The sequence below is a fragment of the Streptosporangium sp. NPDC000396 genome, assembly GCF_042898655.1.
Classification (GTDB): Bacteria; Actinomycetota; Actinomycetes; order Streptosporangiales; family Streptosporangiaceae; genus Streptosporangium.
Genome location: NZ_JBIAZA010000010.1, coordinates 54,959 through 112,629, shown reverse-complemented (window position 1 = coordinate 112,629; position 57,671 = coordinate 54,959). Strand labels below are relative to the sequence as shown.

Genomic DNA, 57,671 nt, shown 5'->3' with positions numbered 1-57,671 from the left:
GTCGGTGACCAATTAACGGGGATCAGTACACTTGGTCAGTGACCAAAAAGCAAGCGGAGAAGTCCTCCCGGCCCCGGCTCGGCCCCGACGTCGTGGTGCGGGCCGCCATGGACCTCCTGGACGAGAAGGGCGCGGAGGCGGTGTCGATCCGCGCCATCGCGGATCGGCTCGACGTCCGGATGAACACCGTGCTCTGGCACGCCAAGACCAAGGCCCGGCTGCTCGAACTGATGGCGGACACGATCGTCGGGGAGATCTCAGTGGACGGGCTGCCCGACCCCTGGCAGGAGCGAATCCGCGAACTCTCCCACCGCTATCGCCGCGCCCTGCTCGCGCACCGCGACGGCGCCAAGATCGTGGCCGGCACCTACGCGGCCGAGCCCGCCACGCTCGGCTTCGCCGAGACGATGGTCGAGGCCCTGCTCGCCGGCGGGCTCGATGAGCGCGAGGCGGCCTGGGCGTTGTGGAGCATCGTCTACTTCACCCTGGGCCTCGCCCAGGAAGAACAGGCACTCCCGCAGGCGGACGGCCACGGCTTCTCCCGGGCGCTCTCCTCGGGGGACTATCCCTCGCTGAGCCGGGCCGCGGCGCATCTCGGGAGCGCTCACTTCGACGAGCGCTTCGACTACGGGCTCTCCCTCATCCTGCGATCGCTCGGCGACCAGGGGCGCCGAACCGACCATCCAGAGACGCCGATTTCTTGACAGCCTCCGAAAGAGAAACGGATTCTCGGAAGGCACGGCAGGACCCCTGTCGGCGGTCGTCAGGAAATCTGGTCGGCGGACATATCCATCTGGTTAGGTTGATATGGCGGTGGCCGCTTCGGCGGGAACACCCTGGCCCCCACTCGAACCATCACGCCGTTGGCCGCATCTATGTGACTGACGGACCTGACGGTGCGAAACGAGGCGTGTGATGGCGACACCGCTGCTCCCTGGCGATCCTCGGCAACTGGGCTCCTACTGGCTGGCGCGCCGGCTCGGCGCCGGTGGTCAGGGCGTGGTGTACGAGGCCTATGACAGCGCGGGCGGCCGGGTGGCGGTCAAGGCTCTGCGCGGCGATCTGGTCACCGGCGACCGTCAGGAGCAGTTGCTCCGGGAGGTGGCCGCGCTGGGCCGAGTGGCGCCGCACTGCACGGCCCGGATCATCGAGGTGAACAGCGACCACGCCCCGCCGTACCTGGTCAGCGAGTACGTGCCCGGCCCGGATCTGCACAGCCGGGTTCGGCAGGACGGCCCGTACGGCAGCGGCGAACTGTTACGTCTGGCGATCGGCATCGCCACCGCGCTGTGCTCCATCCACCAGGCCGGAGTGATCCACCGGGACCTGAAACCCGCCAACGTGCTGCTCGGCCCGGACGGCCCGCGGGTCATCGACTTCGGCATCGCTCGCACCGCGGAGATGTCCAGCAGCACGACCGGACTGCTCAAGGGCACCCTGCAGTGGATGGCACCGGAGCTGTTCGAAGGACAGCGTCCCACCCCGGCGGTGGATGTGTGGGCGTGGGGCACGATCGTGCTGTTCGCCGCCATCGGCACGCCGCCGTTCACCGGAGAGTGGCCACAGATCGCCCACCATGTCCTCAACCACCACCCCGACACCGGCATCCTGGATGAGCCGCTGCGCTCCCTGGTGGCGGCGGCGCTGTCCAAAGACCCCGGGCACCGGCCGAAAGCCGACGACCTGCTCCTGCGTCTCATCGGTGTCGCGGACCCGGCCGCGGGCGCGCAGCGGGCCGGTTTCGGGCAGAACCCCGTGACCCCGGCACCCTCCCGTGCTGAGGTGGCCGAAGCGGTGTTCACCCGGCTCGGCACCAGGGGGCAGGAAGCCGTCCCCCGGACCTTCCTGCGCCTGGTCGCCCCCGGCGAACGCGCCGAGGACGCCCTGCGCTCGGCCTGCCGGACCGACTTCGTCGACGGCCAGACCAGCCGGCAGGACATCGAGCAGGTCCTACGGGCCTTCACCGAGGCCGAACTGCTCACCTGGCAGGATGATCGAGTCGCCCTCTCCAGCGCCGCGCTGATCCGGGCCTGGCCGCGCCTGCACGCCTGGGTGGAGGCCGAACGTGACGGTTTGGTCATCCATCAGGACCTCGCCGACGCGGCCCGGCTCTGGGACGAGCACGGCCGCAAAAGCAGCGACCTGCTTCAAGGGACGACCCTGGCTCGCGCCCAGTCCTGGGCCGCCACGGCGCGCCGTCTCACCCTCAACCGCACCGAACAGACCTTTCTGACCGCATGCGCCGCATTGGCCCGCCGCCGAGGCCGCATTCGCGCCCTGCTCAGCGCGGCGCTGGCGATCCTGCTGATGCTGGCCACCACCGCGGCGGGCATCGCCGTCGCCCAAGGCCGGGATCTGGCGGACCGCAACCAGACCATCTCCCGCCAACTCGAGCACGCTGTCGGCATTCGGGTGGGCGGATTGGCCGCCGCCCTGCGCCGGACCGATCCCCTGACCGCCAAACAACTCGCCGTCGCCGCCGCGAGCCTGGCGCCGGACAGCTACGAGGCCCGCCACGCCCTGCTGACGCTCTACAGCCAGCCGGAGTCATATACCTATCGCCCCCCGAAGATCGACGGGACCTGGCGCTCCGCCAGCGATACCACCGGTCACCTACGGGTCTACGCCAAGGGCAACGAGGTCAAGGTCGTCGACGTCGACGCGCGCACGGTCATCCGCTCGTTCAGCTTCCCCGGCAAGCCGCTGGACACCCGGCTCTTCAGCGCCCCCTCCCTCAGCGGCGACGGCAAGGTCCTGGCACTGCTCCGGCAGGACCGCACCATTGCCTTGTTCGACACCGAGACCGGACAACCTCACCCGGTGACTTTCGACTCCCCCACCGTCTTCTTCGGCCTGAACACCACCGGCAACAGGCTGCTGCTTTCCGAGCCCGACGCCACCGGCCTGTGGGACACCGCCACCGGCAGACGCCTGGTAAGGATCCCTTACCTCCTGGGCTCCGTCGAGGAAACCCCCGACGGCAGATATCTGATCGCCCCCCACGAAACGTCGCTGGACTTATGGGACCTGCGCACCGGCCGCAAAGCCCGCACCCTGCGATCGGTCACCGGCACGGAACGCATCTCCGGGATCGCGCTCAGCCCCGACCGTAAACTGTTCGCCTTCACCCAGGGCGACCGGCTGGGACTCCTCCCCTTCGACCAGCTCACCACCGCCCAGGTGAAGTGGTGGACGGTCCCGAAAACCCCCGGCAACGGATCCATCGCCTTTAGCGCCAACAGCAAGTACGTCGCCGTCAACGGCACGGTCTGGGGCACCAAGGGCCTGTTCGTCCAAAGTCCCGACGGAGTCGTATGGGCACCCGGATCGGACGACCAGCCTATCTTCCGTTACACCAACAACTGCTTCCAGTTCCGGTTCGGACCGGGGGATCGCACCCTGCGATGCGGGGACGCCTCGGGCGTCACCACCGAGGTGTCCCTCGCCGTGATCCTCGACCCGGTCGAGTTTTCCGGAGACTGCTGCGATCCGGTGCTGAGCGCGGACGGATCCACCCTGGCCCTCCGCGCCCAGGGCAAAGTGGAGATCTGGGATCCCGTCGAAAAGGTACGGCGAGGCACCCTGCCGGCAGCGGATGTCCGCTGTCTTTCCAACGACGGCAAGCTGCTGGCATACGTACAAGACAACGGCGATATCGAGGTCTGGGACGTCGCCACCGCCACCAAGAAGACCACCCTGTCGACCCGACGCCAGCTGGATGACGATCCCCTCGCATTCTCACCGGACGGTCAGACCCTGGCGGTGCTCACCAGAGACAGCACCAAGAAGGCCTCCATCCTCGAACTGTGGGACATCGCATCGGGAACCCGGCGCGCCACGGTCACCGGGCAACCCTCCGCCGGACAGTATGAGCCCTTCGGCGTCGTGCCCTCCGCTTTTCAGATCCTGTTCAGCCCCGACGGCCGCACAGTGATCTCCGCCCCGGACCAAGGCGTCGTCGAAACCGCCACCGGCAAGCGGCTCGTCCCACCCACCACTGACGCCGGCTATCCCATGGCATGGAGTGCGAACGGCCTCCTCGCGGCGCACAATTACAGCCGCCCGCTCACCTTCTGGGACGGCACATCGCTCCAGCAGGTGGGCAAGGCCACCATCAGCGGTTCTCCTGGTGCTTTCTCCCCCGACGGACGCCTACTGGCCGCGGTAGACGCCACGGACCAGATCCGGCTGTGGGACGTCACCGCGAACCGGCCCCTCGGCATCCCGCTCACCGGTTTCTACGAGCCGAAACAATCCGCGTCCCTCGGGGTCAGCACGAACATCAAGTCCCTGGCCTTCACCGCGGACGGTTCGGCCATACTCGCCCTTCAAGGTCGTCGGCTGCGCACCCACCTTGTCAAAGCCGACAAGATCAAGACAGCGCTCTGCGCGGAAGCCGGCCCGCTGTCCCAAGCGGACTGGAAAACCCGCATCCCTGAAGTTCCCTACCGCAAGACATGCTGACAATACGCCACGGCTTCCCGCGACATGGCGCGTGTATCCGGCGGCCACCTGCCAGGATCCCGCCTGACCACGTGTCGGGCCCCTGCCTGACCACGTGCCAGGACCCTGCCTGACCACGTGCCAGGACCCCGCCTGACCACGTGCCGGGATTCCCGATGGCCATCAGGTCAGATCACCCTGACCGCCGGCCAGGAGATCGTCCTGTCAGCTCGCGCTCCCGGTGGGGCGTGACGGCGGCACCCCTCCAAGTTCACGCCGTCACGCCCGTCCACCGGGTTCATCCGGACAGCGGCGCAGTCCAGACCACCCGAGCCTCATCGACCGGCCCCGCCGGTTTCTGATACTTCGTAGCCGCCGCCGATCCGGATTGCCCGCCGTACGAAAACCTGCCCATGGTGACGAGTGTGAGCCCCACCGCCTGAAACGTCCGGTCCTTCTATAGGGGTGGACTTCTGGAGGGGCCTGTAACAATGCGACGTTCCGGACCACTTCCCGGTGTCAGAAGGACATGCCCGGGACGAAGGAGGTGGGGCGGTGACGGATGATTCGAGCCGATTCACCAGCATGTACGACGAATGCCGACAACGCGTGTGGGCCTACGTGGTCAGCCGCGCGGGGCGGCAGGTGGCGGACGAGGTGGTGAGCGAGACGTTCGCGATCGCCTGGCGGCGGCTCGACGATGTGCCGGAACCGGCTCTGCCGTGGCTCCTCGGGGTGGCCCGCAACGTGCTGCGCGACAACGTCCGGGCGGAGGTTCGCCGGGAGGCGCTCAACGCCGAACTGCAGACCTGGGCCGAGGGTGACGTCGCCGATCAGGTGGCGGAACGGCTCAGCGTGCTCAAGGCACTGGCCGAGCTGTCCGAGGACGACCGGGAGATCCTGATCCTGACCGCCTGGCAGGAACTCTCCCCACGCGCAGCGGCCCACGTCGTCGGCTGCTCCCCGGCCGCGTTCCGCGTACGGCTGCACCGTGCGCGCAAACGGCTCGAACAGGCGATGGAGACCGCCACGTACTCCCGGCCCCGGGTGAGGAATCTCAGTGAGGAGTGGTCATGAACCCCATCGATCAGTTGCGGGCCGCACGTCCCGCGCACCTGGGTGACACCCCGGTCGACGAGCGCACCAGGGCCGCCGAGCTCTCGTACGCCATGGCACAGACCCGGCCGCCGGTGCGGGCGAAGCGCAAGATCGCACGGCCGGTGTGGGGTCTGAGCCTCGCCGGGGCCGCCGCGGCCGTGACGGCGGTGGCCGTCGCGGTCTCCGGAGCCGGCGGCATGACTCCGCGTGCGCCGTCCAGCAGCCAGGCGGCGCCCAGTCGGACGGTACAGCCCAAGCAGGTCAAACTCTCCGCGCGAGCCGTCCTGCTGGCCGCCGCCCACCAGGCGGCCCGCCAGCCGGACACGACGGGCGCCTATTGGCACACGGTGTCCGTACGCCGGTCTCTGTGGAATGTCGAGGGCGCGGACTACACCGTCATGGATCGGCAGCGAACCGAGGGCTGGACCCCGGCCGCGACCGGCCGGGGTCAGGAGCAGTGGCGCCGGACGCAGTCACTCGGGGCGCAACCCGCGACTCCGGAGGACGAGGCGGCATGGAAGCAGGCCGGCTCCCCGACGGAGATCTCCGTCCTGACACACCGGAAGCCGGGAGACACACTGGCCCTGCCGACCACGCCGGGAAAGGCGAAGGTCAGCCATGACGCCCTGTTCGAGGGGGACAAGGTGTTCTGGCTGGGCCGAAACGTCACGATGAAGGATCTGCGCGGCCTGCCGTCAGAGCCGGGCAAGCTCAAGGCCTGGCTGCTGCGTTCGTACGAAGGGCACGGCACCGAGTCGTCGGGCAGCCCGATGTCGTCGGATGCCTGGCTGTTCGCCGTCACGACCGGTCTGATCATGGAGATGCCGGCCACCCCGCAGGTGCGCGGCGCGGCCTTCCGGATGCTCGCCGACCTCAAGTCCATCAAGGTCATCGACAACGTCACCGACGCGGAGGGCCGCACCGGCACCGCGGTCACGCTCGACGTGCGCTCCAAGATAAGGGTGACCGACAAAGGCGACAGCGGGATCCTGCAGTCACGCCTGATCTTCGACGAGGCGACCGGGCAGGCACTGGCCAGTGAGAGCGTCGTGGTGAAGCCGGGCGGTTACCAGGCCGACTTCGCGCCGGGCACCATGTGGGACTCCCAGGTCGTCCTTGAAGCGGGCTGGACCGACGACAAGCCCGCCTGACCCTCGCCCCTCCGTGCTGTCGCGATGCCCCGGGGGCGCGTCGCGACGGCACGGAGGGTGTCCGAGCTCGCGCGCCACAACACTAATCGAGAGCATTGGATAAAACAGAGAGCACTGCTCTTGTAGAAGGTGGGGCGAAGTGATTTACTCTCCTTAACAGAGAGCACTGATCTCGTTTTGGAGCGATGAGCTATGAGGATGATGGACTCGGCCGAGGGCCAGATCGCCTACCGGCTGGAGGGGCCTGCCGAGGGCCCGTTGCTTGTCCTGGTCCACGGGATGGGCGACACCGGCGCGACCTATCGGCTCCTCACCCCGCAACTGGCCGCCGCGGGATACCGGGTCGCCGTCATGGACGTGCGCGGCTATGGAGCCTCCACCACCGGCTGGGCCGACCATTCGGTGGCCTCCATCGGCGCCGACCTGCTGCGCCTCATCCGGCACCTGAACGGCGACGCCCCCGCCTCGGTCATCGCCCACTCCATCGGCTGCTCATCCGCCGTCTGGGCCGCGGCCGAGGCGCCCGAGATGATCACTAATCTGGTGCTGATCGGCACTTTCTCCGGTGACGCGCCGATCAAGCCTTGGATGAAGGCCGCCTCCAGGCTCGTCGGCCGCAGTGCCACCCTGTGGGGGCTGTTCCTGCGCTCCTCTTACCCGACCGCCAGGCCCGCCGACTTCGGCGACTACCTGGCCGCGCTCAAAGCCAACCTGCGCGAGCCCGGCCGTCTGGCCGCGCTCCGGGCCCAGATCGAGACCTCCCTGTCCGGGGTCGTCAACCGCTACGCCGAGGTCACTCAGCCGACCCTGATCGTCATGGGCACCAAGGACGGCGACTTCTCCGACCCCGCGGCCGACGCCTCGCTGAGCGCCGCGAAACTGAGCGGTCCCGCCCGGATCCATCTGGTCGAGGGCGCCGGCCACTACCCGCACGCCGAAATGCCTGCCGCGACCGCCGAAGGGCTGCTCACCTTCCTGGCCGAGGCCCGGCCCCCGGTCAAGATCGCCTCCTGATCCCGAAGCCGGGGCCGACCGGCCCGATGCCGTGCCGAGACACAGGCAAGATCAAGAGGCGTGTCCGGCCATCGACCGGGATTCCCGATGCCCACCGGCCCGGAAGATCATGTCCGGCCTCGTCGCATATGGTGCCCGGTAAGTGTATGTCGCTGCGAACTCATGATCGGTGCTGCGCATCCAACCCCGAAAGGAGGCACGATGGATGCGTTGCTCGAGGGGGACCCTGACCGGATCGGCCGCTACTGGCTGGCACGCCGGCTCGGCGCGGGCGGTCAGGGAGTCGTCTACGAGGCCTACGACGCCGACGGCACCCGGTTCGCCCTCAAGGTCCTGCACGCCGACGGCGACGCCGAACTGCGCGACAGGTTCCACAAGGAGGTCACCGCGGCCCGGAGGGTCGCCTCGTTCTGCACCGCCAAGGTGATCGACGCCGACCTTGCGGCGGCTCCGCCGTACATCGTCAGCGAATACGTCGAGGGAGTCGATCTGCGCCGCGCCGGGCGGCGTTTCGCCGGGGACGACCTGCACCGGCTGGCGACCGCCGTCGCGACCGCGCTGACCGCCATCCACGATGCCGGGGTCATCCATCGCGATCTCAAGCCGGACAACATCCTGCTCGGCCCCGACGGGCCCCGGGTGATCGACTTCGGAATCGCCCGCACCGCGGAGATGTCGCTGACCGCCAGCGGTCTCATCACCGGCACTCCGACCTATATGGCTCCCGAGATTTTCACCGGGCAGCGCGCGGGATCGGCGGCCGATGTGTTCGCCTGGGGCGGCATCATGGTGTTCGCCGCCACCGGACAGGACCCGTTCAAGGCCGACGCGCTCGGCGCGGTGATGCACCGGGTGCTGTCCCACGACCCCGATCTGAGCGCACTGCCGCCCAGCGTGCGCCCGCTGGTGGCCGCCGCGCTGAACAAGGACCCCGCGCTCCGGCCGACCGCGCGGGAACTCCTGCTCGCCCTGGTCGGCGACTCCGGGGAGGCCGACCTGCTCGGTGCGGGCAGCAGCCGCGCCGGTGCCCTGCACGCGGGCGACGTGACCGATCCGGGTCTCGGGGCCCTGGCCGAGGACGCCTACACCATGCTTGAGGCCGATGAGCGCGAGCTCGTGCCCGAGCTGTTGCTGCGGCTGGTCGCGATCGACGCCGACGGCCTGGAGACCGTACGGCGGGCGCCCGCAGCCGATCTGCTGCCTGAGCGGTCCGAGGCGCGTCGCCGCATCCTGGACGTCTTCGCCTACCTGCTCGCCGAACGCGACGAAGAGGTCACCATCTCCCGCCCGGCTGTGCTGCGCGCCTGGCCGCGGCTGCGCGCGTGGGTGGAGGCTGATCGAGACGGCCTGCCCGTCCTCACCGAGATCACCCAAGCCGCCCGCACCTGGGACACGCACGGGCGCCGGGACGGCGACCTGCTCCAGGGCAGCCGGCTGCAGGCGGCACTCGGCTGGGCCGCCACCGGACGACGGCATGTGACGCTCACCCCGCTGGAACGCGACTTCATCGCCGCCGCGGGCGGCCTCACCCGGCGCCGTGCCCGCCGTCGCCGGCTGCTCACCATGGCATTGGCCGCGCTGCTGGTCCTGTCCCTGGCCGGTGGCGCCGCCTCGCTCTACCAGGGCGTCCAGGTCGCCGAGCAGCGCGACCGGGTGGCCGCCGAACGCGACCAGGCCCGTGGTCGCGAACTCGCCCACGTCGCCGACGGCTTGCGCACAGTCGACCCGGTCAAGGCCATGCTGCTCAGCGTCGCCGCCTGGCGGCTCGCTCCGGGGGTGGAGAGCCGTTCCAGCCTGACCTCCTCCCTGTACCGGCGAGAAAGCGCCGCGTTCCGGCCCCCACCGGCGCCGGGGGCGGGAATCCAGGCGGTGAGCGGTGACGGGCTCACGCTGGCCATCGTCAGCGAGCGCGGTGCGCGCGTGTACGAGGTGGCGACCGGCAGGCAGGTCGCGGCGTGGACCGCGCCCCAGCTGACCACGGGAATAGGGCAATACGCCGGGCTGAGCCGCGACGGCCGCCTGCTGGCGGTCGCGATCTCCCAGAGCGTCGTCGTATGGGAGACCCGCACCGGCCGGCTCGTCGGGGTCAAGCAGATGCCGGGGGAGAACCCCGGGGTGATCAAACCGGACTTCGGCGATCACGACTCGCTCCTGGCGCTCGACGCCAACAACTACGTGGCGGAGATCTGGGATGTGAACCGCGACCGGGTCATGCGAACGGGATGGGATTCGGGCCTCAGACGGTTCGCCGTCGCGCCCTCCGGAAAGATCGCCGCGACTGTGGACGACGTCGGCAGACTACGCGTGTGGAGGTTGCCCGGTTTCGTGCAGGACCACGGCTTCCCGACCGGCTGCGGCGGCACCTTCAACGTGCTCGGCTTCAGCGTGGACAGTCGGTTCCTGATCTGCGGCGGTGAGCGCATCGAGCTGTGGGACACCGCGACGGGCAAGCGGGCCAAGCAGGCCGCCGAGGTGAGCGAGGAGCGGTACGGCTGGCTCTGGGCAGGATCGGGATCGCCGGCGAAGCTGGGAGGTGACGCCGTCTCAGGAGTGCGGCTGAGCGCCGACACCCGGCTGGCGGCCGGTTTCAGCGGGTCGACCATCCGTGTGTGGAACGTCCAGGCTCACCAGGAGATCCTGAGCTACCAGGCCCCCGGCAGCGTCTCCGACCTCTGGTTCGACCCGGACGGCCGGACCCTGCGCTACCGTCTCGACGACGGTGTAGTCGGTCTCGACCTGCGATCCGAGATCTCGGAACACAAGGTTCCCGGCGATCTGTCGGTCAGCGCGATCAGCCCCGACGCCCGATGGCTCGCGGTCAAGCCCAATGGTGCCTCCCAGATCCGACTGTGGGACATTCCCGAACGCCGTTTCATCGGGGCGTTGCCGGTGGAGAAGCAGGGATTCTTGGACGTGGTGTTCGATCCCGAGGGGAAAACCACGGCCGTCGTCACGGACTCCACCCGCGTGGACGTGCGCGACGTCGCCACGCAGCGTAGCTTGTGGACCTACAAGCCCGCCGGTGACCTGATCATGACCGGTCATGCGTTCACCCATGACGGGACGACCTTCGCCGCGGTGTATTCCCAGAACTCCCAGGAGCAGACCGACTTCTGGCTACACGAGTGGGAGGCACGCAGCGGGCGCGAGATCAGAACCGTCAGACTGGACGCCACGGTCCATGCCATCGCCTACATGCTCGACGGGCACACCCTGGCCTCGGCTCCCGGCCGCTTCATCGACACCACGACAGGAAAGCCCGTCGGTGTGGGATACGCCGACGCCGCCAACGGACTACCCCTGGTCGCTGTGGACCCGACCGGGACGCGGCTGGCGGTCAGCGGTGGGGACGAGCGGGTAACGCTGTGGGACGCCCGCACTTACACACCTTTGGCGCCGGACCTGCGCATCGCCGACAAGAAGGTCACCACCATGATGTTCTCTCCCCGCGGGGACGTGCTCGCCACGATCGACGACAGCGAAGCCCTGCAGCTGTGGGATGTCGCTACCCGGCAGCGGATCGGAGAGGAGATCAGGGTCTATGACGGCGACAGAGTCGCCGAGCTCGATGCGGCCTTCACCTCCGACGGCACCTGGCTGCGCCTCGCCAACGACAGCGGCTCCGTCTACGAGCTGCCCGTCGCGCCCGCTCAGATGGCCGCCGCGGTCTGCGCGCGGGCCGGCCGTACGCTCACCCCGCGAGAATGGCGCGAGCACCTCGGCGCCACTCCTTATCGCGACGTCTGCGCCGCCGCGTGATCCTCGCTGAGGTCGCGGTAGCGCGACGGATCCCTGACACCGGCCGACTACACCGTCTTGGAGAGCCTGAAATGTCGGTGGGCAGCTCTAATCTGTGTGGGCTGGATGACGCGGGAGACAGGCATCATGACCCCACAGGAGAAGATCATGAATGGCGAGCGCGCGGATCTGCTGCAGACGCTGACGAAGCACCGAGGTTTCCTACGTCAAACAGTTCAGGGCCTGACCGATGAGCAGGCGGCGCAGCGCACCACTGCAAGCGAGTTGTGCCTGGGCGGTCTGATCAAGCATGTGGCCCTCACCGAGGAGAGGTGGATGCGATTCGCGGTCGGCGGTGCCGCGGCGATGGAGAGCGAATCCCTCGACTGGGTAGGCCAGTTCCGCATGACCGAGGGCGAGACGTTGGCCGGCTTGCTGACCATCTATGAGCAGGTGGCCGGCAAGACCGATGAGCTGGTGTCGACGCTGCCCGACCTGGACGAGTCCCACCCGCTCCCGGAGGCGCCGTGGTTCGAGCAGGGTGCGCGCTGGTCGGTGCGCCGGGTTCTGCTTCACATCATTGCCGAGACCGCTCAGCATGCCGGCCACGCCGACATCATCCGCGAATCCCTGGACGGTTCGAAGACCATGGGCTAGCGACTCACTGTCCGAGAAGCACTACCTGTGGACCCGCGAGATCTACCGCTTCACGTACGTCGCCGGGCCCTACGGCAACCATCTGGAGCACATCACCGGCATCGCCTGCGGCTTCAAAGTGACGACCTCGGCTTCTGCGACACCTGGAAGACATACTCCGCGCGCGTTGCCCAGTCGTCTGACCGCGTGGCGGCGCTGCCCTCCATACTCGCGCCGCCACGCCGGTTTAGCAGGCTCGTCGGGGGAACCTCCCAGTGTCTGGTCTTTCGGCGGGGGAGCTGAGTTCGAACCAGATCACGGTTCCGATGGAGTCGCGGTGGAATCCCCACCGGGTGGCGAGGTTGTTGACGAGGGCGAGTCCACGACCACCTGTGGCGTCCGGTCCTGAGTTCCTTGGGCAGGGGATCTGCGAGGAGCCGGGGTCCTGAACGGTGATCAGCACGCCGTCGACGACGAAGGTCACCGTGACGAGGAATTCCTGTGGTCTGCCGAACGGTCCGGAGGGGTGTTCGACGGCGTTGGTGGCGAGCTCGCTGGTGAGGAGTACGGCGTCATCGCGAAAGGGGTGGCTGTCCCCGAGCAGCTCGGCGACGAAGTTCCGCGCGGGCTTGACCTGGTCGGGCGTGGCCGTGAAACGCCGGGAGATCGCGAGGGAGTTCGTAGGTGCCTGGCCCAGGGGCGGCCACATCGTGTCGGGGTGAGCTGGACCTGTGCCGTCGTTGGTCATCGTCTGGAACCGATCAGTGAACGCGTCGGCGAGTTGGGGGAGAGTGCCCGCCAGCGTTCGGTTGCGGTGCCGTACCAGAGGCACCAGCCGGGGGACCGGAGTGCCAGCGCGCGTGCCGCTTCCTGCGGTACGGCTTCCTGGGGTACGGTGTCTGCCTCCTTGATGGGAGATCCTTGCTGACGTCGAGCCGGGGTGATGCCGAGCCGATCCACGACGGCTTCGAGGAGAGACAGGATCATATCGCCGTCCCCTTTCGGTACGGTTCGCGCCTGCCGAACGAAGGGCGCACGCCCGGTGGCGATTCGCGCCGGTACGGCACAGCGGCCGTCACGGTCGGTCGAGAGTGGCGCCCCCGGCTTCCGGGAGGAACCGCAAGGGAGTGAAGCCTCAGCGGGTGTGCCGTCACTGTGCCCGGCATGATCGGGAGCGGTCGGCCACACAGGCCGAGACGCCGCCGCGCTGCCATGCGGGTGCGGACCTGAGCGGGGGTGGGCTGGTCCCACAGATGGTCAGGGCGGTGCGGCAGGCTGGCCGCGTCGTGGGCGTAGGGCGGATGCCCGCACCACCGGCACCCGAGGGGTGACGGGGGTTGTTCGGTATGCCAACGGATCCGAATGATCCGGATGGCTCTACTAGGGTTGGACACGGGTCGCACCTCCAGTGTGCGATCAAGGCTCTGTCAGGCGACGCAACTCGCCTGACAGAGCCGTCTTTTACAGCATCCCTGGGTGGGGAAGTGCCGGATGAACTGAGCCCGGCACCAGCTCTGTGGGACAACTCGCTGAGAGTTCAGAAGGTGCTTACATGTGAGTCACACCTAAATCACTGTCAGTGGCGGATACTTTTCACATGCTGGCCGTCCGCCGCAGAATTTTCAAGGCCAAAATAATATCGCGGCACTTGTCTGATTTTGATGGCTCGGCGTAGTTATTCGTCCATTTGATGTGTGAAGCGAGGCTCGATGACCGGTAGTCCCACTGTCAAGCGGCGGCGTCTCAGCGCTGAGCTCATCCGGCTACGCGAGCAAGCTGGTCTCACGCATGATGAGGTCGCGAAACGCTTGGAATGGTCGCGCGGTCGCCTTACTCATATGGAACAAAACAAGTGGATCCTGCCTGATATCGGTAACATTCGCCTCCTGCTGGATGTCTACGATGTCACCGATATCGCAGTACGTGAGGCGATACTTGATCTCGCTAGGCAGTCTCGCGAAAAGGGATGGTGGGCGAAGTACAAGGACGTATTCGGCGGAAGCCTTCCCGGGTTCGAGGCAGAGGCGACCCAGATCCGCACCGTCGAGCTCGTGACCATCCCCGGCCTGCTTCAAACAGCCGGTTACGCCACGGCAGTCTTCCAAGCGGGGCAGGTTCTCGACCAAACCGCCGTTCAACGACGCGTTGAGGCGCGTCTGACTCGTCAAGCGATCCTTGCCCGCGACGACCCTCCGCAGATCTGGGCAGTCATCGACGAGGCAGCGCTGAGGAAGATGGTCGGCGGCCCCAAAGTCATGGTCGAGCAGCTCAGCCACCTTGTCAGTATGGCGACGCGATCCAACATCGCTGTTCAAGTACTTCTTGACTCGACGGGCGCGCATGCAGCAATGGGGAGCGGGTTCGTCATCCTGGACTTTGCGGGAGACCTGGACCCATCGATCGTCTACCTGGAGACGCCAACAGACAACCTTTTTCTGGAGAGACCAGAGGAGGTTCAGGCGTATACGCTCACTTTTAACCGTGTAGTGGCGGCTGCCCTGACCGTCGAGGAGTCCGTGCGCTACGTGGCTTCCCTGGTTGACCAGCTACAGCATGAGTAGGGGCAAGAACCGTGGAGCAAATTCCCCCCGCGCTCGCTTGGCGTAAGAGCAGTCGCAGCGCTCAGCAGGACAACTGCGTAGAGGTAGCAGATCTTCCTGGTGGAGGCTGCGCCGTACGGGACAGTAAGGACTTGAACGGGCCGATACTGCACTTCTCCACGAGTGAATGGCAGATGTTTGTTGGCGGCATCAAAAGTGGCATATTCGACGATCTGGCTGCTGACTAGTAGCTAAATTGTCTGCAGGCAAGAGGTCAGTCAAGATCGCCTATTAGGTGCTGCTGGCCGATCATGTGATGTTTCCGATGGTATCTGATGTAGTCGAGGTCGACCTTATGTTTTAATGTGAGGTCTGTAATGATCTCCCCATCGGTCTGGTCTATCACTTTGAAGTCATCCTCAATGGTGATGGCGCCATATTTAAAGAGATCGCGATGGTTTGAGCAGAGACAGAGCATGTTCTCTTTGACGTCTGGTCCCCTGTGGGGCAGTTCGAGTCCTTGAATGTGTACAGTTGCAGCAAATTTTAAGCCACCCGGAACTTCAAGAACCACTCCGCAAATTTGGCAGGCATAGTCGTATAGCTGCTTTAGCTCGGTGGCGAGTGATCTATCTGCGTATGAGCCGGGTGCTACAAACTCCCAGCGACCGGGATGCAGTTTGTGACTCGAATCGTATGTTCCGGGGTGCACATCATGGTCAATGATCTTTTCTAGCCGGAACTGTAGGACAATTGGACCATCAATGCCAGGTTTTGTCCAGTATTCCGTCACGGCGAATAGGCCGTCATAGCTATATCCTGAAGCAGGTGAGAATTTCTTGTCTCCGCCAGATCCACGCACCACTCGCACTGGAAGCTTGGTTATGATGCTTTTGATAAGGGCGGCATTTCCTGGGTCTGTTGGGGACTGATCCTTAATTTGCTCGCCAGTGTTCTGATCGCGTCCGCCATGACCAGTATAGATAATAGTGTTGCCGTAGTCCTCATCGTCGCTATACCCGCCGGAGACTACGATAGACTCTGCGCCACCTCGCGCAGCAGTCCCACAGATCCCGGCCTGAAGTGGTCGGTGTATTTTTGCATTGTGAAGCGCATGGCGATTAGGGAAAAGCGTGCCTGGCTTCACTCCAGGAATCGGACCATAGCGCTCTTTGGTGATTCTTCCATGGGCGCGGTTTCGAAAAAGTATTAACTTCGAACTGAAGTCTTCTTCTCGCTTCTGCGGTATTGGTAAACCTTTGTCTTGAAGTGCTGCTCGCGCGTGCGTAAATAATGTGTCTACATCTAGTAGATCTGGTTGATCGGGAATTCCTTCTCGAATGAGGTTGATCAGCTCTCCGCTGAAAGCGGTATACTCTTCCCCTGCTTCGGCGGTTTTGTTCTCCCCGGCTGCGGCCATGAGATAAGTTCCCCGCAGTGCCGCGCCGTTCGCCACCCGTTCTGTCGGTTGATCGGCGCCACTCATCAGGCCAAATGCTCGCCCGCTGTAGCAGCAATCTAGAATTACTATTCTCCGACGCGCCCTGCTGGCCCGCAGCTCTTCTCTGATGTGATCGTAAGCCACTGATCGATACATGCGTTTATCGTCTGATCCGACTAGAGCCAGATAAAGATCACTTCCTGTTGAGTGAACCAGTCCATGACCGGCGAAATAAACGATGAGAGTGTCCCTTGCTTCCTCTGCGGCTTGCTGTAGAGGATCAAGCATGTCAATGGCAGTTTGTGGATTACTCACAACCGTGCAATTAGTGGCAGGCAATCCCCATAGATCCTCACTCTGCAGAAGCTTGCTTAGCTCTTTTAGATTTTTTTCGACCGCAGGAATTGATGGCATGTGTTCGTATTGACTTGTTCCAATCAATACGGCACGCGACTTCGATGGATCAGGAAGGCTCAATGGTGATCCTTCAAAGCGCCCAGGACCTGAATGATGAGGTCAGGGTCGGCTTCGGAGAGGGCAACGGTGGTGCCGCCGCGTTCGATGGTTACCTGCGGCCGGTGACGTCGGGTCTTACGCCAGCCTGCCAACGCAGTGGCCAGGCTCGGTAGCTGTAGCCCACTGGTTACTACCAGTGTGATCAGGTCCAGAGCGTCGCCCATCTTGCCGGGGGAGGGCTCCTTCGTAACGAGAAGTACGTCTGCATGGTCGAGAATGTCTGGCTCACGTAGCAGCCAGTCGTATAGCGACCGCAGCTCCTGCTCGGCGTGTTCTCCGCTGATGCGGATGTTGAAGGTCACTCCTACCCCCTGTCGCTTATGTCGTCTATCGATGCACATCTATCTGAATGACGGTATATATGTGATCTTTTGGCGAAGACAGATGATGGAGGCTAGCAAACTGATGCCTGTTGGTCTAGATCATTTGCTCTAGAGTCACCTGTAGCGTGGTCGGGTCTTAGCCTTTGGCGGGAAGATCGCAGCTCTGCCACCACAGGCTCGATGTATCTCCGGGCGAAGCGTGGCTTAGTACACGCAGGTGAAGGTGGCCCTCAGTCGAGGGTTAAACGTTTGATTTCCGACTTCATCGGATCGAGCATTGGAGCCGAGTCATTTAGAGTGCCGGGTTATGACTGACCTTGCGCCGGGCGTTTACGAACAGATCGTCACTCACTTCCTTGACCGACGCCTGCGCACGGTTTCAGGCGAGTTGGTGGAGGTCATCTCCGTTGACCAAGCGGCGGCGGAGGACTATCTCGTCCGACATATCGCCAGCCTGACCCGTCATGCCCTACGAGCGGCCAAGACCCCTGAGCAGCAGATCGACCGGGCGAACCATATCGCCGAAGCGATCATTAAGGAGTTCCTCGACAGCGAGGACGAAGGGGAACGGATCGCACAGCCCGGCCGATTGCTTACCGAGGTGCGGAAGCCATCAGATGTTCCTGGACGGCCAGAGCCACTGACAAGGCCGGAGATTCCGTTATCCGCTAGTGCTCTCCTCGTGAACGGGCGGGGTCAGCCGAGCATCGGCACCGAGGTCAAGCGCGAGTTCGCGACCGCCGACCGAGTGGATCTGATCTGCGCTTTCATCAAGTGGTACGGCCTGCGTCTCATCGAAGGGCCGATCAAGGAGTTCATTGCCAGAGGCGGTGAGCTGCGAGTGATCACTACGACATACATCGGGGCTACGGACAGAGCCGCGCTGGACCGCCTGGTTGCTCTTGGCGCCACGGTCAAGATCTCATACGAGACGCATAGCACCAGGCTTCACGCCAAGGCATGGATGTTCCACCGGCATACCGGCTTCTCGACCGCCTACGTAGGCTCATCCAACCTGTCTAAGGCCGCACAGTTAGATGGACTGGAGTGGAACGTGCGGCTCACCCAGGTCGAGCAAGCACATCTACTCTCGACGTTCACTGCCACCTTCGAGCAGTACTGGGCTGACCCAGCGTTCGAGGACTACGACCCGACCCGCGACGGATCTCGGCTGGCCGAGGCGCTCAAGCGCGAGGGCGGGGCGACTCCGGCTGATCTGCCCTTGGAGATTGCCGCACTAGATGTGCTCCCGCGTTGGTATCAAGCGGAGGCACTGGAAGAACTGGAAGCCGAGCGAGAGGTGCATCGCCGTACGCACAACCTGGTGGTCATGGCCACCGGCACTGGCAAGACGGTGGTCGCCGCGCTCGACTATCGACGACTGGCCGCCGCAGACAAGGCCGACACTGTGCTGTTCGTGGCCCACCGAGAGAAAATCCTGGACCAGAGCCTGGCCACCTTCCGGCAAACGCTCCGCGATGGAGAGTTCGGCGAGAAGCTCGTCGCCGGAAACCGGCCGAAGAAGTGGCGACATGTTTTCGCCTCAATTCAGTCACTGGCCAGCATCAACCTCGACGAACTCGATCCGTCCCGGTTTGACATGGTGATCGTGGACGAGTTTCACCATGCTCAGGCCCCCACCTACCGGCGACTGCTTGAGCACCTTCAGCCTCGCTACCTTCTCGGCCTGACTGCCACCCCTGAGCGCACCGACGGTATTGACATCCGAGGATTCTTTGGTGGGCGGATTGCTTACGAGTTGCGACTCTGGCAGGCACTTGAACAGCAGCTTCTTGCCCCATTCCACTATTTCGGCATCCACGATGAGGTCTCCCTAGCTGACGTGGCTTGGCGTCGTGGACGTTACGACGAGACGGCCCTCAACGAGCTTTACACCGGTAACCACGCCCGGGTCCGTCTCATCTTGCAGGCCGTACAAGACAAGATTGCTCACCCAGGGGAGATGCGTGCGCTCGGCTTCTGTGTGAGCATCCAACATGCCAGGTTCATGGCTGATCAGTTCACTAAGCACGGGATTCCTTCTCTGGCCGTGACCGGTGACACGCCACGCGATGAGCGCCGTCTTGCCGTACAACGACTGAAAAAGCGTGAAGTCAATGTGCTGTTCACCGTTGATCTGTTCAACGAGGGGGTGGACATCCCAGAGGTGGATACCGTCCTGTTCCTACGCCCTACGGAGAGCGCCACGGTTTTTCTGCAGCAGCTCGGTCGCGGGTTGCGTCGTGACCCGAACAAGACGTGTCTTACCGCGCTGGACTTCGTTGGCCACCAGCGCGCAGAGTTCCGCTTTGACTTGCGCTTGCGTGCTCTCACCGGACTGCCTCGGCGTAAGCTCCCCGAGGCGCTGCCGAACCCGATGCTCCCCGCCGGATGCCACCTCCAACTTGACAGCGTGGTGACCGAGATGGTCCTCGCCAATGTGCGCCGTGCCCTCCGTCTCCCGTGGAAGGACCTCGTCACCGAACTCCGCTCGATGCCTGAGATCTCCCTGGCGGGATTCTTGGAGGAGGTTGGTCTTGAGCTAGAGGACCTCTATCGGTCAGGTAAGGGAGGGTGGGCCGAGCTGCGTCGTCGCGCTGAGAATCGTTCAGTTGTGGAGAACGATGCCGACCGTAAGCTCAGTCGGGCAATCGGGCGACTACTTCACGTGGATGACCCAGTACGGCTGGCAATGTTCCGCAACGGCTCAACGGATGATCCACGTCTGCTGGCGATGTTGCATGTCGCATTGCTCGGCGGAGATGTGTCCTTTGACTCGGGCAAGAGCGTGCTGCGCTTGCTGGCAGCTCATCCTCAGCGGCGAGAAGAGCTTTGCGAGGTAGCATCCATTCTTGAGGAACGCATGCATCGGGTCACCTTGGAGATTGAGGGCCTTCCGCTGCGCGTTCACGCTCGATATGCCAAGAATGAGGCGTTGGCAGCTTTCGGTGTGGACCGTCCCGGGAACATTCGCGAAGGCGTCAAATGGGTGCCCGACGTGGGCGCTGACGTCTTCTTCGTTACCTTGCGGAAGTCGAAGGGATTCTCTCCCACGACCATGTACAACGATCGAGCGATCAGCCCGACACTCTTCCACTGGGAGTCGCAGAGCAGCACGCGAACGTCGTCACCGACCGGCCAGCGCTACATCAACGGGGGTTCGACCGTGCACCTCTTTCTTCGCGAAACCAAGGAGGAGGACGGGTCCCTCGGCGCCCCGCCGTTCTTCTACGCCGGACCGATGACTTACGTGTCATCCGAGGGCGATCGGCCGATGCAGATCCTCTGGCAACTGGTGCATCCCCTGCCCGCTGACATCTTTCATCAGGCCAGCCTTGCTGTGACTTGAAATGAGTATCCATACAAGGTCAGCAAGAGACATCCCGCGTCGAATCGAATCTCAGGTCGGTGATCGTGGTGAGGTCGATGCCGTATCGGGCGTAGACCTTTATGGTGTTCTCGCCGGTGAGCTGCGACTCGTCATAGCCAAGCCGTCGGGCGACTCCGATGACATGGTCACGGCTGCCGGCTTCGATCTCAAGATACGGCGGGATCCCCGGCCATTCGTCGATCTCCAGTTCGGCCCCGTCAAGCGTGAAGCTGGTGCGCCGGTTCTCCTGGTAGGACTTCGAGGTGAAGCCGAGCTTGCCGAGCAGCTCATTGGTCGTCTCAAAGTCCAAGACGGTGACCTCGGTCTCCCGGGTTCCGTCGATGCCGTCGTCGATGATCTCCTTGACGGTCAGCGTGATCTCGGCGCCGGTATCACGGAGCCTGATCCAACGGTTCATGTCGCCGGTGACAATGTCGTAGACGTAGCGGCGCATGAGCCTGGTGTCGGCCGTCGGTCGCCCGCCAAGGGAAGTGATCAAGTCGGCGGTCCGGCCTGGATCGACGTCGAGCACCTTGGCTTCGTATTCGGTGGGCACCTATGGTCTCCTCGTGTTGAGCGGTCCGGCCAGCGGATTAGATCACGACGATCCCTCGGTCGTCTCGGCGCCGTCGTCTGATTTTGTTCGCGAGAACGCCAGATGTCGCTGAGTTCGGACGCCAGCGAGATCTCGCCGCTCTCGATGTTCGTGAGTTTCGGCGCCACGCCGGTTGCGACGGCCGCGCCCGGCGTCGAACGGATCTCCGCTCACGCATAGTGACGAACCATGGGAGGCCGGCCGCGCGTTGTCTGCGCATGAGAGTGCGCCGCAGGCGAAACGCCGCTAAAGATTCCCGTCGCCCTCTCTTCAGCCCGGTAGCGGAAAGAAGTCACTGAGCGCGTCCCGAATGCTTTCCCCCAGATCTGTGTGAGCGTCGCCGCCTTCCGAAGATGCGACGATACGCTTTCTGATCAGCAGGGCGTCCGCGTCAGCCATCGCTCAGGGGCCGCTCTGACGGGTGAAACGCGGGTCGGAGGGATCGGCCGCGTCGCGGCGAGAGATTTCTCCGGGGCCGTGTCGATCCGCGGGCCGCTCGTTCGACGTGTGGGTGCGAGGGTCGAGAGGCGGCCCCGCCGGACGAGGAGAACGCGATGCCGAAGTACCTGCTGATCATGCGGGGCACCGACGAGTCGAACGCGGCGATGATGGCCAACATCGACGAGATGATGGCCACGACCCGCCAGTTCATCGAGGAGATGGTCAAGGCCGGCGTTCTCCTCGCGGCGGAAGGGCTGGACGATCCGGGCCAGGGCGTCGTGGTCGACTTCAGCGGCGAGGCTCCGGTGGTCACGGACGGGCCGTACGGCGAGACCAAGGAACTGTTCGGGGGCTTCTTCCTGCTCGACGTCGCCTCGAAACAGGAGGCGGTCGAGTGGGCCAAGCGGGTCCCGGCGGCCCCCGGGTCCAAGATCGAGGTCCGGCGAGTGCCCGGGAGTGACGAGGTTCCGCAGGTCGACGAGTGATCATCAAGGACTGGGCCGGGTGCGAGAGCAACGGCCAGATCTGATGGGTACGGCCGATGTCGAGGCCGTCTGGCGGATCGAGTCGGCGCGGATCGTCGCCGCGCTGACCCGGTTCACCGGCGATTTCGGGCTGGCCGAGGACGTGGCCCAGGAGGCGGTGGCCGAGGCGCTGGTGTCGTGGCTGCTTGCCTCTCCGGCGAATCCGGCCGGCTGGCTGATGGCCACGGCCCGGCGGCGGGCGATCGACGCGATCCGCCGCCGGACCGCCCTCCAGGACCGATACGCCCTGCTGGCGGCCGACTTGGCGGTCGACTCGGCGGTTGACGAAGAAATCGATCCCGACAAGATCGATGACGACGTGCTGGCGCTGATGTTCGTCAGCTGCCACCCGGTGCTCTCCCCCGAGGCCCGGGTGGCGCTGACCCTGCGCGTGGTCGGCGGCCTGTCCAGCGAGGAGATCGCCCGCGCGTTCCTCGTACCCGTGCCGACCGTGCAGGCCCGCATCACCCGGGGCAAGAAGACGATCGCGGCGGCCGGGGTGCCGTTCGAGCTGCCGCCGGCCGCCGAGCGCCGGGAACGGCTGGGCGGCGTGCTCAGCGTCGTCTACGTGATCTTCACCGAGGGGTCGACGGCCACGTCGGGCGACCGACTGCTGCGCCCCGACGTCGCGTACGAGGCGATCCGGCTGGCCCGCACGCTGGCCGCGCTGCAGCCGGACGAGCCGGAGGTGCACGGCCTGCTGGCGTTGTGCGAGCTGACGGCCGCGCGCTCCCCGGCCCGGACCGGCCCAGATGGTTCGCCGGTCCTGCTGGCGGACCAGGACCGGCGGCGGTGGGACTTCTCGGCGATCCGCCGTGGGCTGGCCGCGCTGGCCAAGGCATCGACTCGCGGCCTCGGCCCCTACGGCCTGCAGGCCGCGATCGCCGCCACCCACGCGTCGGCGCCCTCGGTCGAGGCGACCGACTGGGACCGGATCGTGGTGCTCTACGAGGCACTCGGCCGGGTCGCACCCTCGCCGGTGGTCGAGCTCAACCGGGCCGTCGCCGTTGCCATGGCCTCGGGCCCGGCGCAAGCCCTGGCCATCGTGGACGAGCTGATCGCCTCGGACCGGCTCCCCGGTTCGCATCTGATCCCGACCGTACGCGGTGAGCTGCTGGCCCGACTCGGACGACGACCGGAAGCGCGCGCCGAGCTGGAGCTGGCGGCCCGGCTGTGCGCCAACCAGCGCGAACGCTCAGTGCTGCTGCGCAAGGCGGCCACGCTGAGCTGACTTCTCCAGCTCGGCCAGCCGGGACTCAAGCGCGGCCCGGATGCCGTCGATCGCATCGGCCCCGACGGCCGAATCCCCGAATGCGGACGGCGGGAGCGCGGCGAACCCAGGGAGAAAATCGCCCACGGTCGGCCCGTAGACCTCGTCCGGGACCGACCGTGGCCCAGGTGCTTTGTCAGGCCAGGGTGGCAGCAACGGTTCGATCAGATCCCATAGGTCGTCGACGACCCACGCCTCACTCGTGCTCCACCGAGCGAGGCTGTTTTTCACATCGTGGCGCTGATCAACATCTATTCAGCAGATCGTGTTAGGGACTTTAAGCATTGCGAGGTAGTTAAGCGCCGTACACCCTCATCTTGGCAGAAGTGCGCATCGCATATCGTTCATCACGGCGGCCGAGTTCTACGGAGAGTCACCTGGCGACGTGTGCTTACCTCGTCAGGATCTCGGCCATAGTCAACAAGTGGCGCTCGTTCTCACGAACACTCGCACGCGGTAGGCCAGCGAAGTGGCGCCGAAAGTGACCAACATCTGGCTCCCGTTCTAGCGAACAAAACCAGTCGTCTTACATCTGGAGCGGGCCCATCGGTCAGGGCAAGCCGGTGGTTACGGCCCGTGGCCAATGAGGCGGACCAACTCCGGAAGGACGGTGCCCAGCGGGGCGTCGATGGTGAGGGTCGCGTAGGTGTCACCGCGGGTCGGGCCCTGGTTGACGATCGCCACGGGGATATCGAGTTTCGCGGCGCGCAGGACGAACCGGCGGCCCGACAACACCGTCAGCGACGACCCGAGAACCAGGAGCAGGCGTGCTCTTTCCACGAGGGCGAAGCACTCGCGCACGCGCTCCGCCGGGACGGTCTCCCCGAAGAAGACGACGTCGGGCTTCAGCACCCCTCCGTCGCAGGTCCGGCATCCGACGACCTGGAACGCGTCGACCTCCTCATCTCGCAGGTCGACGTCACCGTCCGGGTTGACCGCGGTGGCCTGGGCGCCGAACTGTGGGTTCACCTGTGTCAGGCGACGGTCCAGCTCTTCCCGTGAGCTCGAATCGCCGCAGTTCAGGCAGACCACGTGATGCAGGTTGCCGTGCAGTTCGACGACCGCTCGGGCGCCGCCCGCCTGGTGCAGGCCGTCGACGTTCTGCGTCACGATGCCGGTGACCAGGCCCCGCTGCTGGAGACGCGCGACCGCGTGGTGGCCGCTGTTCGGTGTCGCCCGGCTCATCGCCCGCCACCCGACATAGCTGCGAGCCCAGTAGCGCCGCCTGGCCGCCGGGTCGCCGATGAACGCCTGGTAGGTCATCGGACTGTGCCGGCGCGAGGCCCCGCTCGGCCCTCGGTAGTCGGGGATCCCGGACTCCGTCGATATCCCAGCCCCACTCAGCACCACGACATCGCCTGCGGTCAGCAGCTTCGCCAGCGTGCTCGTACCCTCGCTCACCCCTCCATGCTGCCCCACCACGCGTGCCAGGCAGCCTCGGACCGCCATCGAGCCGCCAGAGCCGTCCGAGCTGCCAGAGCCGTCCGAACCGCCCGAGCTGCCGAAGGCGTGGCCGTACAGCGTGAGGAGGTCTCGCCGCCGGACTCGGCGAGACCTTCACGTCATCCTCTGGTCCCCGCCACCTCCTCACCGGTCGTCTCGCCGTCGGCCGGTACGGCGGCGCCGGTGAACTGGGCGGAGTAGAGCCGGTGATAGGCGCCTTCAAGGGCCAGCAGTTCGTCGTGGGTGCCCTGTTCGACGATGCGCCCCGCCTCCATCACCAGGATGAGGTCCGCGTCGCGGATGGTGGACAGCCGGTGGGCGATGACGAAGCTGGTGCGGTCCGAGCGCAGCGCGGCCATCGCGTGTTGCACCAGGACCTCGGTCCGGGTGTCGACCGAGCTGGTGGCCTCGTCGAGAATGAGCAGGGACGGGTCGGCGAGGAAGGCGCGGGCGATGGTCAGGAGCTGCTTCTCCCCGGCGCTGACGTTGTTGCCCTCCTCGTCGATCACGGTGTCGTAGCCGTCGGGCAGGGTGCGCACGAACCGGTCGACGTATGTCGCCCGGGCGGCGGCCTGGATCTGCTCCTCGGTCGCCTGGGGGTTGCCGTAGGCGAGGTTCTCGCGGATGGTGCCGCCGAACAGCCAGGTGTCCTGGAGCACCATGCCGATGTGCGAGCGCAGGTCGTCGCGGCGCATCGCGGTGATGTCGACGCCGTCGAGGGTGATCCGGCCGGCGTCCAGCTCGTAGAAGCGCATGATCAGGTTGACGAGGGTGGTCTTCCCCGCGCCGGTCGGGCCGACGATCGCGACCGTGTGCCCGGGCTCGGCCACCAGGGACAGGTCCTCGATGAGAGGTTGCTCCGGCTTGTAGCGGAAGGACACGTGCTCGAACTCGACGCGGCCCCGCCGTACGGTCGGGGGCACCGGGTCGGCGGGGTCCGGTTCCTGCTCCTCGGCGTCCAGCAGTTCGAAGACCCGCTCGGCGGAGGCCACCCCGGACTGCAGCAGGTTGGCCATCGAGGCGACCTGGGTCAGGGGCTGGGTGAACTGCCGGGAGTACTGGATGAAGGCCTGGACGTCGCCAAGGCTCATCGCCCCGGTGGCGACCCGCACGCCCCCCACGACGGCGATGGCGATGTAGTTGAGGTTCCCGATGAACATCATCGTCGGCATGATGATCCCGGAGATGAACTGGGCGCCGAAGCTGGCCTTGAACAGCTCCTCGTTCCTGTCACGGAACGCCTGCTCGACCTCCGGTCGGCGTCCGAACACCTTCACCAGCTCATGGCCGGTGAACGCCTCCTCGATGTGGGCGTTGAGGGCGCCGGTGCCGGCCCACTGCGCGACGAACAGCTTCTGCGAGCGCTTCGCGATCAGGCCGGTGATGACCGTCGACACCGGGATGGTCACCAGCGCGATCAGCGCGAGCAGCGGCGAGATCACGAACATCATCACCAGCACGCCGATCACGGTCAGCAGCGAGTTCAGCAGCTGGCTCATCGTCTGCTGCAGGGTCTGGGACACGTTGTCGATGTCGTTGGTGACCCGGCTGAGCAGTTCGCCGCGCGGCTGGCCGTCGAAGAACCGCAGAGGAAGCCGGTTCAGCTTGTCCTCGACGTCCGCCCGCAGCCGGAACACGGTGCTCTGCACCACGTCGTTGAGCAGGTATCCCTGCAACCAGGCGAAGATCGACGCGGCGACGTAGAGCGCCAGGGCCCACGCCAGGACCGTCGCCAGCGCGGCGAAGTCGATCCCGTGACCGGGGACGACGTCCATCCCTGCGAGCAGGTCGGCGAAGTTGTCGTGGCCCGCCGCGCGGGCGCCCTGGATCGCCTGCTCCGTGGTGGTGCCGGGGGGAAGCTGCCTGCCGACCACCCCGCTGAAGATCAGGTCCGTCGCGCGACCGAGGATCTTCGGTCCCACCACGCCGAAGATCACGCTGGTCACGGCGAGGGCGATCGAGGCCAGGAGTTTCGGGCGCTCGGGGGTCAGGAGGCGGACCAACCGCCGCAGGGAGGGGCCGAAGTTCATCGACTTCTCCACGGGCATCCCGCCTCCCCCGAAGGGGCCCCGGCCGAAGGGCCCGCCTCCCATCGGGGGGCGCGGTCGCGTGGTCGTCGTGGGCTGCTCGCTCATGCTGCCCTCTCCGCGGTTCGTTGGGACTCGACGATCTCGATGTACGTCGGGCAGGAATCCAGCAGCTCGTCATGGGTTCCCTTGCCGACGATCACGCCGTCGTCGAGGACGATGATCTGGTCGGCGTCGGCGACGGTGGAGATCCGCTGGCCGACGATGATGACGGCGGACTCGGCGGTGTACGGGCGCAGGGCGGCGCGCAGCCGGGCGTCGGTAGCTAGGTCCAGAGCCGAGAACGAGTCGTCGAACAGGTAGATCTCGGGCTTGCTGACCAGCGCCCGGGCGATCGAGAGCCGCTGCCGCTGGCCGCCGGAGACGTTCGTGCCGCCCTGCGTGATGGGTGCTTCGAGACCCTCGGGCATCGCCTCGACGAAGTCACGGGCCTGGGCGACGTCCAGCGCCTCCCACAGCTCCTCGTCGGTGGCGTCCGGGTTGCCGTAGCGCAGGTTGCTCGCGACGGTGCCGGTGAACAGGTACGGCTTCTGCGGCACCAGGCCGATGCGCGTCCAGAGCATCTGGGGGTCGAGGTCGCGGACGTCGACACCGTCGACCGACACCGTGCCGGAGGTGGCGTCGAACAACCTGGGCACCAGGGAGACCAGCGTCGTCTTGCCCGCCCCCGTGCTGCCGATGATGGCGGTGGTCTGTCCCGCGGTGGCACGGAAGGAGATGCCGGACAGCACCGGCGCCGCGGCACCCGGGTAGCGGAACTCGACGTCACGCATCTCCAGCTCGGCGCGGGTGTGCACCTGCCGTACGGGATCCGCGGGCGGGATCACCGACGACTCGGTGTCCAGCACCTCGCTGATGCGCTCGGCGCAGACCGCGGCGCGCGGAATCATGATCGAGATGAAGGTGGCCATCATCACCGAGGTGAGGATCTGCATCAGATAGAGGAGGAAGGCGGTGAGGGCGCCGACCTGCATCTCACCGCTGTCCACACGACCGGCGCCGAACCAGAGCACGGCGACGCTGGAGGCGTTGAGGATCAGCATCACGGTGGGGAAGATGAGCGCGGTCAGCCGCCCCACGCGCAGCGCGGTCCCGGTCAGCGCGTCGTTGGCCGCGCCGAACCGGCGGGCCTCCTCGCGCTCCCGGACGAAGGCGCGGACGACGCGGATGCCGGAGAGCTGCTCGCGCAGCACCTGGTTGACCGCGTCGATCCGGGTCTGCATCGCGCGGAACTGGGGAACCATGCGGGAGACGATCAGGCCGATCGAGATCAGCAGCGCGGGGACGCAGACCAGCATGAGCCAGGACAGGCCGAGGTCCTGCCGCAACGCCATGATGATGCCGCCGATGCACATGATCGGCGCGGCGACCAGCATCGTGCAGGTCATCACCACGAGCATCTGAACCTGCTGCACGTCGTTGGTGCTGCGGGTGATCAGCGAGGGCGCCCCGAACTGGGCGACTTCCCGCGTGGAGAACCCGCCCACCTGGTGGAAGACGGCCGACCGGACGTCCCGGCCGAATCCCATCGCCGCGCGGGCGCCGTAGTAGACCGCCGCGATCGAGCAGGCGATCTGCACGAGGGACACGGCCAGCATCCAGCCCCCGGCGGACAGGATGTAGCCGATGTCGCCGGTGGCGACGCCCTGGTCGATGATGTCGGCGTTCAGGCTCGGCAGGTAGAGCAACGCTATGGTGCCGACCAGCTGCAACGCCACCACAGCGGTCAGCGTCGACGCGTAGGGGCGCAGATAGGTGCGCAGCAGTCGGCTCAGCATGGTGACCCTCCGGCGGTTCCGGGCTCGGGACGCAGCCGGATCCCGTCCAGCAACGTGGAGACGATCTCCGCGGGCGACAGCGGGTCGTCCTCCACGAACCTGGGATGGCTGCCCGCGATGGTCAGCAGGTGCAGCCGGCGTGCTGTCTCTCGCGGCTCGTGGCGCAACTGGTCGCGGCTGGGCTCGATCAGGTCGGTGAGCGCCTGCCGGAGAAGGGCGCCCTGGTCGGGCCGGGTCTGACGGTCGCGACCGGTTCCGGCGGCTCCCGTGCACCCCAGTGCGTCCATCAGCCGGAAGATGCGTGCCGTACGCCGCTGCAGGATGTCGACGGCCGCCGTCAGCCGGGTCGGCAGGGGAGCCGCGCGGTCGATGGCCGCCAGGTCGCGCAGGAGAGGGGTGGGGTCGAAGGCGCTGGCCACGGCCGCGTCGACGAGCTCGTCCTTGGTGGTGAAGACCCGGAAGATCGTCCCTTCCGCCACGCCGGCCGCCTGCGCGATCTGCCGGGTGCTGACGTCGGGGCCGTGGGCGAGCACCAGTTCCAGGGTGGATGCGACGAGCGCGGCACGCCGTTCATCCGGTGGCAGGGGGGTTGCCCGCCGGGGAATCAAGATCATACGGATCACCCTATATGGGTGAGTGAGTTACTCACTCACTTCATTATCTGGTAAGCAGAATTACCGGATTATGGCGATGTGGGTGGAGTCGTCGAAGCGATGTGACCGGCCGTATGAGCCAAGGCCGCCTTCGGGGAGGTGCCGGGCATCGGATTCGGGCAGCTGCGGCGCCTCGGCGGCCTGAGATGGTTCCCGCCAACGCGTGAAAAAGCCGGTGCGTGCCACGATCGAGGGTGGCTATGCTGCCCGCTATGGCTACACCCCGGATTTCTTAGCTCGGACACCAGGTCTCACACCACCCTTGTGTCTTGAGCTTCTCCGGAGTGTATCAACATGATTACCGTAAGTGGTGTCGACGTGCGTGTCGGCGCCCGCCTCCTGCTCGCCGATGTCAGCTTCCGGATCTCCCCCGGGGAGAAGATCGGCCTGGTCGGCCGTAACGGCGCCGGCAAAACCACGCTGACCGGAATCCTCGCCGGTGAGGAGTCACCGGCTTCCGGCACCGTCACCCGCACCGGTTCGGTCGGCCACCTTCCGCAGGATCCCCGCACCGGTGATCTCGGCGGCACCGCGGCGGATCGCATCCTGTCCGCGCGAGGACTGGACGGGGCCGTCCGTGCGCTGCGCGCCGCCGAATCGGCGATGGCCACGGCCGCGGGCGCCGCTCAGGAGCGGGCGATGCGCGCCTACTCCCGCGCGGAGACGGAGTTCCTGGCCCGCGGCGGATATGCCGCCGAAGCCGAAGCGGCGCAGGTGGCCGCCAGTCTGGGTTTGCCGGACCGGCTGCTCGCGCAGCCGCTGGGCACCCTGTCCGGCGGGCAGCGGCGGCGGATCGAGCTGGCCCGCATCCTCTTCGCGGACCACGACACGCTGCTGCTCGACGAGCCCACCAACCACCTTGACGCCGACTCGATCGGCTGGCTGCGCGGCTTTCTCTCCGCCTACCCGGGCGGGCTGGTCGTGATCAGTCATGACGTCGACCTGCTGGCGGCGACCGTCAACCGGGTCTTCCACCTCGACGCCCATCGCGCCACGATCGACATCCACAATGTCGGCTGGCGCGCGTACCTCGACCAGCGCGCGGTCGACGAGCGGCGCCGCAGGCGGGAGCGTGTCAACGCCGAACGCAAGGTGGAAGCCCTGCGGGCACAGGCGGACAAGATGCGCGCCAACGTCAAGACCGCGGTCGCGGCCAAGAACATGGCCCGCCGTGCCGATCGCATGATCGCCGATCTGGAACCGGTGCGCCGTACCGACAAGGTCGCGAGGATCCGGCTGCCCGAGCCTGCCCCGTGCGGCCGGACCCCGCTCACCGCGGCCGGGCTGTCGAAGTCCTATGGATCGCTGGAGGTGTTCACCGGGATAGACCTGGCCGTCGACCGGGGGAGCCGGGTGGTCGTTCTCGGGCTCAACGGTGTCGGCAAGACGACCCTGCTGCGGATCCTCGCGGGTCAGGAACGGCCGGATGCCGGTACGGTCGTGCCCGGGCACGGGCTGCGGCTGGGCTACTTCGCCCAGGAACACGACACGCTCGACACCGCCCGCACGGTTCGCCAGAACCTGGCGTCCGCCGCGCCGCATCTGACCGACGGCGAGGCCCGCCGGATCCTGGGGTCGTTCCTGTTCTCCGGTGACGACGCCGACAAGCCGGCCGCGGTGCTTTCCGGAGGCGAGAAGACCCGGCTCGCGCTGGCCACGCTGGTCTGTTCCAGTGCCAACGTGCTGCTGCTGGACGAGCCCACCAACAACCTCGATCCGGCCTCGCGCGATGAGATCCTCGACGCGATCCGCGGCTATCGGGGGGCCGTCGTGCTCGTCACCCACGACGAGGGCGCGGTCGAGGCACTCCAGCCTGACCGTGTCCTGCTCCTCCCGGACGGTGCCGAGGACCTGTGGAGCCCCGGCTACACGGGCCTGGTGTCGCTCGCCTGAGCACGCGTCACGGTAGTCCGGACCCGCTCGCCGCGGTGGCGGGCACCGCGGGGAGTTCCGGCGTGCGTGCCTGGGCCTGTCACGGTCGTGTCGGCTCGCCGGAGAACGGCTGCGGCGTCATGCGGGTGCCTGGACGGTGCCGATGCCGAGTGTGCTCTGCATCGGCAGCACGCCCGACTCGAACACCGCGCCGAGGAACGGCAGGTTGAGCTGGGCGAGCCGTTCGGCCTTCTCGGCGCCCAGCGCACGCCACGGCTCGGCGGCGAGTTCGTCGGTCATCCGCTCGACCGAGTCGCGGACCCGCCGCCCGGCCTCGGTGGCGTGTCCGTCCGCGTCGACCAGGCCGCGCGAGGCCAGCCGGTCCTGGGCGGACGCCCACTCGTCCTCGGTCCAGCCGCGCCCGGCGAAGTTCGCCACCGGCGCGGCTCCGATCGCGGCGAAGGAGACCAGGGCCTCGCACGGGTCGAGCCCCGCGGCCAGCAGCGCGGCCAGGTGCCCGTCGCCCCGGTGCTCGCGCAGGACGGCGAAGGCCTGCCACATCGCGAGGTGCGGCTCCTCGGGCCAGGGCAGGTCGAGGACGGCGGCCGCGAGCGGTCTGCCGGCGACGGTCACGCTCTCCGCCGCCTGCCTGGCCAGCGCCGCGGCCTCGGCCACGTCGGGAGACTCGACCCGGTCGCCGAGCAATGCCCGGTACGTCCGGTCCATGGCCCGGAGCCGGGCCGGCAGCACCTTCTCGGGCTCCGCGGTCGCCCAGATGGCCGGAACATATTCGGCGATCATCTTCGGGCTGAAGCTGTAGTAGGTGGCTGCCACCAGGTTCGGCCCGGCCGGGCCCAACGGCGCCGTGCGCCAGGCGAAGTAGCTCGGCCACCGCGACTTCACGTCATAGCCCAGCGCCGCGGCCTCTTCGAACGCCTGCGGCGCGAAGTAGATCACCGAGTGCACCGGCTCGAGCTGGTGCCACATCCGCCGCGCCAGACCTGAGTATTCGGACATCCTGTACCTCATTTGCTCACTGCCTACTTAAGATATGACAGTGACGATAAACGCTTGGCGCATCACTGGTCAATCCCAAATAGACAGTTATGTCGGCAGTCACGTGGAGCTGGCGGTCCTTCTCGTGAACCAGCTGGCCGTGACCCGTGTGCGCGGCCGCGAGGTGGAGCCGCCCGGCACCGGGCAGGAGCGGCTGGCGGCGATCAGGGAGGCGATGGCCGAGGCGGGCCGTGCGCCCAGCGCGAACCTGCGGCCCGAGGACACGGAGCGGCTGGCGGCCGTCGCGGCCGAGCTGCGGGCCGTCTTCGGCGTCGGCGACGGCCCCGAAGACGGCCTCGTCGCGGCGGCGGCCAGGCTGAACGAGGTCCTGATACGGCATGGAGCCGTGCCCAACCTGCACGGTCACCCCGACAGGCCGCCGACCCTGGCCTTCCACCGGGCGGACGCGAGCCTGGTGGGGGCCTGGGTCGCCGACGCCGCCACCGCGCTCGCCATGGTCATCGGCGTCGGCCAGTCCGCCAGGCTCGGCGTCTGCCAGGCGAGCTGTTGCGATCTGGTCTTCTTCGACACCACGCGCAACGCCTCACGCAGGTTCTGCGGTCTGCCGTGCCAGAACCGGGCCAAGGCAGGCGCCTATCGAGCCCGGCGGTCGGGGGAGCCCGGCTGACGGCGGCGACGTCGCGGGAGCCGTCTGGACGGCTGCGGCAGGCGGGAGAGCACACCGGGAGCAGCGGGTCGCCCGGCAGGCCAACGATCATGGCGACGCCGTCCGATCAACGGCTTGACCAGCGCATTTGTTAACACGGCGAGGGCCGGGGTATGGCCGCATGCGTCCGTCGTCGTTCGGCGGTGGAGATCGAATCCACCGCTCCCCGTACCGCCCCGCATCCGGCGGCGTGGCCGTACCGGCCCGAGATGGAAAAGGAGAGCACTGTGGCCGATGGTTCGGATCTGATCCTGGATCTGGTGTGGCAGGAATTCCACGAGATCGTGAACATGACTTCGGAGGAACTGCGAGCCTTCCTGCTGGCATCCGGCTCCGAGGAGGACCTCTCCTCCCCGGACCTAGATCTGCTCATGCCGGAGCTCGGACGTCAGGTACTGCAGGTCCTCGGCAAGTCCAAGACCGACCTCACCTCTGACGACATCGAGACGATGCAGCGGGTGGTCGATCGCGTGGAGGACACGCTGGCCGAAGGCTCCTTCGACGCCGAGGACGATGATCGGCGACGGGCTCTGCTGGAGGTCGGGCACGACCCCCTCAGGCCGCCACGGACGAGAGGCTGACACCGATCGGGCGGAGGCCACCCGATGTGGCGGGTCCATCACCGACAAGGAGGTGCTCCCATGGCGCTCATTGACCGGGAATGCGTCCGGCGACTGGTGGAGTCGTCGGATCTCGACGCCGCTCTGGTGTTCGTCCGCGGTGAATGCCTGGTCCTGGCGGAGGAGCAGATCGATGACGACCACAGGGCGTTGGTCGTCGTGCGCCGCAGGGACCTGGGGGAGTCCGTCACCGGCGGCGTGGTCACCGACCAGCAGCTGGATCTGCTGGCGGACCGGCTCGACAACATCGCCCGGGACCTGGGGGATTGAGGTTCGACGGTTCGGCGACGCGTGAGACGTCTAGCGAGCGGTCGGCTCGCGGGCGACCGACAGCGCGAGCTCGACCCGGGATCGGCAGCCGGTCTTGACGTAGATGCGCGTGAGATAGGCCTCCACGGTCTTGACGCTCAGTCGCATGTGCGCCGCGATCTGCCGGTTGGTCCTGCCCGCGTGAACCAGCCGGACCAGCTCGTGCTCCCGAGGTGTCAGCCGTGCGTCCCGGGTGCCGGGGGGCTGTGCGAGCCGTACGGAAGAACGGCGGGCCGCCGCGCCGACAGCAGCCCAGGCGGCGTCGGCGGCCGACGCGGGTCCTTCCCCGAGACGCGCCCGCACCGTCAGGCACTCCGCGGCGATCGCCCGCGCGCCGTGGGCTCGTGCCAGGCGCAAGGCCCGGCGTGCCGGTTCGGGGTGTCCGGTGGCGTAGGCCTCGGTCAGCCCGGCGAGCATCTGTGTCATCGGCGCGGACCGCCGGACGTCGACGAACCCGGCCCAGGCCTCGCGTGCGACGGCGTGCTCGCCCGCGTCGCAGGCGAGCGCGGCCGTGCGGTGCAGCAGCAGTGGCAGCAACCCGGGCCTGGCCTCCCGGGTCGCGGCCCGCCTGGCGGTGGTGAGCCGATCCAGCGCCCGCCCGTGGTCACCGGCGAACGCGTCGAGCCCGGCCAGTGCCCAGGCGGCGGGGATCAGCCTGGCCTGCGCTTCGTCGAGCCGGTTCGAGGCCGTCCATGCGGCCTCGGGCAGGCCCAGCTCGCGAAGCAGGTCGATCCTGAGGCTGAGGGTGACGACCGCCGGGTACGGCGGCAGCCGCTCCAGGCCGCGGCTGCGCCGCTCGGCCGCGATCCAGTCGCCGGAGACCCACTCGCAGGTGAGCGCGGCCAGTTCCCACGAGGGTGCCAGCTCGGCGATGCCGACCTGGTGGAGCCGGCGTTCCGCCGCCTCCAGGGCCGCGCGGCCCTCCCTGATCCAGCCCGACGCGGCCAGCAGCAGGGCCGTCGACGATCCGGCGATCACCTCGGCGACGTGGTCGCCCGCGGCCTCCACACGCTGGCGGTCGAGGTGAGCCGTCCAGTCGGTGTCGCCGCGAATCCACGCCAGCTTGGCCGCCTGGCCTCGGGCGGCGACCTTGGACCAGCGCCCCGCCTCGTCGCAGGCGAGAACCTGTGCGACCGCCGACTCCGCCGTGCCGAGGTCGCCCAGCCGCATCCCCTGGATCAGCTCGAACATGCGGTCACGTTACCTGGCGAAAAGGGTAAACCCCACTGTCGCGATGTCTCGTTCCGATGGACGATGCCCGGTCTTCGCCGAGCCGGATCGCGACCGGACCCGGGCGTGAACCCGGGTCCGGGCCCGGTGGCGGGCCGTGGGGCCGATCATCCGGCGATTCGTTACCGGGCGTTCCAGCGGGCCAGGAGCTCGGCTTCCCTGTCCAGGCTGATCGTGACGTCCGTAGAGAAGGTCGCCTCGGACTCGCGGATCTCACGCACCGACTGCCGCAGGGAGCGAGGGCTGAGCCCCGCCGCGGTGGCGGCGGCCGGGTCGGCGGTGTTGACCGCGCTCCATTCGCCCCCTTCCGACCACAGCGGCAGCGATCGGCCGTTCTCGCCCTCGGCGAGCAGGAAGTCCTGCCCGACCCAGGTCAGGGTGGTGCCGGGCGGCCCGACCTCGGCCACGATCGCCTCCAGCATGTCGCCGAAGGAGAACGGCGGGGGAGGGCTGACCGCGTGGAAGGTGCTCGGGCCCGCCTCGCCGTCCTTCTCGATCATGGAAACGATCCAGGTGGCCATGTCGCGTCCGTCGATCAGCTGGATCGGGTCCGAAGGGTCGCCGGGGGCGAGGACCTCGCCCCCGCGGGCGATCCGGTTGACCCAGTAGGTGAAACGCCCGGTGTAGTCCTGCGGGCCGATCACGTAGGTGGGCCGCACGATCAGCGCCCCGGCCCCGAACCTGTCGGCCGCGGCCCGCTCGCACAGCACCTTCAGCTTGCCGTAGGTCTCGCCGGTCACCTCCTCCCGGACCGGCCCGTCGATCTCGGTCAGCGGCGACTCCTCGGTGAAGTTCGGCGCCTGCGGGACGGCGTAGACCGCGGTGCTGGAAATGAAGACGTACCGGCCGGTGGAGAGCGCGTCGGCGAGGGAAGCGATCTGTGACGGGAGGTAGGCGCTGACGTCGATCGTCGCGTCCCAGTGCCGGTCGCGCAGGATCGACAGGTCCCCGTTGCGGTCGGCCCGCAGGTGTTCGGCCTCGGGGAACAGCTCCGGCCCCGTCCTGCCTCGGTGAAGCAGGGATACCTCGTGGCCGGCCGCGATCGCTGCTTCGGTGATGTGCCGGCCGACGAACCGGGTGCCACCGATGATCAAAATTCGCATGACTGTCATTTTCCCGCATAGAGGACAGTCAGATTTGCCCTGCCCCAGGTCGGAGTCACATCGCCTGGAGGTGAAAGGAGGTTTCCCGTCTCGGACCGGTTGCTCTTACGGCATTCGGCTGCTGATGATCATGTGTTTGCCCATGCTGTGGGAAAACAGCAAGGCGGGGAAAGGCGTGGCCGACGGAGAGAGCCATAAGGCCATTTGTGTTAGTTTCCTAAACCACCTTCTTCGCCCTGAAAGTCGTCAGCGGGTACGTTGAAGGTGTCCACCGTCGCATTCAGGATGTGGTCATCGTGTCGATCCGACCAGAGGCGCGATCATGCAGACCGCCTCCGCCTGCCAAGTGTGACCCCGCCATGTTCGGCACCCGCTCCTATCTCCGGATCGACCCGCTCACGGCGCCCGCCGGTCTGAGAGTGAGCGGCGAGGTCGACCGCACGACCAGGAAAGCCTGGGAAGAGGCGCTGGGCGGTCTGGTCATCGGCGGCGGGGATATGCATCTCGACCTGTCCGAGCTCACGTTCATCGACGTCCGAGGGGCATGGTTGCTGACGGAGGTCGCGCGAGGCCTCCCCCACGGGAAGAAGGTGTTCCTGCACCGTGCGCCCTACTGCCTGAGATTCGTACTTACCTTGATCGGATCAGAGCCTTCTCCGATCGAAGTGGAGACGTGATGAGCACGACCACCGCCCCGGTGGATCCATTCGTCCATCCTGCGCTGTTCTACCGGGGGGTTCGGCAGTACCTTCAGGCCACCATGCCGTTCGTCCGCGGAGGCCTGGCGGCGGGCGAGCCCGTCGCGGTGGCCGTGCCGGGACAGAACCTGAAGCTGCTGCGGGCCGAGCTCGGCGAGGCGGCCTCCGAAGTGCACCTCATCGACATGGCCGAGGCCGGTCGCAATCCGGGGCGGATCATTCCCGCAGTGCTGCGCGCCTTCGCCGATCTTCACTCCGATCGCAGGGTGCGCATCATCGGCGAGCCGATCTGGCCCGAACGGTCGGCGGTGGAATATCCGGCGTGCGTCCAGCACGAAGCGCTGATCAACTTCGCGTTCGAGGGCCGTAACGTCACCATCCTGTGCCCCTACGATCTCGACGGGCTGGACCCCGCCGTCATCAGGGACGCCGAGCTGACCCACCCTCACCTCATGGACGGCTCCGGCCTGCGTTTCAGCGACGACTACGCGCCCGAATACATCATCCAGGAGTACAACCGGCCCCTGCCCGACCCGCCGAACGCCGTCACGCTCGCCTTCGGCGGAGATCAGCTGCCGCAGGTGCGTGATTTCGCCGTCGAGCACGCCTCGCGCATCGGGCTCTCCGGCGAACGCCTCCAGGACCTGCGGCTGATCGCCAGCGAGCTGGCCGCCAACAGCCTCGACTACGGCGGCGGATCGGAGGTCCTGCGCGTCTGGCCCGAAGGCGACCAGGTGGTCATGGACATCAGCGACGCAGGGCACATCACCGACCCCCTCGCCGGACGCCGCCCGGCGGATCCCCGCCAGCGGGGCTCGCGAGGTCTCCTCGTGACCAACCTCCTCAGCGACCTCGTCCGTGTCCACACCGTCGAGGACGGCACCACGATCCGCGTGTATTTCACCATTTGAGCCGCTTGAGCCGCTTGAGCCGCTTGAGGTGTTTGAGCCGCTCGGCCCGCTTGGTCCACCCGGTTCGCTTGAACCGCTTGAACCGCTTGAACCGCTTGAGCCGTCCGGCCCGCTCTGCTCCCGCCCCCTCCTCCCGGTTCCGGGGAGTCGTGGCCGTGATGTCCGGCCTCGTGAAGCCGTACCACCTGGTGAGATGATTGACTCTCCCTTCACAATGCTACGTGGAACGGAGTATAATCGGCGTCATGCCCAGGGGAACTTCAGAGGTCAGCGAGCCGATGTACTTCGTGCTCGCCACCCTGCTCGACGGCCCGATGCACGGGCACGCCATCCTCAAGGGGGTCGGGGAACTGTCGGAAGGGCGGGTGCGGCCGTCCGTCGGCACCCTCTACGGCATCCTTGAGAGGCTCAGCGAGCGCGGGGTCATCACCGTGGACAGGGAAGAGATCGTCAACGGCCGGAACCGGCGCTACTTCCGGATCACCGACGCGGGCCAGGCCGTCGTCCGCGCCGAGGCCAGGCGCATGCACGCGGCCGCCGCACTGGTGATCAACAGGGCCACCTTCGCGGGCTGACCCCGCCCCCTGACCGGTCCTCTCAGGAAAGCCCGACGGCCTCGCAGGCGGCCCGGACCTCCGCCGTGCAGATCTCCTGAACCGTCCAGAAACCGTCTCTGACCACGGTGTCCTTGACGTTGTCCTTGGTGACCACGACGGGCTGGATGATCTGGGCGGGGATCGAGGGCGAGGTCCCGTTGTTCACGGTCGCGGTGCTCGTCACCGCCCTGCCCGCGCCGAGGCTGACGGCCATCTGGGCGGCGTTCCCGGCCTCGGGTTTGATCGGCTTGTAGATGGTCACCGTCTGGGTGCCCACCAGGATGCGCTGGATGGCCGCGAGCTCGGCGTCCTGGCCGGTCAGCGGCGTCCCCTTCTTGACCCCGGTGGCCTGCATCGCGCGGGCGATGCCGCCGGCCAGGGCGTCGTTGGCCGAGTAAACCCCGATGACCTTGGCCGGGCCGAGTGCGTCGAACGCCCCGGTCGCCGCGACGTCGGCCCGCTGGGGGCTCCAGTCCGGGATGTCGTACTCCCTGCCGATGATCACCTGGCCGTCGAGAACCGAGTGGGCGCCCTTTTTGTACTCGCCCGCGTTCGGATCGGCCGGCGAGCCGTTGATCATCACGATCGGCCCCCTGCCGGGCTCGCCCCCCTCCTTGAGCGCGTCGAGCAGGGCCTCCCCCTGCATCTTGCCGACCTGGATGTTGTCGAAGGAGGTGTACGCGTCGACCGGGCCGGTGGCCAGGCGGTCATAGGCGACCACCTTCACGCCCTGCTCCGTGGCCTTGACCACCGACGGTGCGATCGCCTTGGAGTCCACCGCGTCCAGGATGATCACCTTGACGCCGTCGGCGAGCATCGAGTCGAGCTGGCGCTGCTGCCGGGTGACGTCCTGGTCGGCGTTGCCGTAGACGACCTCGCACTTGGGGCAGAGCGCGGCGATGTCCCGCGTGATGTAGGGGCGGTCGAACTTCTCGTAGCGCGCGGCCTTCCTCTCCGGCAGCAGAAGCCCGATCTTGAAGCCTTTGGCGACGACGCCGTCCGGAGCGCCGGGGGAAACCGCGCCGCCACGGCCTTCCTGTCCGATGGTTCCGCAGGCCGTCATCCCGAGCAGTGTCGCCACGAACGCCACGCCGCCCACCATCCGGTGAACCACCGCTCTGCTCACTGAGAACCCCCCGAGATACCCGCCAAGCCTCATCAGGGACATGAAATCGGGCATCCGTCGTCATCAGCGGCAGCCGTACCCAGCGGCGGGAACGCGATGTCCAACCATTGCCGATCTTGGCGAGGTCTTGGTCCGGCGCCCGATTCGCTGGAACGGGCTTGAATAATCGAGGAAGCCCCTTGTCCGCCGGACGCACGTCGACGTCGTCTTCGGCTGTCACGGGTGTCCCGAGCTCATCGCTTTCCCCTGTACGGCGGGCATTTGATTTGGTGCGGTGAATGGGAGGTGAACCCTCGCGTGGTTAACTGACATGTGGCGATTCGGCGATATCGGTGGCAACGCTCCCGACCTGGAGTTCCATCAGCGTTGCGAAATTGATATGGACACACGGCTCAAATACAGGGAAAAACTGAACTAGTGGTTTTTGCGGGGAGGGTGCATTGACCCAAGTCGTGGTCACGGCTGATGGCAGAAGATTGGCGGTCGAGGAGCGGGGAGAACCAGAGGGCAATCCGGTGTTCCTGCTGCATGGCACCCCCGGCAGCAGGTTCGGTCCCTCGCCCCGCGCCTCCGTGCTCTACCGGCTGGGAATCCGGCTGATCAGCTTCGATCGCCCAGGTTACGGGAACTCCGACCGGATGCCCGGCAGAGCGGTGGCGGACGTGGCCACCGATGTGAAGGCCATCGCGGACGCGCTCGGCATCGACAGGTTCGCTGTCGTCGGCCGTTCGGGCGGCGCGCCGCACGCGCTCGCCTGCGCCGCGCTCCTGTCGGACAGGACGACCCGGGTGGCGGCACTCGTCGGCCTCGCGCCGCGGGGGGCCGAGGGGCTCGACTGGTTCGACGGGATGATCGAGTCCAACGTGGTGGAATACACCGTCGCGCGGGCGGGACGCCGGGCCGTGACCGCCCGGCTGACATCGGCCGCGGAGGAGATTCGCGCCGACCCTCACAGCAAAGTGCTGGGCCTGTATGACCAGGTGCCCGAGTCGGACCGGCGCGTCGTCTCCGACCACGGGATCCGGGTGATGCTGGTGCGCAACTTCGCGGAGGGCCTGCGCGACTCCGCCGACGGCTGGGTTGACGACGTGCTGGCCTTCACCTCCGCCTGGGGCTTCGACCCGGCCGCCATCAGCGTCCCCACGCTGCTCTGGCACGGTGAGAACGACGTGTTCTCCCCCGTGGGCCACGCCCGCTGGCTCGGGCAGCGGATTCCCGGAGCCATGGTGAAGATCCAGCGGGGTGTGGCCCACTTCGGTGCGATCGACGTGCTTCCCAAGGTGCTTCTCTGGCTGATCCGAGAGTGATCAGGTCGGCTGGGGTTCCAGGTCGCGGTTGATGCGCCGCCAGACGCGCAGGGCCCTCACGTTCGGGTGCTTCTCGCCGAGGAGATCGATCATGGTGTTCAGCGTCGGCTCCCGGATCTCCTCCGCCTCCTCCATCCTGCCCGCGGCCTTGAGGGTGATCGCGAGGTTGGCCTGGCAGACGAGGGTGTCGGGGTGCCTGGCGCGGAGAGTGCGCTTCAGCCCGTCCAGAGCCTTCCTGCCGAGGTCCTCCGCCCGCTCCAGGTCGCCGAGGTCACCGGCGCAGTTGGCCACGTTCACGCTGCACGACAGCGTGAACGGGTGGTTATCACCGAGACGGTCGCGCAGCGCCGACAGCGTTTTCTCGCCCAGCGCGAGAGCGTCCTCGCGCGCGCCCATCCCCCGCAGGTAGGTCGTCAGGTTGTTGGCCGCCACCAGGGTGTAGGGGTGCTCGCGGCCCACCAGGTTCTGGTAGTCGACCATGGTGGATCGTGCCAGCTCACGGGCGCCCTCCTTGTTGTCCAGCGCCGACATGCAGCAGGCGAGTTCCAGCGCGGCCGCGTGCGTCTCCGGCGAGGTCGGGTAGAGCTGCCGGTAGCGCTCGTAGGTCTCCTGTGCGATGGCCATGGCCTCCTGCTGCTCGCCCGCCTTGCGCAACGACACCGCCAGGCTCTTCGACGCCCGCAGCGTGTCGATGTAGTCGTCGGAGAGCACCTCCCGATAGCGCTGCAGCGTCTGGCGCAGCAGGTCCACGGACAGGGCGTACTCTCCCGCCTCGCGCATGTCCCTCGCCAGGTTCTGGGCCGAGCCCAGCGTGTAGGGGTGGGCTATGCCGAGCACCGAGCTCATCCGGTTGAGCGTGTCCTGGTCGAGATCCTTGGCGCTGAAGCAGTCACCGATCAGCCGGTAGGAGACCGCCAGGTTGTTCGCCGAGTTCAGGGCCCGAGGGTGGTCCTCGCCGTAGAGCTCCTTCCACCGCTCGTAGGTCTCCCTGTCCATCTCCAGGGCGCGCTCGAACTCGCCGAGCGCCCGCAGGTCGGCGGCGAGCCCTCCGGTCGTCATGAGCGTGTGGGGGTGGCTGTCGCCCAGCATCGCGCCCTGCTGGCTCCAGACCCACTCGTCGAGGTCACGGGCCTCCTTGTAACTGCCCTGGGAGCGCAGCACGTTGGCGATGTTGAAGAGCATGTGCAGGCGCTGCCGCTCGTTCTGGCCGAACGTCTCCTCCCAGTAGTCGGCGAGCCGCTGGCCGAGCTGGAGGGCGTTGTCGAACTCGCCGCGCTTCCACAGGTAGCGGACCCGCTCCGTGAGCAGCTGGCGGGTCTCCTCCTCCACGCAGTTCTCCGCGTCCGACGGGAGCAGGTGCGGCCAGATGAGGTCGTAGTAGGGCCAGTTCTCAGGGTCGTCGACCTCTCCCTGCCGCGGGCGGGCCCCCACCAGGATGTGATGGACCTCGTGCGAGGTGGAGTCGACCTCCTCGCGGGTCATCTGCCCCTTGATGACGGCCTGGACGAGGCGGTGGACCTGGATGGTGTTGCTGCCAGGGTCGATCTTCGCCAGCGCGAACCTGCTGATCTCGCGGATGACCCGGCCCAGGACGAGCTTCTCGCCGCGCAGCGCGCTGTCGTACGGCAGGAGCGAGCGCATCATCTCGTCGCTGTAGAGCAGTGACTGGGAGATCGGGTCGGGAGAGAAGAACGCGCACAGCTGGAGCATGCGCACCGCGGCGGGGGAGCGCTCGCGCAGCTCGTTGAGGGAGACGTTCCACGTCGCGGCCACCGGGTGCGGGTAGCCCGCCGGCTGGTTGGTGGCGAGGATCTGGGCGGCCTGGGTCTGCAGCTGCGAGACGTACTCCGCGGCCGACATGCCCGAGACCCCCAGCCAGGCCGCCGCCTGCTCGACGGCCAGCGGCAGGTATCCCAGCGCCTCGGCCACCTGCAGGGCGTCGTCGGGGTCCAGCTGGGGGACCCTCCGGAGGAGGTGCTCCACGCTCTCCTCGCGGCTGAACACGTCGACCTCAAGCGGGGCGGCGACGCTCGACCACGACTGGTTGCGGGAGGTGACCAGGACGTGACCCGGTCCGCCGGGGAAGTAGCCGCGCAGCTCCTCGGGGTCGCCGGCGTTGTCGAAGATCAGAAGCCAGCGGGAGTACGGCTCCCCGCGGCGCAGGGCCTCGCGGGCGGCCTCCGCGCTCTCGACGACGCTGTCGCCCACCCGGATGCCCAGGCGCCCGGCCAGCTCGTCCAGGGACGGGTTGATCAGCTCGGGCTGCTCGGCGGAGATCCACCACACCAGGTCGTAGTCGGCCATGAAGCGGTGGGCGTACTCCAGCGCCACCTGGGTCTTGCCGACACCGCCCAGGCCGTACAGCGCCTGCGGCAGGACGACGGCCTGGCTGCCGCCGACGAGCTGGTCGCGCAGCTTCTCCAGGGCGGCGTTGCGCCCGGTGAACGCCGCGTTGCGGGTGAGCACGTTCCATACGGGCGGGACGGTTCCCGGGAAGCGCGCCCCGAGGGGCGAGTCCGCCGAGTAGTCGGAGCCCTGGTTCTCCTTGCCGACCGCCCGCAGGACCGCCTCTGTCGCCTGGTGCGCGTTGAGCCGTACGAGGTCGACGGGGATCCGGTCGTTGAACGGCATGGGCAGGCGGAGGTCGGCCACGCGGACCGAGGTGAGCGGGCGGCTGTTGCCCGCGAGGTCGGGGGCGGAGAACTGCTCCCACAGCTCCGCCGCCCCGTGCGCCCGCACGTAGGCGGGGGACAGCACGACCAGCGCCCGGCCGGGAACGTCCACGGCCGGGTCGGGGGTGGCACCGCCGCCGACGGCCTGCGGCACGACCCGGCATCCCGCGCGCTCCAGGACGGCGCCGATCCAGTCGGCCCACATGCGGTCCTCGGCCGTGTAGCTGAGCAGGATGTCGGAGTGCTGGACGGGCTGGCGCCTGGTGAAGGCCTCCAGCCACCGGACCCGCAGGCTCTCTTCGATCGCCGGGAACGAGGTCACCTTTCCCTCGGTGATGGCGCCGGTCAGCCGCTCGTAGGCGGCGAGCAGCGACACGGGGGAACCCGGGCTGTCACCGAACGTCGCCAGGGTCTCCTCGAAGGCGTAGAAGCGCTTGTAGGGGATCTCCACCGAACCCCAGTAGTGGTTCAGCTCATCGGGGGTCATGTGCTTCGGGAAGCCGCTGAACCTGTTGCGGGCCAGCAGGCGGCCCGCGTCCAGCTTCTCTTTCTCGCCGTCGTCGATGCGCATGGGGACGGGCAGGATCCTGATGTTGCGCTCGCGGTAGCGCTCGTCGATGTATCGGGCGACTTTGGAGGCGCCCTCGATGCTCTGGTCGCTCATCGTGAAGCAGTCGACGAGGATGTCCGGCATCTGGATCGTGCAGACGTCGGCGATGTCGCTCAGACCGGTCCGGCTGTCGATCAGGGTGTAGTCGTAGTTGTTCTTCATATCGGCGCGCAGCGCGTCGAAGAACCGGCCGCCGCCCAGCCGCTCGTAGAAGTTGTCCCAGTCGAAGGTGGACACGAGCGAGGAGTAGTCGCGGTTCTGCTGCCCCGCCGAGACGAAGTCCAGCGTCCCGCGGCCGGGGAACTCCCATTCCAGCGAGACGGCGTGCGGCATCACCTGCGCGTATTCCAGGTGCCAGTCCGTGGCGCGCTGCTGCGGCCTGATGGCGGCCCACATGTAGTTGCTGATGATGTCGATCACGCCCGGGGTGGCGCTGATCGCGCTGCCGTCCAGGAAGGGGTGGAAGAACTTGTGCAGTCCGGGAGATTCGAGGTCCCAGTCCACGACGAGCACGCGTAAGCCGTTGTTCGCGAGCACCCAGGCGGTGTTGGCCAGCGCCATGGTGCGGCCGGTTCCACCCTTGTAGGAGTAGAAAGTGATGACCTGGCCTACCTCCTGGTCCTCAGCCATCGGGCTCCTCCGTTTTCAGCAACCTTGGTTTTTTGGTCGGGGGGCCCGCCGGTGGGTATGTCGGGGCCGTCTTGAAGAAGTTGTTAGCCGCCCGGCCGAGCACATCGGGTAAGGCGCGCCGGAAGGCGTCGAGCGAGCCGACGTTCGCGGTGGAGGCTTCGCTGAGCCTGTTGTGCAGCGCGTCGTCGAGGCAGTCGCGCAGCCGCGGCTCGTCGCGCCCCGTCTGCTCGTCGTCGTTGTTCCACGGAACGATCACGCTGACCTGCGGCCGGTCCAGCTGGTCGAATCCGCGCAGCATCTCCTTGCACTCGGGCCTGGTGGTGGCCCAGGGGTCGACCAGCATCAGGGAGGGGTGCTCGGGCTCCACGGGTCCGGCCAGGTCATTGGCGTGGTCGTCGAGCGAGCCCACTTCCGCGAGGAAACCGTGGGCCGACGCCAGCTCCGCCGCGTAGGCGGCCAGGGGGCGGGTGTTGTGCTCTCCCCGGTAGGGGTTCCACTCCTGGGGGGTCAGTCCGTAGTAGTACGGGTTCCGCTCCTGCGGCAGATGGGTCAGGTCGGGTGCGACCACCGTCAGCTTGAGCGTCCGCTCGGCGGCGTAGTCGTCGAAGACGCTCCTCAGGTCGGCGTACGGCGGGGGGTCCACGGGTGCTATCCGCGTGCTCTTGGCGGCCTGGACGATCCGCTTGGCGAGCTCCAGCGTGGCCAGCTGGTAATGCGGCCGCCGGACGCTGACCTTGGCGAGCCCGTAGAAGCCCTCCTCGCGATAGCGGGGGCCGAGCTCGTCGTGGGTGAACTGGATGGACCGGGCCACCTCGGGGAGCTGGTCGGGAGGGATCGGCGTCCACAGCGCGGGGACGATCGCCTCGGGGAGCTGGCCGTTGGGACCGGCGTGGTTGTTCACTCGTTGCAGGAAGGCGGCCCACTCCTTGCCGCAGTGCTCGCTTTCGAAGAAGCGAGGTGAATACAGAGGAACGAACACCCGGCACGTGGACAGCGCCTCTGCCAGCCGGTCCGGCCAGTGCTGACCTGATCTGAGCTCGGTGTCCATGAAACCCGCTTGTGACCCGTGTGTCAGGTTCGTCATGTTGATGATGTGGTCACATAGATCACCAAAGAGCTTGGTGACCCATTTGTTGGGGTTGTTCTTCTTGCTTGAGTCGTACGGAGGGATATGCGCGTAACTGAGGAAGAAATAGGGAACTTGGCCGATGGAGCCGCCGGTGGAGCGCTGGGTCATCCGCCTCCCTTCTCCCAGATGCATTCACTATATGAACCCTGGTTAAGGGAAGGGAGTGCTTAAGAAGATATTTTGGATGGTTTCCGGTGCCGGGCGAACCACCCCATCGCGAAATCCACGGCCGCAGCCATGGGAAACAGCCGGGCACGGGCCTTGCCGACCCGGCCGTGCCGTACTGTTCCGGTCTTCTCGAAATCAGCTCCGAGTAGTGCCATATCCCGGTCGTCCAGGACCACGTCCTCGTATTGCCACCATTTCGGGCCGTCGCCGAAATCCACGACGCACCGGTAGGTCCGGGTCGGTGGCTTTTCCGTGTAGCGATACTCGGCGAGGTGGAACGCGGTGCAGCGGTCGTAGCCGACACCGAGCAGCAGGATGACGCCGCCCACCTCGTAGAGCCGGGCGAGGGGCGAGAACTCGCCGAGATGGCAGTCGAACGCGTGGTCGTTCATCAGCTTGTCCGCAAGCGGCCCGAGAGCGGCGAAGGACGTCTGGGGGTGGGAACTGCGGACGGCGCCCGGCGAGGTTCGCACACACTCGGCGATCTTGCCCATGCCCGTCGAGGGGGTCGTCGCCGGGTCGAAGGCGGGCATGGCGGCACGGAAGGCGGCTATCTCCGCCTCGCTCATGCCCGTGATCGCGCGCAGGTGGAGGGGAGAGGTGTCGGAGTTGTCCGCGGTCCCGGTGGGAGCCACCAGAGTTCCCTCAGGGCCGAGGAGACCGCGCAACGCGGCGACGACCGCCGCCGCGCCACCGCGGACGGGGCCGATCTCGCTGAGGGACGCGTGAACCAGCAGGTTCTGGCCCTGGCCGACGCCCAGGGCCCTGAGGCCGTCGGTGAGTGCTCCGGCGGTCACGGTCACGGTCAGACGCCTGCCGCCGAGCGGATCCAGGCCGTATGGTGAGCGCGGGCGGATCGGGCGGCCGCGTCGAGGGCGTCCTGCGGCACCTCCTCCGCGAGCCACGGGGCGACCGACTCACCCATGCGGGCCACGAACCGCTCGCCGATCGGGGTCAGCGCCCCGGACGTGGCCAGCGTCTCTATGGCTTGCGCGGTCTGGACACGCCACCTGGCGAACTGCTCGTGCGCCGGATCGGGAACGTCGCGCCGCCGTACGCGCCAGAAGTCCGTCACCGCGAGATGCGCGTAGGTTCCCTGCAGGAGGCCCTCCAGCGGCCGAGGGTCATCCCGCCATGGCGCGTAGAAGAGCCTCTTGTCGGTTTCGTCGTAGAGGTCGAGCATGTCCAGCAGGGCTCCGAGCTTCACGTGCTGGAACTCGTGGACGATCAGCAACGCGAGCGTCGCGGGGTCGGCCGGAAGGGCCGCCGCCACGGCGCCGAAGGCGTGCCGGGCGGTGGAGCTGACATCGCGGCCGGCCGCCGCGGCCGTCAACGGCATCAGGACGGTCAACCCGGCACGCAACCCGGGGGCGTAGGCTGGGAGGTCCGTCTCGATCAGCTGCCAGGCCTGGTCGAACGACTCCTGCCAGAGCCCCGCCTCGGCCTCCGTCAGCCGGGGCGACGCGGGCCACTGGTGGCAGTCGCGATACGGGTCGCGGTCTTCCAGCAGCACCGAGAACGTTCCGGAGACGAGACGGCGTACGGGCTGCCACACCGTCGTGCGCCCGTCCGGCCGGACCTGCCCGGCCTCCACGATCAGGGGCGCCGTCTCCGCCCGGATGCCGGTGAGCGTGCCGACCGTGGGCAGGTGCGCGGCACCGTCGATCACCTCGACCTGGAGTTTGGCGTCGACTCCGGCCCTGGCCGCGGCCGCGGCCGCGATGTTCGCCAGATAGCCCGGACGTCCCTTGCCCCGCAGGGCCGCGACCGCCCACACGCGCACGTAGGGGTGGGACAGCACGGCGTCGAGCGCGCCGATGTGCTCGCCGTCGAGCTCGGTCAGCAGCTCCCAGGCCTCCCTGTCGGCCGCCCGCGGCTCCAGGGTCGCCACCAGCGCGCGGCGCAGGCTCATCTGCGACTCCGCCAGCTCCCCGATCTCCGTCGCCCCGCCCAGTCCGGCGGCGAGGGCGTCGAGTGAGGCGGCGGGCAAGGCGTGGTATGTCATTTCCGTCCTGTCCCGGACATGGGTGATCAGTTTCAGCAGGTCGGCGCAGAAGACGCTGGGGTTGAGGAATCCGGATCCGGACCGGTACCGATGGGGATACAGGCCGCCGCCGCAGCTGGTCACCACGGGACAGCTCCGGCAGGTGCCGGACAGGCCGTCGAGGCCCCGTTGCCGCGCGACCATCCCCGGATGGGCGGCGACCTCGTCGAGGGAGTGGCGGACGACGTCGTGTCCCGTCTCCGGCGCGCCCTCATAAGCGATCTTCAGTGAGTCGACCTGCTCGTAGGAGCCGTCGGTCTCGATGACGACCAAGGTGCTCGGCTCCAGCCCGATGGACTCGGTCAGGCTCGTCTCGCCCCTGGTGGTCCTGATGATCGAGTCGAACAGCCTCACGTAGACCGGACGGCCGTCGGCCTCCCAGCGGTCGAAGATCGCGATCAGCCAGTCGGCGTACGCCGTCGCGGACGGGCGCGGGGGCGGTTCGTCCCAGGTGGCGTGTGGCAGGAGGAAGTCGATCCGCGGCGGGTCCAGCGCCACCAGCGCCTCGTAGACGTCGATCGGATCGTTGGCCACGTCGATCGTGCACAGCAGCCCGCTGTACAGGTGCGGCCGGGCGCGCAGCCGCTCGATCGCCCGGATCACCCGGTCGTGACTGCTGCGCCCGTTGGCGTAGCGGCGGTGCCGGTCGTTGGCGGCCCGGTCGCCGTCGAGGGAGACGCCGACCGTGACGCCGTGATCGGTGAACAGGTCGCAGAACCGGTCGTCCAGCGCGATGCCGTTGGTGTGGATCCGTAAGTCGAGGTCGCAGATCCCGTCGAGTTTCGAGCGGAGCTCCCCGGCGATCTCCGCGAGGCGGTCGTGCCCCGCGAGCAGCGGCTCCCCACCGTGGAGCACGACATGGACGTCGCTCAGCGCGTGTCGCCTCGCGTGCTCGGCGATCCGCTCCGCGACCCTGGTCACCGTCTCCGGCGACATCACCTTGGGACGGCCCCGCCAGCTCTGGTCGGCGTGTTCGTAAACGTAGCAGTGATCACATGCAAGATCACAGCGGCTGTGAACCTTCAGAACGAACTGGCGGAGCGGCAGGATGGGCCTGTTCATACCCGTCCTGTCCTTTTGTCAGATCGCGGACTGAAAAGCCGCCACATCCACTCGAGTGTCCGGTGCGTCGGGAGTTATGCGCCGCAGCATTCCTGCAACCTTATTGTCATCACTTGTCCGCATTTGCGCCAAGGGGACTCTTCTGAGGTCCTTGACCTCCGACGCGATTGCGGTCTGCTTCTCGTCTGCGATGTTCATCAGCGCAAGCCCCTTCAAGGCATGACGTGCCTCAGGCTCGTCCATTGCCGGGCTTGCGGGCACGGTTATATGGCTCTGATCCTAAGGCCTAACACTTCCTGGAATCGACCTTCAAGCATGCTGCTGTTGCCTCTTGGGGATGGAAGTTGCTGGAGGCGCTCAGGCGGCCGTCTAAAATGTGTAGTCATATAACTACCTATGGTCATCCGCATGACATATCGGCCAATACATTATACAAATAATGTAAAGCATTAATTTTTACAGCTCTCTTGGGCCAAGGGGTCCTCAACTGTGCGAGGCCCACCAGAGCACGTGCTCGCGGGAGATCGCCTCCTCCGCCTCGTCGACGAAATGCGCCCACTCCTCCTCCGTCGACGGCCACTCGGCCCGGGACACGATGTCCCCCAGCTCCAGCGCCGCGACCGAGTAGGCGCTGGCGAGCTGCTGATGCTGCCTTGTCTGCATCCAGGCGATCCCCGCCGCACCGATCGCCCCCACCACGCCCGGAAGGTCCAGGTCGAGCACCTGGGCGCCGTTCAGGACCGCGGCCACCAGGCCGAGCGCCTCCAGCGCCGCCAGGGTCACCGACCACTGCGACGCCCGGCGCTCGTTCAGGGCCGCCTTCCGCCGGTACCAGATGCGCTGGTCGTCGATGCGCCCCTCCAGGTATTGGCGCTTGCGTTCGTCGAGGGGGAGCGCGCGCAACCGGCGCATCGTCTCGGTCACCTGGGAGTCGCCGTCCGACAACGGGATCGGGGCGAAACTGCGCAGGTCTCTGGCGATCGTGGTGAACCTGCGGAGCAGGAGGAGGTCGGCGCTGTGGTCGGTGATGTGCTCCTTGTGGCCGAAAGGCTCGCCCGCGACGACGTATCGCCAGGCCAGGGTCTTGGTGGACTCGGCGACCGCCCTCGCCTCGTACCACTGCCGATCGGGGCGGGCGGTCAGCAGGTAGACCTCGATGACGAGGGCGAAGGCGAGTGAGGCCGCCGCGATGACCGCAGCGATGTCGACCTGGCCCGCATCCAGGCTGAACGCCCCGAACGCGGCCGCCGCGACCAGGCAGATGAGCCGCAGTCCGGTGCTTCTCAGGAGCCTGCGCTGACCGGTGATGGCACTGCGGTCAGCCGCCTGGAAAATAGCTGGGAAGTCGGAATCTTCCACATGCTGATATATGAATCCCTTCGCTGGAGGTGTCAAGGGTCGCCGGAGCGGGCCGCTCCGCTGGGCCACAGCACGCGGACCTCGATCGAACGCCGCCTGGCGTCGCCGACCACCTCCGCCGTGCCGCCCTGACCTCGGGCGGGCTGCCCGTCCCACACGGCGAACAGCACGTCCACGTCATCGAGCAGCGTGTCGTTGGCGGCCTTGTAGGTCGCGGGCGTGGGGGCGTCGTACGGCAGCCGCCGTACCAGCCGGGCCCGCAGCAGCAGCCGGTCGAACGCGATCCGGTCGCCCGCGGGCAGGGCGGGCCGGTAGTGGCGGGCCGGGACGATCGCCTCCAGCTCGCCCCCCAGATCGAGGACCGTGTCGGCGAAGATCTGGTCGGCGCCGGAGGCCAGGCAGGACACGCCCACGATCGCCGGGGCGTGCGGGGCGAGTGCTTCCCTGATGGCGGAGCCCACCAGTTCCGCCGTGGCCGGAGTGAGGTCTCGATGGCCCGTGACCGCGACGCGGAGTTCTCCGCTCATGGGCGTCACCTCCCTTTGAGTGTTACCCGTTCGAGAGCCGGTTCGCCGTGAAATCGCGGTGTGGGCTGGAACGGGCTGAAGGTGCGGGCTGGAACAGGTTGAAGGTGCGGGCTGGAACGGGTTGAAGCGGTGCGGACAGTGCCCTGACAGCGTCCTGACGGCGATCTGGCAGCGGGGTGGGACACAGTCGTCTCCGTAACCACCGAGGAGGCAAAGATGAACGAAACCCAGGTGATCATCGCAGGCGCGGGGCCGACCGGGCTCACTCTCGCCGTCGAGCTGGCCAGGCGCGGTGTGAGCTTCAGGATCGTGGAGAAGGCCTCCGAGCACCCCGGCGGGTCACGCGGTAAGGGCCTGCAGCCGCGCACGCAGGAGGTCTTCGACGACCTGGGCGTCATCGACGAGCTTCTCGCCACCGGCGAGAGCTACCCGGCCATCCGTGCCTACGGGGGCGACCAGCAGGTGGTCTGGGAGGGCCGGATGCAGGAGCCCCGGGAGCCGGAGGCGGCCGTGCCGTACCCGATGCTCCTCATGCAGCCGCAGTGGCGCACCGAGCTGATCCTGCGCGACCGGCTCGCCGGGCTGGGTCACACCGTCGAACTCGGCACCGAGGTGACCGCGTTCGAGCAGGACGAGGAGGGCGTGACGGTCACCCTCAACGGCACCGAGCAGGTGCGGTGCGCCTACCTCGTCGGTGCGGACGGCGGGCGGGGCTTCGTGCGCAAGCACCTCGGCGTCGGCTTCGAGGGCGAGACGTTCGAGTCCGAGCGCATGCTCCTCGGCGACGTCAAGACCCCTGACCTGGACCGGGAGTACTGGCACACCTGGGCCGACCTGGCCACCCGCACGCTGCACGCCGGGCTGTGCCCGCTTCCTGGCACCGACGTCTTCCAGTTCACCGCGCCGTTCACCGGCGAGGAGACCCCCGAGCTGTCCCTGGAGTCCTTCCAGAAGATCTTCGACGAGGGGTCGGGGCGCACGGACGTCCGTTTCACCGACCTCACCTGGGCGTCGGTCTACCGGGTGAACATCCGCATGGCGGAGCGGTTCCGCGTGGGCCGGGTCTTCCTCGCGGGGGACGCCGCTCACGTCCACACCCCGGCGGGCGGTCAGGGGCTCAACACCGGGGTGCAGGACGCCTACAACCTCGGCTGGAAGCTCGCGAACGTCCTCGGCGGCGCTCCCGAGCAGCTCCTCGACACCTACGAGGAGGAACGGCTGCCGGTGGCGGCGGACGTGCTCGGCATCAGCACCAAGCTCTACAACAAGGCCAAGCGAGGCGACAAGGACGCCCTTGAGCGCGACGAGGAGACCCAGCAGCTCCTGCTCGGCTACGACAGCTCGCTGGCCGTCGGCGAGCGCGGAGGCGAACGGGCTCCCGACGCGACCCTCGAAGGCGGTCGTCTCTTCGACGTCCTGCGCGGCCCCCACTTCACCCTCCTGGCTCTCGGTACGGCCCACGCCGACCTGGTCGAGAAGACCAACACGACGTACGGCGCGGCGGTGCGCGCGCACACCGTGGTCCGTCCCGGGGAAGAGGGGGACCTGGTCGACGTCGAGGGGCAGATCCACGACCACTACGGCCAGGGGCTCGTGCTCATCCGCCCCGACGGCTACGTCGGCTACCACGGCGATGAGAACGGCATCGGGGGCTACCTCGCCACGGTGGCCGCGAGCTGACGACCTCTGGGACGGGGCGCCATGGGCGGCCGGCCCGGAGGGGACGAGAAACGGCCGGCACGGGGCGGAGGAAACGGGGCGAGGCAGCTCGGAATGGAGAGACCGGGGCGGACGGCTCGAGACGAGGTCACGACGGCGAGCCGACCTTCTCCAAGGCGAGCGCCTCGGGGCTCGACAGGGTCGCACCCCGGCGCAGGGCCGCCTGGTAGCGGTCCTCGCCCAGCACCTCCGCGGCACGGGTGATCAGGGCACCGATGGCGGGGCAGGCGGTTCCCGCGACGCCGCGGAGCGCGTGCGCCGCCCCGATCAGCACCGCCGACCGCTCCAGGTCACCGATCGAGGCATACCACTCGGCGCCCTCCTCCAGGACCGACGCGCGGACGGTCTCGTCCCTGCTCACGGTGATCGACTCGAACGCGTGACGGAGCGGCGAGCGGGCGAGATCCGGTTCACCGCGCAGCCGCAGCACCCGGGCGATCTCCACGTGCACCAGCGACACCAGCTGAGGGGGAGCCAAGGCCTGCCCCCGCAGCAGCGCCAACGCCTGGTGAAGCGTGAGCTCGGCTTCTTCGAGATCCCCGCGCCACCGGGCCAGCTCCCCGCGGGCGTACGCGACGCGGGCGGCCGCGACCGCGTCCCCGGCTCGCTGCACTGCCGCTCCGGCCCGGTCCAGCTCCGCCTGCGCACCGGGGAAGTCGCCGACGCGTGCCCGGAGCTGGCCGAGCCGTACCCGCAACATGATCGGCCCCGGGATCGCCTCCAGGCCCCCGATCTCCGCCGCCGGCGTCACCGACTCCTCCAGCAGGGACAGCGCCTCCGCCGCGTCGCCGCGGTTCTCGGCCACCAGCGACAGCCAGTACAGCGCGAACGACAGCCCCCACCGGTCACCGGTCAGGCGGTAGCCGTCCAGGGCCAGCCGCAGCAGTGCCTCCGCCCGGGACGCCCCCGCGCGGCCGTACTCGAATTCGACGATCCCGCCTCCCAGCCGGGCGGTCGCGCTCGTCCACGGGTCGTGATGGTCACCGAACCTCTCGGCCATGGTCAGCGCCCGCTCGAAGATGTCCTGGGGCTGACCGATGTAGCCGTTCGCGATCGCCCACGATCCCAGCGCCGCCGGATGGCTCGACTCTTCCACCGTCCGCAGGGCTCGCCGCAGCACGGCGGAGGCATCCCGCGTCGTGTACGGCTCCGCCGGGGCGGCCAGCACGCACAGCGCGTGCGCGAGTTCCCGGTCTCGCGGCGGTTCGTCGCCGACGGCCCGCAGAACCGCCGACGCCCAGTCTCCGGCCTCGCGGCGCCGTCCCCGCATCACCCACGGCCACAGCATGGCCATGATCATCCGCAGCGCCAGGTCACGGTCCCCCGACGAGATCGCGTGATCCAGGGCGGCGTCCAGGTTTCCCTGCTCGGCGTCGATGATCGCGAGCAGGCGTAGCTGCTCTCCGGTCCGCAGCAACGGCTCGGCCGTCTCGGCCACCTCCAGGAAATAACGGGCGTGGTCCGCCCGCACCCGATCGGCCTCGCCCGACTCCTCCAGCCGTTCGGCCGCGTACTGCCGCAACGTCTCCAGAAGCCGATACCGGACCCCGCCGTCCGCGCCCGTCCACGATGGGACGTTCTCCTCGTGCCTTTCCGGCGAGACCACCACCAGGGACTTGTCGACGAGCGACGCGACCAGATCCACGCCGTGCCCGCAGACCCGCCGCACCGCGTCCAGGGTCGCTCCTCCGGAGAAGACCGACATCCGGCGCAGCAGCGCCTGCTCGTCGGCGCTCAGCAGGTCCCAGCTCCAGTCGATCACCGCTCGGAGCGTGCGATGCCTCGGCTGTGCCGTACGGCTCCCGCGAAACGCCAGCCGATCGTCGATCATCTCGGCGAGCTGGCCGACGGTGAGGGATCGCAACCGGGCCGCCGCCAGCTCGATCGCCAGCGGGATGCCGTCGAGTTCCCGGCACACCCGCACCACGTCGGCCACGGTCCCGCCGTCGACGCGCAGGCCCGGCAGGGCCGCCGCCGCGCGGTCGCTGAACAGCGCCACGGCCGGGCAGGCCAGCGCGTCCTCGACACCGGCGTGCGGGGCGGGAAGGCCGAGCGGAAGCACCGGGTGGAGGTTCTCACCGGTGATGTCCAGGGGCTCCCTGCTCGTGGCGAGGATCCGCAGCCCGCTGACGGCGGCCAGCAGCCGGTCGGCGACTCGCGCCGCCTCGTCGACCACGTGCTCGCAGTTGTCCAGCACCAGCACGGGAGACCTGCCGCGAAGCGCCGCGGCCAGCCGCTCCAGCGGTTCTTCCTCCTGACCGCCGGCGCCCGCCGCGGTCCACGGGGCACCGGCGCGGTCCGCCAGGAGACCGCCGCCGCTCAGCGCGGCGTGTACGGCCGCCGCCACACCGGACGGATGCGAGAGCGAAGCCAGCTCCACCAGCCAGACGCCGTCCGGCACGTCGAGCAACGCGGCGGCCTCGATCGCCAGCCGGGTCTTGCCCGCCCCACCGGGACCCGTGAGGGTCACCAGCCGTGCGCTCGCGAGCAACTGCCGGAGCCGGGCCAGGTCGGCCTGCCTGTCGACGAAGCTCGTCAGCCGCGCGGGCAGGTTCCCCCGGGGACCGGAAGGGGATCGCTCCGGAACCGGAGCCACGCTCCCGCCCGGGGAGGCCGGGATCGCCTCGTCGAAGGAGCCGCCCGGAGGGGCGGAACCGGCGGGGGCCGGGGAGGTCACGCCATCGCGGGGGGCCGGGTTTCCGCCTGGTGCCGGGACGTCGTTGTGTGAGGTCGGGTTTCCGTCCGGTGACGGAGCGCCGTTGCGGGAGGCCGCGGCGGCCGTACGGGATCGCCCGTCACGTGGAGCGGTGAGATGCTCGTCGCGCAGAGCGGTGAGATGCGCGTCGCGGAGTTCGGGGCCGGGGTCCACGCCGAGCTGGTCGGCGAGGCGCCGTCTGATCCGTTCGAAGGCCTCCAGCGCGTCCGCGCGGCGTCCTTCGGCCAGCAGGGCGAGCATGAGCTGGGCATGGAACGGCTCGCGCAGGGGATGCGCCGCGGCCACCTCCTCCAGCTCCGCGGCCAGATCGGACGACGCCGGATCCGCGGCCCGCTCGCCGGCCAGGGCGAGGTCGGCGTCGAAGCGTGCCTGCAGCGCCGCCAGTCGCAGCTCTTCCAGGCGGGCGGCCGGAGCGAGGGCGAAGGCCGTGCCCGAGGCGTCGGCCAGGGCGGCGCCACGCCAGAGGGACAGTGCCTCGCGCAGCAGGGACGCGGTCCGGGCGGGGTTCTCGGACGCGGCACGACCTTCGGCGACCAGGCGCTCGAAGGCCCACGCGTCGACCGCCTCCCGGGGAAGGTCCAGGAGGTATCCGGCGGGGTGGGACACGATCGCACCGGGCAGCTCGCGCCGGAGTCGCGAGATCAGGGACTGCAGCGCGTTCATCGGGTTGGCGGGCGGGTCGTCCGCCCAGAGATCGTCGATCAGCCGCTCGGCGGTGATCACGCGTCCGGGGTCGAGAGCCATCCTGACCAGGAGGATTCGTAGCCGTGCGCCCCCGATCTCGGTGCCGGGCACGTGCAGCGGCCCCAAGATCCCGACTCGCATGACACCTCCGCTCTTCCGGTTTATCCCGGTTTCTCCGTATTGGGAGATATGACCAAACCAGTCAAGTGTCCACCGAGCCCGGCACGGGGAGAACCGCTGGTGCCCCTTTTCGGTCCTCGCGGCTCCTCCCGCGATGCGGGACTCCTTTGCTGCCGGTACCCGGTGAATTTTTCGGACAGATATCTGTCGGATCTGCTAGGAAAGGCCCGACCGAAATTCATGTCAGAGAGGGTCATCATGGGGCATGACGGTACCCACGGGCCATATGAGGATGAGCTCCGCGAGCAGACCGCTCCCCTGGGAGCCGTGCCGCGACGTGAGCACGGTCATCCGGAGGGTGACGTGCTGTCGGAGGGATGGAGTCCGGAAACCGTTCGGGAGCCTGTCCGAATTGACGAGCAGAGCGAGATCGTCATCCACCGGGAGCCTGTGGAGTCCGGCGGGGAGCTTGCGGAGTCCGGCGGGGAGTCCGCAGGGCCCGGCGACCGCCAGGAAACCGTGGAGGCCGACGGTCACCAGGAGACCGTGAGGCACGGCGACGACCGGGAGCGCGGCGGGGCCGATGACGAAGGCCGGGGTGCCTCACACGAGATCGACGGGGTTCCGGAGCCGACGCGTGGTTTTCTGGGGTCGGGCTGGAGGGAGGAGCCGGACTCCGACAGGCCCCGCCGGAGCAAGACGCTCATGATGGTCATCGGAGGCATCGTGGCGGTGGGGGTCGTGGGGGGCTGGATGCTGTCCGCCACCTCGGGCACGACACCTGACGCCTCATGCCCGTCCGGTGTCAACTGCGCGATGGTCCAGCAGCCGGAGCCGAGTACGGCGGCGCCGACCGCCGAGCCCGAGAAGACGGCGGAGCGGGAACCGGCCGACGAGGTCGGCGTGACCCCCACGCCGACGGGCTCCCGCACCCGCGCGCCTCGCACACCGACGTCCCGGCCGACGCCGACCCGTAGCACTCCACCAGTGAAGCCGAGCCCGGACCCCACCGGAGAACGGGAACGAAGCGATTCCAGCAAGCTCAACTCCCGGCAGCATGAGCCGGAGTCTTCCGGGACGGACCCGGCTCCGACCCGGAGTCCCGCCCCGGCCGAGAGCTCCGTCCCGAGTGAGAGTTCCGTCCCGAGCGAACCCCCGACGCCCGGCGAGAGTCCGTCTCAGGGCGGAGGCCTGCTGGACTGGCTGTTCTGAACCGGCATCTTTCCAGTCCGGCTCATCACCCGTCCCGTCGTCCGGTCCATCGTCCGGCTCTTCGCACGTCCCGTCGTTTTATCCTTCGCCGAAGTGGAGGGCCGGATAAATCCTCTGACAAACCGGGCGGCTCCCGGCAGGATGATTCGCCGTTCGTGCCGTAGCGAGAGGAGCCACGCCGATGCAGGTCTTCCTGGAAACCGACCGCCTGGTGCTGCGCCGGTTCACCGAGGCCGATGTGGACAACCTGTGCGACCTTGACGGAGACCCCGGTGTCATGCGTTTCCTCAGCGGAGGCAAGCCGACCCCCCGGGACGTGATCCAGAACGAGACCCTGCCGCGACTCCTGCATTACTACGAGTGTTTCGCGGCGTATGGCTACTGGGCGGTCACGGAGAAGTCCACCGGCGACTTCCTGGGCTGGTTCGAGTTCCGGCCGCTGAAGGACGGCGACCCCGGCGAA

43 protein-coding genes and 1 pseudogene (1 of these 44 cut by a window edge) are annotated in these 57,671 nt (G+C 67.7%); 23 read left to right on the top strand and 21 right to left on the bottom strand.

From position 1 onward, the window contains the following. The first annotated feature begins 38 nt into the window (after positions 1-38). From ACFY2X_RS17945 to ACFY2X_RS17915, 7 genes are all read left to right on the top strand, one after another. Positions 39-704, top strand: coding sequence for a TetR/AcrR family transcriptional regulator C-terminal domain-containing protein (locus ACFY2X_RS17945; RefSeq protein WP_389939413.1), 666 nt, complete (start codon positions 39-41; stop codon positions 702-704). Between the two features lie 211 nt (positions 705-915). Then, positions 916-4,464 carry a protein kinase gene (locus ACFY2X_RS17940; protein WP_389939411.1) on the top strand — a complete coding sequence of 1,183 codons (3,549 nt, stop codon included), beginning with the start codon at positions 916-918 and terminating at the stop codon, positions 4,462-4,464. 534 nt (positions 4,465-4,998) lie between these two features. Beyond that, positions 4,999-5,520, top strand: coding sequence for an RNA polymerase sigma factor (locus ACFY2X_RS17935; RefSeq protein WP_389939409.1), 522 nt, complete (start codon positions 4,999-5,001; stop codon positions 5,518-5,520). Continuing rightward, positions 5,517-6,692 (top strand): CU044_5270 family protein, encoded by a 1,176-nt coding sequence (locus ACFY2X_RS17930; RefSeq protein WP_389939407.1) that lies wholly within the window; start codon positions 5,517-5,519, stop codon positions 6,690-6,692. Before ACFY2X_RS17935 ends, ACFY2X_RS17930 begins: the two co-directional genes overlap by 4 nt. A gap of 192 nt (positions 6,693-6,884) precedes the next feature. Further along, entirely contained in the window at positions 6,885-7,706 is an 822-nt protein-coding gene (locus ACFY2X_RS17925) for an alpha/beta fold hydrolase (RefSeq protein ID WP_389939405.1), read from the top strand. A 201-nt stretch (positions 7,707-7,907) separates the two neighbouring features. Continuing rightward, complete coding sequence (locus ACFY2X_RS17920; protein ID WP_389939403.1) at positions 7,908-11,465, top strand: protein kinase; 3,558 nt, start codon at positions 7,908-7,910, stop codon at positions 11,463-11,465. Between the two features lie 126 nt (positions 11,466-11,591). Beyond that, positions 11,592-12,101 carry a DinB family protein gene (locus tag ACFY2X_RS17915; protein ID WP_389939401.1) on the top strand — a complete coding sequence of 170 codons (510 nt, stop codon included), beginning with the start codon at positions 11,592-11,594 and terminating at the stop codon, positions 12,099-12,101. Between the two features lie 226 nt (positions 12,102-12,327). Here ACFY2X_RS17915 and ACFY2X_RS17910 read toward each other — a convergent pair whose 3' ends face one another. Both ACFY2X_RS17910 and ACFY2X_RS17905 read right to left on the bottom strand, forming a co-directional pair. Further along, positions 12,328-12,828 carry an ATP-binding protein gene (locus ACFY2X_RS17910; RefSeq protein ID WP_389939399.1) on the bottom strand — a complete coding sequence of 167 codons (501 nt, stop codon included), beginning with the start codon at positions 12,826-12,828 and terminating at the stop codon, positions 12,328-12,330. Further along, a complete protein-coding gene (locus ACFY2X_RS17905) occupies positions 12,825-13,067 on the bottom strand; it encodes a hypothetical protein (protein ID WP_389939398.1) in 243 nt (80 codons plus the stop codon). The genes ACFY2X_RS17910 and ACFY2X_RS17905 overlap by 4 nt, the downstream gene beginning before the upstream one ends. 722 nt (positions 13,068-13,789) lie before the next feature. Here ACFY2X_RS17905 and ACFY2X_RS17900 point away from each other — a divergent pair. Together ACFY2X_RS17900 and ACFY2X_RS17895 are read left to right on the top strand one after the other, a co-directional pair. Continuing rightward, complete coding sequence (locus ACFY2X_RS17900) at positions 13,790-14,641, top strand: helix-turn-helix domain-containing protein (RefSeq protein ID WP_389939396.1); 852 nt, start codon at positions 13,790-13,792, stop codon at positions 14,639-14,641. Between the two features lie 11 nt (positions 14,642-14,652). After that, positions 14,653-14,868 (top strand): DUF397 domain-containing protein, encoded by a 216-nt coding sequence (locus ACFY2X_RS17895; protein WP_389939394.1) that lies wholly within the window; start codon positions 14,653-14,655, stop codon positions 14,866-14,868. A 26-nt stretch (positions 14,869-14,894) separates the two neighbouring features. Here the strand turns inward: ACFY2X_RS17895 and ACFY2X_RS17890 are convergent, their stop codons facing one another. Together ACFY2X_RS17890 and ACFY2X_RS17885 are read right to left on the bottom strand one after the other, a co-directional pair. Beyond that, positions 14,895-16,538 (bottom strand): YDG/SRA domain-containing protein, encoded by a 1,644-nt coding sequence (locus tag ACFY2X_RS17890; protein WP_389939392.1) that lies wholly within the window; start codon positions 16,536-16,538, stop codon positions 14,895-14,897. Then, positions 16,535-16,879 (bottom strand): hypothetical protein, encoded by a 345-nt coding sequence (locus ACFY2X_RS17885; protein WP_389939390.1) that lies wholly within the window; start codon positions 16,877-16,879, stop codon positions 16,535-16,537. The genes ACFY2X_RS17890 and ACFY2X_RS17885 overlap by 4 nt, the downstream gene beginning before the upstream one ends. A 328-nt stretch (positions 16,880-17,207) precedes the next feature. Here ACFY2X_RS17885 and ACFY2X_RS17880 point away from each other — a divergent pair, with 328 nt between their 5' ends. Then, entirely contained in the window at positions 17,208-20,249 is a 3,042-nt protein-coding gene (locus ACFY2X_RS17880) for a DUF3427 domain-containing protein (protein WP_389939388.1), read from the top strand. A gap of 19 nt (positions 20,250-20,268) precedes the next feature. On the opposite strand, the gene ACFY2X_RS17875 is transcribed toward ACFY2X_RS17880, so the two are convergent. Further along, positions 20,269-20,826, bottom strand: coding sequence for a class IV adenylate cyclase (locus ACFY2X_RS17875; protein ID WP_389939386.1), 558 nt, complete (start codon positions 20,824-20,826; stop codon positions 20,269-20,271). 593 nt (positions 20,827-21,419) lie between these two features. Between ACFY2X_RS17875 and ACFY2X_RS17870 the strand changes: the two are divergent. Both ACFY2X_RS17870 and ACFY2X_RS17865 read left to right on the top strand, forming a co-directional pair. Further along, a pseudogene (locus ACFY2X_RS17870) lies at positions 21,420-21,835 on the top strand (YciI family protein). Further along, the gene (locus ACFY2X_RS17865; RefSeq protein WP_389939735.1) at positions 21,835-23,061 is read left to right on the top strand and encodes an RNA polymerase sigma factor; all 1,227 of its coding nucleotides are present in this window, start codon (positions 21,835-21,837) and stop codon (positions 23,059-23,061) included. The pseudogene ACFY2X_RS17870 and the gene ACFY2X_RS17865 overlap by 1 nt, the downstream one beginning before the upstream one ends. Positions 23,062-23,667: 606 nt before the next feature. Here the strand turns inward: ACFY2X_RS17865 and ACFY2X_RS17860 are convergent. The 4 genes from ACFY2X_RS17860 to ACFY2X_RS17845 form a co-directional block, all read right to left on the bottom strand. Next, complete coding sequence (locus ACFY2X_RS17860) at positions 23,668-24,549, bottom strand: NAD-dependent protein deacetylase (RefSeq protein WP_389939384.1); 882 nt, start codon at positions 24,547-24,549, stop codon at positions 23,668-23,670. Between the two features lie 113 nt (positions 24,550-24,662). Further along, the gene (locus ACFY2X_RS17855; RefSeq protein ID WP_389939382.1) at positions 24,663-26,678 is read right to left on the bottom strand and encodes an ABC transporter ATP-binding protein; all 2,016 of its coding nucleotides are present in this window, start codon (positions 26,676-26,678) and stop codon (positions 24,663-24,665) included. Beyond that, on the bottom strand, positions 26,675-28,408 hold the full coding sequence (locus ACFY2X_RS17850; RefSeq protein ID WP_389939380.1) for an ABC transporter ATP-binding protein: 1,734 nt from the start codon (positions 28,406-28,408) through the stop codon (positions 26,675-26,677). Before ACFY2X_RS17850 ends, ACFY2X_RS17855 begins: the two co-directional genes overlap by 4 nt. Further along, complete coding sequence (locus ACFY2X_RS17845; protein ID WP_389939378.1) at positions 28,402-29,022, bottom strand: TetR/AcrR family transcriptional regulator; 621 nt, start codon at positions 29,020-29,022, stop codon at positions 28,402-28,404. Before ACFY2X_RS17845 ends, ACFY2X_RS17850 begins: the two co-directional genes overlap by 7 nt. A gap of 333 nt (positions 29,023-29,355) precedes the next feature. Here ACFY2X_RS17845 and ACFY2X_RS17840 point away from each other — a divergent pair, with 333 nt between their 5' ends. Then, complete coding sequence (locus ACFY2X_RS17840) at positions 29,356-30,954, top strand: ABC-F family ATP-binding cassette domain-containing protein (protein WP_389939376.1); 1,599 nt, start codon at positions 29,356-29,358, stop codon at positions 30,952-30,954. Between the two features lie 117 nt (positions 30,955-31,071). Here the strand turns inward: ACFY2X_RS17840 and ACFY2X_RS17835 are convergent, their stop codons facing one another. After that, a complete protein-coding gene (locus ACFY2X_RS17835) occupies positions 31,072-31,950 on the bottom strand; it encodes a hypothetical protein (RefSeq protein WP_389939374.1) in 879 nt (292 codons plus the stop codon). A gap of 40 nt (positions 31,951-31,990) precedes the next feature. Between ACFY2X_RS17835 and ACFY2X_RS17830 the strand changes: the two genes are divergently transcribed. From ACFY2X_RS17830 to ACFY2X_RS17820, 3 genes are all read left to right on the top strand, one after another. Continuing rightward, the gene (locus ACFY2X_RS17830) at positions 31,991-32,617 is read left to right on the top strand and encodes a CGNR zinc finger domain-containing protein (RefSeq protein ID WP_389939372.1); all 627 of its coding nucleotides are present in this window, start codon (positions 31,991-31,993) and stop codon (positions 32,615-32,617) included. Between the two features lie 266 nt (positions 32,618-32,883). Next, complete coding sequence (locus tag ACFY2X_RS17825) at positions 32,884-33,237, top strand: DUF3140 domain-containing protein (RefSeq protein ID WP_389939370.1); 354 nt, start codon at positions 32,884-32,886, stop codon at positions 33,235-33,237. A gap of 60 nt (positions 33,238-33,297) precedes the next feature. Beyond that, entirely contained in the window at positions 33,298-33,546 is a 249-nt protein-coding gene (locus tag ACFY2X_RS17820) for a hypothetical protein (RefSeq protein WP_389939368.1), read from the top strand. A 30-nt stretch (positions 33,547-33,576) separates the two neighbouring features. Here ACFY2X_RS17820 and ACFY2X_RS17815 read toward each other — a convergent pair whose 3' ends face one another. Then, positions 33,577-34,776: a LuxR C-terminal-related transcriptional regulator gene (locus ACFY2X_RS17815; protein WP_389939366.1), complete on the bottom strand. Its 1,200-nt coding sequence runs from the start codon at positions 34,774-34,776 to the stop codon at positions 33,577-33,579. Positions 34,777-34,937: 161 nt separating this feature from the next. Then, a complete protein-coding gene (locus ACFY2X_RS17810; RefSeq protein WP_389939364.1) occupies positions 34,938-35,918 on the bottom strand; it encodes an NAD-dependent epimerase/dehydratase family protein in 981 nt (326 codons plus the stop codon). A gap of 359 nt (positions 35,919-36,277) precedes the next feature. Here ACFY2X_RS17810 and ACFY2X_RS17805 point away from each other — a divergent pair, with 359 nt between their 5' ends. The 3 genes from ACFY2X_RS17805 (at position 36,278) to ACFY2X_RS17795 (ending at position 38,102) form a co-directional block, all read left to right on the top strand. Further along, positions 36,278-36,595, top strand: coding sequence for an STAS domain-containing protein (locus tag ACFY2X_RS17805; protein ID WP_389939362.1), 318 nt, complete (start codon positions 36,278-36,280; stop codon positions 36,593-36,595). Continuing rightward, positions 36,595-37,527, top strand: a complete 933-nt coding sequence (locus ACFY2X_RS17800) for an anti-sigma factor RsbA family regulatory protein (RefSeq protein WP_389939360.1) — start codon at positions 36,595-36,597, stop codon at positions 37,525-37,527. Before ACFY2X_RS17805 ends, ACFY2X_RS17800 begins: the two co-directional genes overlap by 1 nt. 245 nt (positions 37,528-37,772) lie before the next feature. Further along, positions 37,773-38,102, top strand: a complete 330-nt coding sequence (locus ACFY2X_RS17795) for a PadR family transcriptional regulator (RefSeq protein ID WP_389939358.1) — start codon at positions 37,773-37,775, stop codon at positions 38,100-38,102. Positions 38,103-38,124: 22 nt separating this feature from the next. Here the strand turns inward: ACFY2X_RS17795 and ACFY2X_RS17790 are convergent, their stop codons facing one another. Next, entirely contained in the window at positions 38,125-39,249 is a 1,125-nt protein-coding gene (locus ACFY2X_RS17790) for a sugar ABC transporter substrate-binding protein (RefSeq protein ID WP_389939356.1), read from the bottom strand. A 440-nt stretch (positions 39,250-39,689) separates the two neighbouring features. Between ACFY2X_RS17790 and ACFY2X_RS17785 the strand changes: the two genes are divergently transcribed. Beyond that, entirely contained in the window at positions 39,690-40,556 is an 867-nt protein-coding gene (locus ACFY2X_RS17785) for an alpha/beta fold hydrolase (RefSeq protein WP_389939354.1), read from the top strand. Here the strand turns inward: ACFY2X_RS17785 and fxsT are convergent, their stop codons facing one another. The 7 genes from fxsT to ACFY2X_RS17750 form a co-directional block, all read right to left on the bottom strand. Then, on the bottom strand, positions 40,557-44,468 hold the full coding sequence (gene fxsT / locus ACFY2X_RS17780) for an FxSxx-COOH system tetratricopeptide repeat protein (protein ID WP_389939352.1): 3,912 nt from the start codon (positions 44,466-44,468) through the stop codon (positions 40,557-40,559). Further along, positions 44,461-45,705, bottom strand: a complete 1,245-nt coding sequence (locus ACFY2X_RS17775; RefSeq protein WP_389939350.1) for a TIR-like protein FxsC — start codon at positions 45,703-45,705, stop codon at positions 44,461-44,463. Before ACFY2X_RS17775 ends, fxsT begins: the two co-directional genes overlap by 8 nt. A gap of 59 nt (positions 45,706-45,764) precedes the next feature. Next, positions 45,765-46,568, bottom strand: coding sequence for an aminoglycoside N(3)-acetyltransferase (locus ACFY2X_RS17770; protein ID WP_389939348.1), 804 nt, complete (start codon positions 46,566-46,568; stop codon positions 45,765-45,767). Positions 46,569-46,570: 2 nt separating this feature from the next. Beyond that, the gene (locus ACFY2X_RS17765) at positions 46,571-48,871 is read right to left on the bottom strand and encodes an FxsB family cyclophane-forming radical SAM/SPASM peptide maturase (protein ID WP_389939346.1); all 2,301 of its coding nucleotides are present in this window, start codon (positions 48,869-48,871) and stop codon (positions 46,571-46,573) included. 18 nt (positions 48,872-48,889) lie between these two features. Then, positions 48,890-49,069 carry an FxSxx-COOH cyclophane-containing RiPP peptide gene (fxsA, locus tag ACFY2X_RS17760; protein ID WP_389939734.1) on the bottom strand — a complete coding sequence of 60 codons (180 nt, stop codon included), beginning with the start codon at positions 49,067-49,069 and terminating at the stop codon, positions 48,890-48,892. A 285-nt stretch (positions 49,070-49,354) separates the two neighbouring features. Then, entirely contained in the window at positions 49,355-50,230 is an 876-nt protein-coding gene (locus ACFY2X_RS17755) for a DUF4231 domain-containing protein (RefSeq protein ID WP_389939344.1), read from the bottom strand. Between the two features lie 32 nt (positions 50,231-50,262). Continuing rightward, positions 50,263-50,757: a hypothetical protein gene (locus tag ACFY2X_RS17750; protein ID WP_389939342.1), complete on the bottom strand. Its 495-nt coding sequence runs from the start codon at positions 50,755-50,757 to the stop codon at positions 50,263-50,265. A gap of 216 nt (positions 50,758-50,973) precedes the next feature. Here ACFY2X_RS17750 and ACFY2X_RS17745 point away from each other — a divergent pair, with 216 nt between their 5' ends. Next, on the top strand, positions 50,974-52,437 hold the full coding sequence (locus tag ACFY2X_RS17745; protein WP_389939340.1) for an FAD-dependent oxidoreductase: 1,464 nt from the start codon (positions 50,974-50,976) through the stop codon (positions 52,435-52,437). 127 nt (positions 52,438-52,564) lie between these two features. Here ACFY2X_RS17745 and ACFY2X_RS17740 read toward each other — a convergent pair whose 3' ends face one another. Continuing rightward, complete coding sequence (locus ACFY2X_RS17740; protein ID WP_389939338.1) at positions 52,565-56,017, bottom strand: BTAD domain-containing putative transcriptional regulator; 3,453 nt, start codon at positions 56,015-56,017, stop codon at positions 52,565-52,567. A 237-nt stretch (positions 56,018-56,254) separates the two neighbouring features. On the opposite strand from ACFY2X_RS17740, the gene ACFY2X_RS17735 reads away from it, so the two are divergent. Beyond that, complete coding sequence (locus ACFY2X_RS17735; protein WP_389939336.1) at positions 56,255-57,208, top strand: hypothetical protein; 954 nt, start codon at positions 56,255-56,257, stop codon at positions 57,206-57,208. A 181-nt stretch (positions 57,209-57,389) separates the two neighbouring features. Beyond that, on the top strand, positions 57,390-57,671 hold the beginning of the coding sequence (locus ACFY2X_RS17730; RefSeq protein WP_389939334.1) for a GNAT family N-acetyltransferase. 300 nt of this gene lie beyond the right edge of the window; 282 of the gene's 582 nt are visible here — the first part of the coding sequence; its start codon is at positions 57,390-57,392; its stop codon lies off the right edge, out of view.

Bases quoted from the DNA above. Each gene is read 5' to 3' on its own strand.
- ACFY2X_RS17940 (WP_389939411.1), top strand. From the start codon at position 916: ATGGCGACACCGCTGCTCCCTGGCGATCCTCGGCAACTGGGCTCCTAC.
- ACFY2X_RS17930 (WP_389939407.1), top strand. From the start codon at position 5,517: ATGAACCCCATCGATCAGTTGCGGGCCGCACGTCCCGCGCACCTGGGT.
- ACFY2X_RS17925 (WP_389939405.1), top strand. From the start codon at position 6,885: ATGAGGATGATGGACTCGGCCGAGGGCCAGATCGCCTACCGGCTGGAG.
- ACFY2X_RS17920 (WP_389939403.1), top strand. From the start codon at position 7,908: ATGGATGCGTTGCTCGAGGGGGACCCTGACCGGATCGGCCGCTACTGG.
- ACFY2X_RS17915 (WP_389939401.1), top strand. From the start codon at position 11,592: ATGACCCCACAGGAGAAGATCATGAATGGCGAGCGCGCGGATCTGCTG.
- ACFY2X_RS17910 (WP_389939399.1), bottom strand. From the start codon at position 12,828: ATGACCAACGACGGCACAGGTCCAGCTCACCCCGACACGATGTGGCCG.
- ACFY2X_RS17905 (WP_389939398.1), bottom strand. From the start codon at position 13,067: ATGATCCTGTCTCTCCTCGAAGCCGTCGTGGATCGGCTCGGCATCACC.
- ACFY2X_RS17900 (WP_389939396.1), top strand. From the start codon at position 13,790: ATGACCGGTAGTCCCACTGTCAAGCGGCGGCGTCTCAGCGCTGAGCTC.
- ACFY2X_RS17880 (WP_389939388.1), top strand. From the start codon at position 17,208: ATGACTGACCTTGCGCCGGGCGTTTACGAACAGATCGTCACTCACTTC.
- ACFY2X_RS17865 (WP_389939735.1), top strand. From the start codon at position 21,835: ATGGGTACGGCCGATGTCGAGGCCGTCTGGCGGATCGAGTCGGCGCGG.
- ACFY2X_RS17860 (WP_389939384.1), bottom strand. From the start codon at position 24,549: ATGGCGGTCCGAGGCTGCCTGGCACGCGTGGTGGGGCAGCATGGAGGG.
- ACFY2X_RS17855 (WP_389939382.1), bottom strand. From the start codon at position 26,678: ATGAGCGAGCAGCCCACGACGACCACGCGACCGCGCCCCCCGATGGGA.
- ACFY2X_RS17850 (WP_389939380.1), bottom strand. From the start codon at position 28,408: ATGCTGAGCCGACTGCTGCGCACCTATCTGCGCCCCTACGCGTCGACG.
- ACFY2X_RS17845 (WP_389939378.1), bottom strand. From the start codon at position 29,022: ATGATCTTGATTCCCCGGCGGGCAACCCCCCTGCCACCGGATGAACGG.
- ACFY2X_RS17840 (WP_389939376.1), top strand. From the start codon at position 29,356: ATGATTACCGTAAGTGGTGTCGACGTGCGTGTCGGCGCCCGCCTCCTG.
- ACFY2X_RS17835 (WP_389939374.1), bottom strand. From the start codon at position 31,950: ATGTCCGAATACTCAGGTCTGGCGCGGCGGATGTGGCACCAGCTCGAG.
- ACFY2X_RS17820 (WP_389939368.1), top strand. From the start codon at position 33,298: ATGGCGCTCATTGACCGGGAATGCGTCCGGCGACTGGTGGAGTCGTCG.
- ACFY2X_RS17815 (WP_389939366.1), bottom strand. From the start codon at position 34,776: ATGTTCGAGCTGATCCAGGGGATGCGGCTGGGCGACCTCGGCACGGCG.
- ACFY2X_RS17810 (WP_389939364.1), bottom strand. From the start codon at position 35,918: ATGCGAATTTTGATCATCGGTGGCACCCGGTTCGTCGGCCGGCACATC.
- ACFY2X_RS17805 (WP_389939362.1), top strand. From the start codon at position 36,278: ATGTTCGGCACCCGCTCCTATCTCCGGATCGACCCGCTCACGGCGCCC.
- ACFY2X_RS17800 (WP_389939360.1), top strand. From the start codon at position 36,595: ATGAGCACGACCACCGCCCCGGTGGATCCATTCGTCCATCCTGCGCTG.
- ACFY2X_RS17795 (WP_389939358.1), top strand. From the start codon at position 37,773: ATGCCCAGGGGAACTTCAGAGGTCAGCGAGCCGATGTACTTCGTGCTC.
- fxsT (WP_389939352.1), bottom strand. From the start codon at position 44,468: ATGGCTGAGGACCAGGAGGTAGGCCAGGTCATCACTTTCTACTCCTAC.
- ACFY2X_RS17775 (WP_389939350.1), bottom strand. From the start codon at position 45,705: ATGACCCAGCGCTCCACCGGCGGCTCCATCGGCCAAGTTCCCTATTTC.
- ACFY2X_RS17765 (WP_389939346.1), bottom strand. From the start codon at position 48,871: ATGAACAGGCCCATCCTGCCGCTCCGCCAGTTCGTTCTGAAGGTTCAC.
- fxsA (WP_389939734.1), bottom strand. From the start codon at position 49,069: ATGAACATCGCAGACGAGAAGCAGACCGCAATCGCGTCGGAGGTCAAG.
- ACFY2X_RS17750 (WP_389939342.1), bottom strand. From the start codon at position 50,757: ATGAGCGGAGAACTCCGCGTCGCGGTCACGGGCCATCGAGACCTCACT.
- ACFY2X_RS17745 (WP_389939340.1), top strand. From the start codon at position 50,974: ATGAACGAAACCCAGGTGATCATCGCAGGCGCGGGGCCGACCGGGCTC.
- ACFY2X_RS17740 (WP_389939338.1), bottom strand. From the start codon at position 56,017: ATGCGAGTCGGGATCTTGGGGCCGCTGCACGTGCCCGGCACCGAGATC.
- ACFY2X_RS17735 (WP_389939336.1), top strand. From the start codon at position 56,255: ATGGGGCATGACGGTACCCACGGGCCATATGAGGATGAGCTCCGCGAG.